This window comes from Streptomyces sp. NPDC104581 (assembly GCF_055583685.1).
In genome coordinates, this window is the sequence record NZ_JBVJNN010000032.1 from 39762 (window position 1) to 83216 (window position 43455).

Below are 43455 nucleotides of genomic sequence, written 5' to 3' on the forward strand. Positions count from 1 at the left end.
ACCCCCCCCCCCCCCCCCCCTCCCCCTCCCCCCCCCCCCCCCCCCCCCCCCCCCCCCCCCCCCCCCCCCCCCCCCGCTCCGGCGGCTCGTGCTTGGCCACGATGCCGAAGTCCGCGCGTTCGCCCGGAGCGGACGCGGACAGCACCGGCCCGATCGCGCTCACCGCAGCAATCACGCGCTCCTCGGCGGCGGCCTCCTCGGACTTGAGGTTCTCCAGTCGTTCCAGGTCAGCGGCCGATACCAGGGCCACGAGCGGCTTGCCGTGACGCGTCACGACGACGCGCTCCTCGCCGTACACGACCCGGTTGATCAGGTCCGCGAGTTCCGCCCTCGCCTGAGTCACCGGAATTTCGTAAGCCATGCTCACCATCTTACGGTCTGTACGTCCTGTACATTTTTTTGGACGGACGTGAGCCGCGTCCGGCACGCGAGGAGAGGCACACCATGAACCGTCCTTCCGCCCGCCACGTCCTGCCCGAGTTCACCGAGCGGACCACCACCGGGACCCGGTCCCTCGACCCGTACTCCAAGCTCTTCGAGGGCCGGATCGTCTTCCTCGGCACCGCCCTGGACGACACCTCGGCGAACGACGTGATCGCCCAGCTGCTCCAGCTCGAATACTCGGCCCCCGGCCAGGACATCGCCCTCTACATCAACTCCCCCGGCGGCTCACTCGGCGCGATGTCCGCCGTGTACGACACGATGCAGGTCGTCGGCTGCGACGTGGCGACCACCTGTCTCGGCCAGGCGGTGTCGACCGCCGCCGTCCTGCTGGCCGCCGGGGCTCCCGGCAAGCGGATGACACTGCCCGGCGCGCGCGTCGTGCTCCAGCAGCCGGGGATCGAGGAGCCCGTACGCGGCCAGCCGTCCGATCTCGCCATCCACGCCGAGGAGTTGCTGCGGCTGCGCGCACTGATGGCGGGCATGCTGGTGCGGCACACCGGCCGGAGCGCCGAGCGGATCGAGGCCGACATCGACCGGGACACCGTCTTCGACGCGGCCGGCGCCCTGGAGTACGGCCTGGTGGACCAGGTCGCCCAGGACCGCAGGGCGGCACTCGGCCTCAACTCCCCCCGGTGAGCGTCCGATGCTCCCACCGGAACTGCCGCCGCTGCCCGCGCTGACCCGCGCCGAGGGCGACTTCGTCGACAGCTATCTCCGGGTCGTCGACCTGGTGGGCCGGATCAACCCGTCGCGCGGCGACGACACGTACGGCGCGCTGCGCGCCGCACAGGCCCTGGTCGCCGGGGCCGCCGAACTGCGCGACGCGCTGACACTGATGCACGCCCGGGGCGAGCGCGAGTTGCACACCCCGACCCTGGACCGCGCGCTGCGGGTGCTCGACGGGGAGCGCAGGGCCGGGCGAGTCACCCTGCCGGCCGGCCCCGCGACTTGATACGGGCCGGACCCCACGCACCGGTGGGACGAAGCGAACAGACGCTCCGTCGCCCCGTACGGACGCGTCCGTACGGGAATCGCCCGCCCGTTCGGCGTATCGGCGTGTCCCTCGCGTCCGCGGCGGCGACTTGCGAGGGGCGATCGGCCGTCCGGCCGAAATGCGGCGCTGCGTCGCAGGTACAGCGCATGAGTGGTCATATCAGCCGTTCACCCAATCGCCCATGGCGACCCATACAGCCCAAGAGTGACGAGAGTCACATACCGTCGTTTCGGCTCGGAATTTCACTGAGGCCGCGTCAAGATCCCTGGGACGACAAGCCCCCGCCACCTCGGCGGGGCGGTCCGGGTGGACGCCGAGTCCTGCCGCCGCTCCGGATGACTGGTCGACACGAGTGGATCGGCAGGAGTGGAGGACCCGAGCAGTTCGGGGCGTTCCGAGCATGGACCGCCCCTCGGGGTGAAGCCGCGCACGCGGCCGGACATCTTCGCCTGTCCGAACCCGACAGGTCATCCTTCACAGGCGGCTGACGAAGGGTTGCGCATGTCCGCGCAGACGCATGTCCCGTCGCTGTTCTCCCGGGCCGGTACCGCATCGGCCCTCCTCGCCACCGTCGGTGGCGCGATGCTGGCGCCCGGCGCCGTGTCCGAGGCCCACGCCCGGCCCGCCGCCGCCGAGGCCCTCCATGTGGCCGCGTCCAAGAAGGGCGCGCCGTACAGGCACGGGGCGGCGGGACCGCACCGGTTCGACTGCTCGGGCCTGACGGTGTTCTCGTACAAGAAGGCGGGCAAGTCACTGCCGCGCACGGCGCAGCAGCAGTACAACACCTCGCGCCACATCCCGGCCGCCGGCCGCGAACGGGGCGACCTCGTCTTCTTCCACCAGGGCAACAGCGTCTACCACGTCGGGATCTACGCCGGGGCCGGCAAGATCTGGCACTCGCCGAAGTCGGGCCAGGTGGTGCGGCTGGAGCGCATCTGGTCCAAGGGCGTCTGGTACGGCCGCGTCGGCTGACACCGGTCGGCGGGTGCGCGACCCGCGCCGGCCCTCGTGCGGTGGGCGCGGTGGCCCGTTACGCGGTACGGCCGCCGGTCAGCCCTGCGCGGGAATCGTCCAGGGCAGGGTGATCCAGACCGTCTTGCCGCCGTCCGCGGTGGGCGTGACGGCCAGCCGGCCGCCGTACTCGGCGGTGAGCGCCCGGATGATGACCATGCCGCGGCCGTTGTCCTGCTGGACCGCGGCCGGGAGCCGGCGCGGCCACCGCGGATGGCTGTCGGTGACCCCGACGCGCAGCTGTTCGTCGCGTTCCAGGGTGATGTCGACGGTGAAGGTCGGTGATCTCCCGAAGGTGTGCTGCACGGCGTTGGACGCGAGTTCCGAGATGATCAGGCGAACCGTTTCGGCGGTTTCGGCTTCGCCGGGCAGACCCCACTCCGCGAGGACGCGCGCGACATATCTGCGGGCCTCCGGTACCGAGGCGGGATCGCTCGGCAGGGTGACGGATGCTTCCTGATGGTCTGCCATGGCGACGCTGTCCCTTTCCCACCGGGACGCAGACCGACCTACGGCAGATGCCCGCGAGTACGTCCCCGGATTGCGCTTCGCGACACACTGCCATCAACGGCACCCGGCGCACGGCCGATCCGCCCGGATACGGGCCCCGTTGTCGCTCTAAGCGGTGAACCCTGCTACGCGCAAACGTATTTGAGCGGGCTCAAGTATCCGGTCCCGGTGACCGAGGGGGGCAACTCGCGCGCGGGGAGGTCCCCCATGGGTCAGCCGGCCCGCCGGACGGCCCCGTCGGGCGCGGTGGCGGCGATCGTCGCGAGCGCGACGGCGATCTGCCGGTCCGTCAGGTCGGCGCGGGCCGTGAGCCGGATCCGGGAGATGCCGTCCGGCACCGACGGCGGCCGGAAGCAGCCGACCACCAGCCCCGCGGCCCGGCAGTCGGCGGCCCAGCGCACGGCCGCGTCCGGGGACGGAGCGCGGACGGAGACGACGGCCGCGTCCGGGCGTACGGCGGTCAGCCCCGCCCCGGTCAGCCCCTCGTGCAGCGCGTGGGCCACCGCACGCGCCCGGTCCGCCAGCGACGGGTCCGCGCGCAGCAGCCGCAGGCTCGCGAGCGCGGCGCCCGCGGCGGCCGGCGCCAGACCGGTGTCGAAGATGAACGACCGCGCGGTGTTGACGAGTTGGTCGATGACCCTGGCCGGTCCCAGGACCGCGCCGCCCTGGCTGCCGAGCGACTTGGAGAGGGTGACGGTGGCGACGGTCCCCGGATCGCCCGCCAGGCCCGCCGCGTGGACGGCGCCCCGGCCGCCCTCGCCCAGCACCCCGAGACCGTGCGCGTCGTCCACGAGCAGGGCGGCTCCCCGCGTGCGGCACACCCCGGCCAGCCGCGCGAGCGGCGCCGCGTCCCCGTCCACGGAGAACACCGAGTCGCTGACGGCCAGGGCCCGCGAGCCCGCGCGCGCTTCGAGCGTCTTGTCCACGGCCTCCGGGTCCGCGTGCGCCACGACGACGGTCTCGGCGCGCGAGAGACGGCAACCGTCCACGATGGAGGCGTGGTTGGCGGCGTCGGACACGATGAGCGAGCCGCGCCCGGTGAGCGCGGTGAGCGCCGCGAGGTTCGCGGCGTAGCCGGACGACAGGACCAGCGCGGCCTCGAAACCGCAGAACTCGGCCAGTTCGCGCTCCAGTTCGGCGTGCAGGGCGGTGGTTCCGGTGACCAGCCGGGAGCCGGTGGCGCCCGCGCCCCAGCGGCGTGCCGCGTCGGCCGCCGCGCCCGTCGTCACGGGGTGGCGCGTCAGCCCCAGATAGTCGTTGCTCGCCAGATCCAGCAGCGCCGAGCCGGATTCGCGGGGCCGCAGCGCGCGGACGAGACCGGCGCGCTCGCGCCGGCGGGCCTCGTCGTCGATCCAGCCGAACGGGTCGGCCGCGGTCGACGCGGCGGGCGTGCCCGGCACGGGCGGCGGCTCGGTCGGCACGGCTCAGGTCCTTTTGTAGGCAGCCCACAGACCCTAACCGTGGTGGAACCCGGTTCGAGTGTGGTCATACACACACCTGAATGCACCTGTCTTGTAGGATTCATCCTTGGCCCCGAGGCCCGCCGTAGGCCAGGATCGGCGCCATGGACCTGCTGAACACACTGGTGGAGAAGGGCCTTCGGCGCGAGCTGCCGTCGCGCGAAGAAGCGCTCGCTGTGCTGGCGACCTCCGACGACGATCTGCTCGATGTGGTGGCCGCGGCCGGGAAGGTGCGCCGCCAGTGGTTCGGGCGGCGGGTCAAACTCAACTACCTGGTCAACCTCAAGTCCGGGCTCTGCCCCGAGGACTGCTCGTACTGCTCCCAGCGCCTGGGGTCCAAGGCCGAGATCCTCAAGTACACCTGGCTGAAGCCCGACGAGGCGTCCAGGGCCGCCGCGGCCGGAGTGGCCAGCGGCGCGAAGCGGGTCTGTCTGGTGGCGAGCGGCCGGGGCCCGACGGACCGGGACGTCGACCGTGTCTCGCGGACCATCGGCGCGATCAAGGAGCAGCACGCCGACGTCGAGGTCTGCGCCTGTCTCGGGCTGCTCTCGGAGGGGCAGGCGGAGCGGCTGAAGGAGGCGGGCGCCGACGCGTACAACCACAACCTGAACACGTCCGAGGCGACGTACGGCGACATCACCACCACCCACACCTACGCGGACCGGGTGGAGACCGTGCGGCACGCGCAGGGCGCGGGTCTGTCGGCCTGCTCCGGGCTGATCGCGGGGATGGGCGAGAGCGACGCGGACCTGGTGGACGTGGTCTTCGGGCTGCGTGAGCTGGACCCGGACTCGGTCCCGGTCAACTTCCTGATCCCCTTCGAGGGCACCCCGCTGGCCGACGAGTGGAATCTGACCCCGCAGCGGGCGCTGCGCATCCTGGCGATGGTGCGGTTCGTCTGCCCGGACGTCGAGGTCAGGCTGGCCGGGGGGCGTGAGGTGCATCTGCGGACGATGCAGCCGCTCGCGCTGCACCTGGTCAACTCGATCTTCCTCGGTGACTACCTCACCAGCGAGGGCCAGGAGGGCAAGGCGGACCTGGACATGATCGCGGACGCCGGGTTCGAGGTGGAGGGCACGGACACGACGACGCTGCCCGGCCACCGCGGCGGCGGCTGCGACAGCCCGTGCGGCGGCACGCCGGCGGACGGCACCGTGGACGGTGCCGAACCGGCCGGATCCGCCGTGCCGGACGCCGCGTCCGCCCGCACGGACCTGGTGACCGTACGGCGGCGCGGGGCGGGCACGGACCTGGCGCCCAATGCCTGACACCGAGGACGCCGGGGGCGGGACCGCTCTCGGCCCGGACGCGCTGCTGGCGCTGGACCGGGCCCATGTCTGGCATCCGTACGGCCCGATGCCCGGCCGCACGGACCCGCTGGTCGTGGAGTCCGCCTCCGGTGTCCGCCTCCGGCTCGCCCGGCCGGCCGAGGGGCGGGACGAGCTGGTCGACGGCATGTCGTCCTGGTGGTCGGCGATCCACGGCTACAACCACCCGGTGCTCAACGAGGCGGCTCGGGGCCAGCTCGACCGGATGAGCCATGTGATGTTCGGCGGGCTCACCCATGAGCCCGCCGTCCGGCTCGCGGCCCGGCTGGTGGAGATCACACCCGGACCGCTGCGGCACGTCTTCCTCGCCGACTCGGGTTCGGTGTCGGTGGAGGTCGCCGTCAAGATGTGCCTCCAGTACTGGCGTTCGCTGGGCCGCCCGGCCAAGACGCGTCTGCTGACATGGCGCGGCGGGTACCACGGGGACACCTGGCAGCCCATGTCCGTGTGCGACCCCGACGGCGGTATGCACGGGCTCTGGTCGGGTGTGCTGCCGCGCCAGATCTTCGCCGACGCGCCGCCGGCCGGCTCCGGGCCGTACGACGAGGGTTACGCGGACGGGCTGCGCGCGCTGGTCGCCCGTCACGCCGACGAGCTGGCCGCGGTGATCGTGGAGCCGGTGGTGCAGGGCGCGGGCGGTATGCGGTTCCACTCCCCCGACTACGTACGGGTGCTGCGCGAGGTCTGCGACGAGTACGGCGTCCTGCTCGTGCTCGACGAGATCGCGACGGGGTTCGGCCGCACGGGGGCGCTGTTCGCCGCGGAGCACGCGGGCGTCTCGCCCGATGTGATGTGCGTGGGCAAGGCGCTGACCGGTGGTTATCTCACCATGGCCGCGACGTTGTGCACATCCGCGGTGGCCGAGGGCATCTCGCGCGGCGAGGTGCCCGTCCTGGCCCACGGCCCCACCTTCATGGGCAACCCGCTGGCCTCGGCCGTGGCGTGCGCCTCGATCGACCTGCTGCTCGGGCAGGACTGGCGGGGCGAGGTCGCACGCATCGAGGCGGGGCTGCGCGACGGTCTCGCCGATACGGTGTCCCTGCCCGGTGTGAAGGACGTGCGGGTGCTCGGCGCGATCGGCGTCGTACAACTGGACCGCGAGGTGGACATGGCGTCGGCGACACGCGCGGCGGTGCGCGAGGGGGTGTGGCTGCGGCCGTTCCGCGACCTCGTGTACACGATGCCGCCGTACGTCACGGACGACGACGACGTCGCCCGCATCTGCCGCGCGGTGGCGGCAGCGGCACGGGAGGCTTGAGATGCCGGTACTGATCGTCTCCGGGACCGGGACGGAGATCGGCAAGACCGTCGTCACGGCGGCCGTGGCCGCGACCGCCCTGGCCCGGGGCCATGGCGTCGCGGTGCTCAAGCCCGCGCAGACCGGTGTCGGGGCCGGTGAACCGGGCGACGTGGACGAGGTCATCCGCCTGGCCGGCGGTGTCACGACGGTCGAACTGGCCCGGTTCCCCGAGCCGTTGGCGCCCGCCACGGCGGCCAGGCGGGCGGGCGCGCGGCCGGTGCGGCCCCACGAGATCGCCGAGACGGCCGGGAAACTGGCCACCGAGCACGACCTGGTGCTGGTCGAGGGCGCGGGAGGGCTGCTCGTACGGTTCGACGAGGAGGGCGGCACCCTCGCGGACGCCGCCCGGCTGCTCGCCGCCCCCGTCCTGGTGGTGGCGCCCGCCGGGCTGGGCACGCTCAACGCGACCGCGCTGACGGCCGAGGCGCTCAGGACGCGCGGACTGGCGGCGGTGGGAGTGGTGATCGGGAGCTGGCCGGCCGCGCCGGATCTGGCGGCTCGGTGCAATCTGGCCGATCTGCCGGACGTGGCGGGTGCGCCGCTGCTCGGAGCCGTACCGCACGGCGCGGGCGCGCTCACCCCGGCCCGGTTCCGGACGGGGGCGGCCGGCTGGCTGGCCCCGGTGCTCGGGGGGAGCTGGGACGCGTCGCGCTTCACCGCGGACGCGGTGTCGGCGCCGGGCCGCGCGCCGAGCGGGGTGGCCGGTCGCGGGCCGGGCCGGCCGGACGGTGACGCGATCCGGCCCATGATCTGCTGAGCGGGCCCGTACGGGGAACAATCGCGGTGTCGCCCGCCCACCGGAGGAGCCCCGCCCCATGCATCTGCGCAACCGCATGCCCCGCGAGGACTCGGTGCACCACCCGGTCTTCGCCCGCTTCTACGCGCGGACGAGTGTCGCCGCCGACACCAGGGGCGGCGTGGCCGCGCTGCGCGCGGAGCTGCTGGAGGGTCTGTCGGGGCGGGTGCTGGAGGTCGGCGCGGGCAACGGGCTGAACTTCGCGCACTACCCGGCCGCGGTCGGCGAGGTCGTGGCGGTGGAGCCGGAGCGCGGTCTGCGGCAGCTCGCGGTCCGGGCGGCGATGCGGGCCGAGGTCTCGGTGGACGTGCGGCCCGGCACGGCGGAGGCGCTGCCGGTGGAGGACGAGGGGTTCGACGCGGCCGTGGTCTCCCTGGTGCTGTGCACCGTACGGGACGTGCCACAGGCGCTCGCCGAGGTCCGCCGGGTGCTGCGGCCGGGCGGGGAGCTGCGCTTCCTCGAGCACGGGCTGGCGCGGGAACGTGGTCTGGCGACGGTGCAGAAGGCGCTCCAGGCCACGGTGTGGCCGGCGCTCTTCGGCGGCTGCCATCCGGCGCGGGACCCGCTCGCCGCGATCCGCGACGCGGGTTTCGAGTCCGGCACGCACCGCGCGCTGCGGGTGCCGGACCCCGGCCCGCGGACGCCGACCTCGCCGTGTGTACTGGGCGTGGCGTACCGACCGCGGGCGGACCTGGTCTGACGGGGGCGTGGCCCGGCCGGACGACGTCAGCGGTTCACAGGCTCCAGCCGCGCAGTTCCTCGGCGATGGCGCGTACGTCGGCTCTGCCGTCCTTGACGAGCTTGGCCAGATCCCTGACCTGCTCGGGCGAGGTGACGACCTTCAGGCCGCTCGCGACGAGATAGCCGTACGCGACGGCCGAGGCGTACATGGCGTTCGAGCGCTCCAGCGCGGGGACGTGCAGAAGGCTCTGGAGGAGGGCCGCCGCGCGGCTGTGCGGGTCGGTGTAGACGGGGGTGCCGAATATCTCGGCCTCGTGCCGGCTGACGGCGGCCACGAGCGCGCCCCAGTCGGTGACTTGGGGATCACCGGGCATCTTGCTCTCGGCGACCATGAGCAGCCATGACAGATCGATCCGTAACGTGAGGTTGGCATGTGACGGTGAGTCAGAAGAATCGGCGTTTTCCATGTGGGCAGCTGTCTCACTAGGGGGCGGAGGTGGGGAGTTGGCGATGATCAGTATCCCCGACCTGGATGAGCAGTGCGGTGATGTTGTCCTGCCCGCCCGCGTCCATGGCGTACCCGACCAGCGTTCGCGCGTCTTCGAGAAGGCGGCGGTCAGGTGGTGCCGAGGGGCCGCGCCGGGTGAGTACGGCACGCAGCCCGTCGGCCTCGGGGCGATGGCGCGTCAACCCGTCGGTGCACAGGAGCAGTCGGCCCGGTCCTCGTGGTCGGAAGCTCGTGACGCGTGCGACCGGTTCGCCGGCGTCGGCGCCCAGCCAGGCGGTGAGCGCGTCGTGCCGCCCCGAGTCGTCCTCGGTCAGCGCCAGGCACGTCCCGTCGTCGGGCAGCCAGTACGCGCGGCTGTCGCCGATCCAGGCGCACCAGAGGCCCTCGGGGCCGGCGATGCCCGCGACATACGTACAGGCCGGGGCCTCGTCCGCCGAGGCGGTTAGGGCACCGACTGCGCGGCCCGCGCGGGCGGCGGCCTCCACGAGCACGGTCTCGGGCAGGATCCCCTCCCGCAGGCCGGCCCTCAGACGGGCGGCCCCGACGTCGGCGGCGACGCGTGCGGCCCGTTCGGCACGGGGTGACATGGACACTCCGTCGCACACGACGCCGATCGTCCAGTCGCCGGCCTCGGTCAGCGCCATCGCGTCCGCGTTGACGCCGCGGCGCCTGCCCCGGTCACTGACGCCGGCGGCGCGGGCGAGGGTGGTCTCGATGTGCGAGCGGTAGGGGGGCTGGGGCTCGCCGCAGTCCCAGCAGTGGCCGTCGGGGGCGACGGTCCCGCCGCAGACGACGCAGGGGGTCGGTCCGGGTGGTTCGGGTGTTCCGGTCATCGGTCGCGCACCCTGCCGGACCGGGGGCCGGACCGGGTCGTCACCGGAACCACGGCCGGGGTCCGGGACCGGGGCTCAGCGTGGGCTGTCGTGGCCCTTGCCCCGCCGCGCGCCGCGGTCGGTGGTGACGGTCTCGGTGTCGAACTCCTCGGCGAACACCGACTCGTACTGCTTCATGAAGTCGGCGGCGGACTCGACGAAGGTCTTCCCGATCTCACCCGCGTCCTGCTTCACGAGCTCCTCGATGTAGCGGTTCACACTCATCCCGCGCCGACCCGCCTGCCGCCGGGCGGCCTCCGCGGTGGTCTCGTCCACGCGTACGTTCAACTGAGTCTTCGCCACCCCAACAAGCTAGCGCGGACACGCTAGCGTCGGCAAGTGGGCAGTCGGCGGCGCGGAACACCGTGGGGCCGGGGCGGAAGCCCGGGGCGACCACATCGCGGAATCCGTTCGACGGCGCGGGAGGCGCGGTGCTGGGATCGGCCCCATGGACGAAGCCATGACGAACGGGTCCGGTACGGACGACGAGCCGCGGATCCGGGCCGCGACGCGGGCCGATCTCGACTCCGTGCTCGCCTTCTGGAAGATCGCGGCCGCGGGTACCGGCATCAGCGACGACCACGAGGGGGTCGAGCGCCTGGTGGCCCGCGATCCGGGTGCGCTGATCGTCGCCGAGCGGGGCGGGGAGCTGTGCGGCACGGTGATCGCCGGTTTCGACGGGTGGCGCTGCCACCTCTACCGGCTCGCCGTCCATCCGGACCGGCGGCGCCGGGGCATCGCGGCGGCGCTGCTCGCCGCGGCGGAGGAGCGCTTCGCCGGGCTGGGCGGACGACGGGCCGACGCCATGGTGCTCGACCGCAACACGCTCGCGCACCGGGCGTGGGAGGCGTCCGGTTACGGCCCCCAGGAGCAGTGGCGGCGCTGGGTGAAGCCACTGGCCGGCTGACCGGCACCGGGCGGGAAAACCGGTGGCCGGGGGCGGAACGCCGCGTCTACGGTCCGCGCCATGCCGAGCGCCGACCGCCTCCTTGCCTTCGCGGCCATGTCGTTCCTGCTGATCGTCGTTCCCGGCCCGAGCGTGCTCTACGTGGTGGGGCGGGCCCTCGCGCAGGGTCGGCGCGCCGCGCTGACCACGGTCGCGGGGAACACGCTGGGGGCCTGTGTGCTCGTCGTGGGCGTGGCTCTCGGGGTGGGGGCCGTCGTCGAACGTTCCGTCGTGGCGTTCACGGCACTGAAGCTGGTGGGCGCCGCGTATTTGATCCACCTGGGGATCACGGCGATCCGCCGGCGTGGTTCGCCGCAGCCGTCGTTCGGCGGCGGGGACGATCCCGCGCGCCGCGGCCTGCGCACCTTCTGGGAAGGGTTCGCCGTCGGGGTGGCCAACCCCAAGACCATCGTGTTCTTCGCCGCCGTGCTCCCCCAGTTCGTCGAGCCCGGCAGAGGGCACGTGACGGCCCAGATGCTCCTGCTCGGTCTGGTGTTCAACGTCATCGCGGTGGTGTGCGACAGCGCGTGGGGGCTGGCCGCCGCCACCGCGCGGGGCTGGTTCGCCCGCTCGCCGCGCCGGCTCGCCGTGGTCGGCGGAGCCGGCGGAATCGCGATGATCGGACTCGGAGTCACCGTCGCCCTCACTGGGCACAAGGAGTAGGCCGGTGGGCGTCGGTGATCCCGACAGCGGCACTGAGCTGTGCCGTTCGCCCAGGACATGACACAGACGTCTTCACCGACAGCGGCGGAGAACGCGCCGCCCACCGGCCCTTGACCGATCATGGGACGGAGGTGAACCGATGACCGAAGTGCTCCTGCTCCTGGTGGCCGTGCTGCTCGCGCTCGCCTGCGGGGCCTTCGTCGCCGCCGAGTTCTCGCTGACGACGGTGGAACGCAGCGACCTCGAACTGGCGGTCGAAAAAGGTGAGCGTGGCGCGTCGAGCGCCATGAAGGCCGTACGCAGTCTCACCTTCCAGCTCTCCGGCGCCCAGTTGGGCATCACGGTGACCAATCTGGTCGTCGGTATGCTCTCCGAGCCCTCGGTGGCGAAGCTGATCCGCGGCCCCGTCGAGGCGGTCGGCTTCTCGCCGTCCGTGGCGTCGTCACTGGCCCTGGTGATCGGTACGGCGCTGTCGACGGTCGTACTGATGGTGGTCGGCGAGCTGGTGCCCAAGAACTGGGCCATCTCGACGCCGCTGACGGTCGCCAAGGTCGTCGCCACACCGCAACGGGTGTTCACCGCCGCCTTCCGGCCGTTCATCAGCCACCTCAACAACACGGCGAACCGCCTGGTGCGGCGGCTGGGCATGGAACCCGCCGAGGAGCTGGCATCGGCCCGCGGTCCGCAGGAGCTGGTCGCGCTCGCCCGGCACTCCGCCAAGGAGGGCGCGCTGGAGCCGGACACCGCCGAACTGTTCGTGCGCACGCTCAACCTCGCGGAGCTGACGGCGGAGAACGTGATGACACCGCGCGTACAGGTCACCGCGCTCGACGTACGGGCCACGGCCGAGGACGTCGCCAACGCCACGCGCGCCACCGGGCTCTCCCGCTTCCCCGTCTACCGGGAGAGTCTCGACACCGTCGTGGGCGTCGCCCACATCAAGGACGTGCTGACCGTCCCCGACGAGCGGCGCACCCGCACGACGGTCTCCGAGCTGATGCGCGACCCCCTGCTCGTACCGGAGTCGCTGACCGTGGACCGGCTGCTGGACCGGCTCTCCGGCAACCGCACCATGGCGGTGGTGATCGACGAGTACGGCGGCACGGCGGGTGTCGTGACGCTGGAGGACATCGTCGAGGAGGTCGTCGGCGAGGTGCGCGACGAGCACGACCCGCACGAGACGTCCGACCTCGCCCGCGCCGGCGAGGACGCCGACGGGCGCGACCTGTGGTCGGCCGACGGCGCCACCCGCTTCGACCAGCTGTGGAACATCGGGATGCGGGCTCCCGAGGGGCCGTACGAGACGCTGGCCGGCCTCGTCGCCACCGAACTCGGGCGGATCCCCGTCGAGGGCGACCGCGTCGAGCTGCGCGGCTGGCGCGTGGACGTGGTCGACGCCTCGGGACGGCGGGCCGCCCGCGTACTGCTGCACGCGCCGCTGCCCTCACCCGACGAGGACGAAGAGGACGACGACCACGGCAAGGGGGCCGCACGATGACCGTGATCCAGCTGTTCGTAGGGCTGCTGACCCTGGTCGCGAACGCCTTCTTCGTCGGGGCGGAGTTCGCCCTGATCTCGGTGCGCCGCAGCCAGATCGAGCCCGCCGCCGAGGAGGGCGACCGGCGCGCGCGCAGCGTCCTGTGGGGCCTGCGGCACGTCTCGGCGATGCTCGCCGCCGCCCAGCTCGGCATCACCCTGTGCACGCTGGTGCTCGGCATCGTCGCCGAGCCGGCCATCGCCCATCTGCTGGAGCCCGTCTTCGACGCGGTCGGTGTGCCGCACGGGGTGGTGCACCCGATCTCGTTCGTCATCGCGCTCACCCTGGCGACGTATCTGCACATGCTGCTCGGCGAGATGGTGCCCAAGAACATCGCGCTCGCCGAGCCGGTGCGTACGGCGCTGCTCCTCGGCCCGGTGCTGGTGGGGCTGGCCCGTGCGCTGCGCCCCGTGATCTTCGCGGTCAACGCCTTCGCCAACGTGCTGCTGAAGCTGCTGCGCGTGGAGACCAAGGACGAGGTGTCGGCGACGTTCTCCGACGCCGAGCTGTCCCGGATGGTCACCGACGCCGGTGACGCCGGGCTCCTCGACGACCGCGCGGCCGAGCGGCTGCACGACGCGCTGGAGCTGGGAAGCAGGCCCGTGCGCGACGTGGTCATGCCACTGGACCAGGTCGTGACGGCACGGGTGGGGATCACCCCTGTCGCGCTGGAGGCGCTGGCGGCCGAGTCCGGGTTCTCCCGGTTCCCGGTCGTGGACGAGTCCCGGCGGATCCTCGGCTACCTCCATGTGAAGGACGCGCTGGACGCCATGCCGCGCGACGAGCCGCTGCCCGTCTCCGGGATGCGGGCGATCGCCCAGGTGCGGGCGGACACCCCGCTCGACGACGTGCTGACGGCGATGCGCCGCAGCCGTACGCATCTGGCCGCCGTGCTGGACGAGGACGTCAGGCTGGAAGGTCTGGTGACCATGGAGGACGTGCTGCGTGAGCTGGTCGGGAGGCATTCGCAGGGAACCTGAGCCCCGTCGGGGAGGGGCCGGGGCGCGCGATACGATCGCCCGGCCATGGAGAACAACGCCACGTACACCAGCCTGGTCGCCGTCGGGGACTCGTTCACCGAGGGCATGTCGGACCTCCAGCCGGACGGGTCGTACCGGGGGTGGGCGGACCTGCTCGCGGCCCGTCTCGCCGCCCGTACGCCCGGTTTCCGCTACGCGAACCTCGCCGTGCGCGGCAAGCTCATCGGCCAGATCCTCGACGAGCAGGTGGACGCGGCCGCCGCGATGCGCGCGGACGTGGTGACCCTGGTCGGCGGACTGAACGACACGCTGCGGCCCAAGTACGACCCGGCACTGGTGCTCGGGAAGCTGGCGGAGTCGGTCGAACGGCTGGCACCGTCCTGCGGGCGGCTGGTGCTGATGCACAGCCCCGTCCGCCGGGGCCCGGTGACGGAACGTTTCCGGTCACGCTGGGAGAGCCTCTACACCTTCATCGACGAGCTGGCCGAACGGCACGACGCGGTGGTGGTCGATCTGTACGGGGCGCGGGTCCTCGGTGAGCAGCGCATGTGGGACGAGGACCGGCTGCATCTGACCGCCGACGGCCACCGCAGGGTCGCCGAGGCCGTGTGGCAGGCGCTGGGCCTGGAGCCGGCGGACGACTGGCGCGCGGAGCTGGCGCCCGCGCTGCCCACGGGCTGGCTGATGCGGCGCACCGGAGACGCCCGGTTCGCGCGGCAGCATCTGGGGCCGTGGATCGGCCGCCGGCTGACGGGCCGGTCGTCGGGGGACGGCAGGCCGCCGAAGCGGCCGGAGCTGCTGCCGTACGAGCCGCTGCCCGGTGACGCGGGCGTACGGCACGAGCGGGCGTAGGGCCTCGGGGCGCAGGCGGGGTGGTCCGGGGGGGGTCCGGCGGTCGTGCGGGCCGGGTGGTCGTGCGGGCCGGGTGGTCGTGCGGGCCGGGTGGTCGTGGGGGTCCGGCTGCCGGGGGCCGTCCTCCGTATCCCGCCGCTCCCCCTGCGAACGAGGGCGCGGCTCGGACCAGCGGGAACGGCCACGTAGAATCCGGCTACGTGACTGCTGCGTCTGTGAAGCCCCGTATCCCCAACGTCCTCGCCGGCCGCTACGCCTCGGCGGAGCTGGCCGTGCTCTGGTCCCCCGAGCAGAAGGTGAGGCTGGAGCGGCAGCTGTGGCTCGCCGTGCTGCGGGCCCAGCGGGATCTCGGCATCGAGGTGCCCGAGTCCGCCCTCGCCGACTACGAGCGGGTGCTCGACCAGGTCGACCTGGCGTCGATCGCGGAGCGCGAGAAGGTCACCCGGCACGACGTGAAGGCGCGCATCGAGGAGTTCAACGCGCTCGCCGGCCATGAGCAGGTCCACAAGGGCATGACGTCGCGCGATCTGACGGAGAACGTCGAGCAGTTGCAGGTCCGGCTCTCGCTGGAGCTGATGCGCGACCGCACGGTGGCGGTGCTCGCGCGTCTGGGGAGGCTCTCCGGGGAGTACGCGGAACTGGTCATGGCGGGCCGCTCGCACAATGTCGCCGCGCAGGCGACCACGCTCGGCAAGCGCTTCGCGACGGCGGCCGACGAGCTGCTGGTCGCCCACGGCCGCCTCGAGGACCTGCTCGCCCGTTACCCGCTGCGCGGGATCAAGGGGCCGGTCGGCACGGCGCAGGACATGCTCGACCTGCTCGGCGGTGACCCGGCCAAGCTCGCCGACCTGGAGTCCCGGATCGCGGGGCACCTGGGCTTCGGCCACGCGTTCACCTCGGTCGGCCAGGTGTATCCGCGGTCGCTGGACTACGACGTGGTGACCGCGCTGGTGCAACTGGCCGCCGGTCCCTCCTCCGTGGCGAAGACGATCCGGCTGATGGCCGGGCACGAGCTGGTCACCGAGGGGTTCAAGCCCGGCCAGGTCGGTTCGTCGGCCATGCCGCACAAGATGAACACCCGCTCCTGCGAGCGCGTCAACGGTCTGATGGTGATCCTGCGCGGCTACGCGTCGATGACGGGCGAGCTGGCCGGTGACCAGTGGAACGAGGGCGACGTGTCGTGCTCCGTCGTCCGCCGGGTGGCGCTGCCGGACGCGTTCTTCGCCTTCGACGGGCTGCTGGAGACGTTCCTGACGGTCCTCGACGAGTTCGGCGCGTTCCCGGCGGTGGTCGCCCGTGAGCTGGACCGCTACCTGCCGTTCCTGGCGACGACGAAGGTGCTGATGGCCGCCGTGCGCGCGGGGGTCGGCCGGGAGGCCGCGCACGAGGTCATCAAGGAGCACGCCGTCGCGTCGGCCCTCGCCATGCGCGAGCGCGGAGCGGAACGCAACGAGCTGCTCGACAAGCTCGCGGCGGACGAGCGGATGCCGCTGGACCGGGCGCAGTTGGACGGCCTGATGGCCGACAAGCTGTCGTTCACGGGGGCGGCCGGTGACCAGGTGACCGCGGTGCTCGCCCGGATCGAGGAGATCGTGAAGCGGCACCCCGTGGCCGCCGGATACACGCCCGGGTCGATCCTCTGAAGCCGGCGAGGTGAAGCCCGAGGAACTGGCCGCCGCCCGCGACCGCGTCATCCCCGACGTGGTCGCGCCGGACCTGGGCGTGCTCTTCTGCGGGATCAACCCCGGTCTGATGTCGGCGGCGACGGGTCACCACTTCGCCCGGCCGGGGAACCGCTTCTGGCCGGTGCTGTGCCTCTCGGGCTTCACCCCGCGGCAGCTCGCGCCGTCCGAGCAGGGGGAGTTGACGGCGTACGGCCTCGGCATCACCAACGTCGTGGCACGGGCGACGGCGCGGGCGGACGAGCTGAGCGACGAGGAGTTCCGGGCGGGCGGCCGGACCCTGGTGGCGAAGGTGGAGCGGCTGCGCCCGCGCTGGCTGGCGGTCGTCGGCATCACCGCGTACCGCACGGCGTTCGACGACCGGTCGGCGTCGATCGGCCCGCAGACGCGCACCATAGGCACCACCCGCGTCTGGGCACTGCCCAACCCGAGCGGGCTCAACGCGCACTGGACGGCGGAGACGATGGCGGAGGAGTTCGCCCGACTGCGCGTCGCGGCGGACATGCCGGACAGGACGCGGTCCTGACCCGGTCACCCCGCGAGGTCGGGGAGCCACCCCCTACGGCGGGTCCGTCTCCGTGACGGCCGCCAGCAGCTGGAAGGGCTGCTCCTCGCCCTGGTGGGACACGCCGACCGCGACCCAGCGGTCCCCGGTCCGCCACAGGTGCGCGTGTTCGACGCCGTAGGAGAGTTCGTGCCACGGCTCAGGTATCTCCTCGCCCTCGCCGGCGCGGACCCGGGTGCTCCAGAGGCTCATGAGCTGCGGCTCCCCCCAGCGCGCCGCCAGCACCGAGGCCAGGGCGGCGCACTCGGCCTCGTAATGCTCCGCCTCCCGCGCGCGGCGTGTCCCGTCGTCCTCCCAGAAGGGCTCACCGCTCACCAGCTCCGCCAGGTGGTAGCCCGGTCCGCTCGTGCCCTCGCCGGATCCGGCGCGCTCGGCCGGGAAGGGCCGGGCGCACAGCAGATCGATGGTGGCGACGTGCCGGGCGGTGCTCATGGCTCCAGTAAACCGCCCGGCACTGACAATTGGCATGGCGTCAGACGTGCCTCGCGACGGGGCGGCGGTCCCGCGCGTTCCGGTACGGCGCGGCCCCCGTGTCGTCGCCCGTTAGCCGCCCGCGCGACCACCGAGTACCATCCGGCAGACACGCGCACGAGCTTGGAGGCTTACCGTGGGGCGGTTGACCGGCGGGGACCCTTCCTTGTTGCGGCGGATCAACTCCGCGGTGGTGCTGCACGCGCTGCGGGGCGCCGACTGCCCCACGTTCACCGATCTGACCCGGATCACCGGTCTGTCACGGCCCACGGTCGAGGGTGTCGTCGAAGGGCTGATGGAGCTCGGTCTGGTGACGGAGGCGGCCCCGGGCGAGGGCGCGACCCGCAGACAGGGACGCCCCGCGCGGAGGTTCCGCTTCCGGGCCGAGGCCGGGCATCTGCTCGGCATCGAGATCGGGCCGCACCGGGTCGCCGCGCTGCTGTCGGGTCTCGACGGCCGGATCATCGGGGCGAGTTCACGCGAGGCGACGGAGACCGCGTCGGCGGACGAGCGGCTGGACCGGGTGCGGGTCGTCGTCTCCGACGTGCTGCGCCGCGCGGGGGTGGCGCGCAGTTCGCTGCGGGCGGTCGGTGTCGGCAGCCCCGGCATCGTGGAGGCCGACGGCACGGTACGGCTCGGTACGGCGCTGCCCGAGTGGACGGGCCTCGCGCTCGGCGAGCGGCTGCGCCGTTCGTTCAGGTGTCCGGTGCTGGTGGAGAACGACGCCAACGCCGCGGCGGTGGCGGAGCACTGGAAGGGCGCGGCGACCGACTCGGACGACATCGTGTTCGTGCTCGCCGGACTCAGTCCGGGGGCAGGCTCGCTGATCGGCGGTCGGCTGCACCGTGGATACGGCGGTGCGGCGGGTGAGATCGGGGCGCTGCATCTGCTGGGCCGCGAGGTGACACCGGAGAAGCTGCTGTCGACGACGGACGAGCCGCTGCATCCGCTCGACGAGCGGGCGGTGGCACGGGTGTTCGCGATGGCCAAGGAGGGTGACGTCGGGGCGAAGCAGGCGATGGAGCGGTTCATCCAGCGGCTGGTCCACGACGTGGCCGCGCTGGTGCTTGCGCTCGACCCCGAGATGGTGATCATCGGTGGCTGGGCGGCCGGACTCGACGGCGTACTCGACCCGCTGCGCGACGAGCTGTCCCGGTACTGTCTGCGCCCGCCCCGGGTGACGCTGTCACTGCTGGGCGAGGCGGCGGTGGCCACGGGCGCGCTGCGTCTGGCGCTGGACCATGTCGAGGAAGAGCTCTTCGCGGTGGACGCGACGGTGACGGCCCGCCGTTAGGGGGCCTCGAAGTCCCGTCCGGTCTCCCGCGACGTCCTGCACGGCACCTCTCCCCCGTAACCCAGCGGGGGCACGGCACGGGAGGTGCCCCCGCGTTGTCGTAAGCCGGCCGAGTACGCCCGGTACGACGCTGATCCCCCGCCTTGCGACGCACCGCACCGGACGCCACGGGCCCCGTCCCCGGGCTGACGGCGCTGCATCGCGGACATCCCCTGGAGCCTGCGGGGTCTTCGGGGATTCAGCCCGGACCGTCGGGGAGCGGTCGGTGCCGGTCGGAGGCCGGCCGCAATGTCGGCTTTCGACAGCACAGGGCCCCCGTGCCCCTTCGAGGGCTACGGGGGCAGAGTCCGTTCCTGCGTCGCGGGCGGCCCCTGCGCGGCGCCCGCAGCGGCGCGTCAGGAAGCCTTGCGCTCGTCCGGGTGGTGGCTGATCTGGACGTCGCCCGTGTCGCCGAAGGTGAGCCGGCAGGTGTCGGCGCGGTACGTGGCCACCGAGACCGCCGCCGTACGGCCCCCGGCCAGATAGCGGGTGGTGACCACGAGCACGGGCGCGCCCGGCAGCCGGTCGAGTTCCTTGGCGTCGTCCACGCGGGCGGAGCCCAGCTCCACGGCGCGGTCCTGGCCCTCCATGCCGAGCCGCTGGAGCTCGCGCAGCACACTGCGCGCGCGGGCGGGGCCGGACGGGATGTCTATGGCGGGCAGCTCGGGGACCGACTCCGAGGGGACGTAGAGCAGCTCGGCCGCGACGGTCTGTCCGTGTGTCACACGCGTCCTGCGCACCGTGTGGACCGCGTCGCCCGCGTCCGTACCGAGCATCCTGGCCACGGCGGCGGGCGGCGCGGCGGACACCGAGTCGACGGGCTGCCACGCGTCCGGGTCCGCGCCCGGCCACTCCTGCTGGGTGGTCGACACGTCGACACCCATCCGCGGCGGCGCGACGGTCGTGCCCACGCCGCGGCGGCGCTGCAACCGGCCTTCGAGTTCGAGCTGTTCGAGCGCCTGACGGAGTGTCGCGCGGGCGACGCCGAAGCGGGCGGCGAGGTCACGCTCGTTGGGCAGCACCTCACCGACCGCGAAGTCGGAGTCCAGCGCCTCGCCGAGCACGGTCTTGAGGTGCCAGTACTTGGGCTCCGGCACTGTTTCGAGCTGCGTGGTCCCCACCGTGATCCTCCGCAATCGCCGTGTCCCCGGCGGCTTTTCCATGCACTTGTTTATTAAAGGTTCCTGCACTAACTCTCCGAGAGTAGGACGGCCGATCGCTTTGGTCAAGACCAATCCTGCGGCCACTCCCGGACGGAATCGCACTCTGCCACAGACCGTTCACACAGAGTTCGCGGGTTTGGCGTGAAACGACGACATCGGCAGGTGGGGGCCCCGGGGACGGATACCCCGCACGGCGGGACCGAGACATACCGGCATGTCAGGGGGCCGGGACGCGTTCGCCCTCCACGACCGGGAGGGCCGCCGCCCCGCGCCCCCGGCGCCCGGGGCCCGGGGCCGGGGGCCGCGCGGATGCCCGCGAGCGGGCTCCCCGGCGGCCCGTGCGGGGCGGGGGACCCCGGTGCCCACGACGGGCGCGGCGAGCGCCGCCGCCGCGGTACGAGGCCGGAAAAGAGCGTGGGTGTGTTCACCCCGGGTTCGTGTGCCGGCCGTCGCCGGGCGCTACGTATGGCACGTCGACCGTTCACCGTTCCCCAGGTCACGGTCCCACCGAGCCCGCCGCAGGAGGCAGATCGATGACGAACAGTTCCCCGAGTCCGGCCACGGCCCGCCGCACCGTACTGCGCGGCTCGCTCGCCGCGTCCGCCGCGCTGGCCCTGCCCACGACCGCCGCGGCCGTGGCCGGTACGGTCGCCGGCGCCGCTCCCGCCCAGGCGCGCTCCGGCCGGCCGAGCGCCGGCTGGGGTGTGCAGACGGGCGATGTCACCTCGTCGTCCGGTCTGGTGTGGATCCGTTCCGACCGGCCCGCGCGGATGCTGGTGGAGACGTCGGCGACGGAGTCGTTCCGCCGTGCGCGCACCTGGCGCGGTCCGCTCCTCGGCCCCGGCGGTGACTTCACGGGGACGACGCCGCTGCGCGGGCTGCCCGCCGGCGAGCAGGTGCACTACCGGGTGACGCTCGCCGATCCGGACGACCCGCGGCGTACGAGCGAGCCGGTGTACGGCACGTTCCGTACGGCTCCGGCGCGGCGCCGGCAGGGCGTGCGGTTCCTCTGGTCGGGGGACATCGCCGGGCAGGGGTGGGGCATCAACCCGGACGTCGGGGGCTACCGCGCGTACGACGACATGCGCCGGCTCGACCCGGACTTCTTCCTGTGCAGCGGTGACACCGTCTACGCGGACGGGCCGCTGGTGCCGTCCGTGACGCTGCCGGACGGGCGGGTCTGGCGCAACCTCGTCACCGAGGAGAAGTCGAAGGTGGCGGAGACGCTGGACGAGTACCGGGGCCAGTTCCGCTACAACCTGCTCGACCACAACGTCCGCCGCTTCAACGCGCGAGTGCCGGCGATCGTGCAGTGGGACGACCACGAGGTGCGCAACAACTGGTATCCGGGGCAGATCCTGGACGACGCGCGGTACCGGGAGAAGGACGTCGGCGTGCTGGCGGCGCGCTCGATCCAGGCGTTCGGTGAGTACTTCCCGGTGCCGACGCTCCGCGCGCGCGGTGAGGACCGGCGGGTGCACCGGGTGGTGCGGTACGGGCCGCTGCTCGACGTGTTCGTGCTGGACATGCGCTCGTTCCGCAACGCCAACTCGCCCGGCCGGCAGGCCGACGACACGACGGGCATTCTCGGCGCGGAGCAGCTGGACTGGCTCAAGCGCGAGTTGTCGCGCTCACGCGCGGTGTGGAAGGTCATCGCGGCGGACATGCCGATCGGTCTGGTCGTGCCGGACGGTTCGGCGGACATCGAGGCGATCGCGCAGGGCGACCCGGGCGCGCCGCTGGGGCGGGAGCTCCAGATCGCGGATCTGCTGCGGTACGTCAAGCACCGCCGGATCACCGGCACGGTGTGGCTGACGGCGGATGTGCACTACACGTCGGCGCAGCACTACGAGCCGGAGCGCGCGGCCTTCAAGGACTTCGCGCCGTTCTGGGAGTTCGTGTCGGGTCCGCTGGCGGCCGGCGGGTTCCCGGCGAACGCGCTGGACGGGACGTTCGGGCCCGACCGGGTCTTCGTGCGGGCTCCGGACCGGGCGAACGTGTCGCCGATGGAGTCGCCGCAGTACTTCGGCGAGGTCGACATCGACGGTGACAGCGGCGAGTTGACGGTGCGGCTGCGGGCCGAGGGGAACCAGGTGCTGTTCAGCAAGGTGCTGAAGCCGGGCCGGGTCGGCCAGTAGGCCCCGGGTGTCCGGGGCGGGTAGCCTCGCGGGAGGACGCGGATCCCGCCCCGGTCGTCGGGATGGGGCGGGGAGCGGTCGTCGCACGCCGTAAATCAACCAAAAGTAGTTGATAGGCGAACAGAAGCATCTTTTACCCATCAGTCACAGTACGTTCGTGATCGCGCAACACCGTTGAGTCACAGTGAGGTCATGACCGATGTGACTTCATCGAAGAGCGCCAGGCGCCCCCATCACTGGCGCCGGGATCTCGTCGAACTGGCCGCCTTGTTCACCGCGGTGGCGGTCGCCGACGCTGTCGCCAACATGATCGTGCACGGTCCGGACGGACCCGTCCTGCTCGTCGCGTCCGCGATCGCCCTGATCCTCACGGCCGGATTCCACATCTGGTGGTCGAGGCGCCACGGTCACGCGCCGCCGGTCGACGCGCCACCGGACAGCGGTGCGCCGGACGGTGTCGCCCCGGACGGCGGAGGAACGCGCACGTCCGACGGCGCGCCGGCCGGGTCCGTCGACCGAACCGCCGCCGCCGGGGAGACCGAAGCCGCCACCGCGCTGTGGCGGATGCGGGCGACCGTGCGTGACGCCCCCGGTTCGCTGGCCGCGCTGTGCACCGTCCTCGCCCGCCGCCGGGTGGACATCCTCACGCTCCAGACGCACCCGCTGGCCACCGGCACCGTCGACGAGTTCCTGCTGCGCGCGCCCGCCGCGCTGCCCGCGCGGCAGCTCACCCGGGAGATCTCCCTCGCGGGCGGGAGCGACATCTGGATCGAGCGCGCCGACGCGCACGATCTCGTGGACGCGCCGACCCGGGTGCTGGGCCTGGCCACCCGTACGGCCCTGGACGCCGCCGAACTTCCGCTGGCTCTGCGCCAGTTGCTCGGGCGCTGCACGATCCACTCACTGCCCGCCGTCTCCCCCACCGGGCGTCCGACCGGCGAGAGCGCCCCTGTCGAAGGCGTCCTGGAGAGCACCACGATGCGGATGCGCGACCCGAACGGCGGCACGATCACCGTCGAGCGCCACCATCTGCCGTTCACGCCGACCGAGTTCGCCAGGGCGCGCGCCCTGGTGGAACTCGACGCGCGCCTGGGCCCGCGCGTCCCGCGCGGCCGGGACGTCCTGACCCTGCCCGAGGGCCGGATCACCGTCCGCCGCGCCGACCGGAGCGATGTCGACGCGGCGACGGCGATGCACGAACGCTGCTCCGAGCGCACCCTTGGCCTGCGCTACCACGGTCCGGTGGGCGACGCGGACCGCTATCTGGACCATCTGCTGAGCCCGCGGCACGGGCGGACACTGAAGGTCCAGACGGCGTCCGGGCGTCTCGTCGCGCTCGGCCATCTGCTGTGGGACGGCGACGAGACCGAGGTCGCGCTGATCGTCGAGGACGCCTGGCAGCGGCGCGGCATCGGCTCCGAACTCCTGCGCCGGCTGGTCGCGCTCGCCGTCGAGGCGGGCTGCGCGAGCGTGTACGCCGTCACGCAGGCGTCCAACACCGGGATGGTCGCCGCCATGCGCGGACTCGGTCTGCCGCTCGACTACCAGATAGAGGGTGGCACGCTGGTCGTCACCGCCCGGCTCAGGGGTTCGGACGAGCGGCGGACACCGGCGACGACGGACGAGACACCCTACGGAGCGGTGTACGGGCCGCCGCACGGCCTCCGACCGGGGTCCTAGGCGCGTCCGGAAACCAGCGCCGCGCCGGCCGAAGGGCGGAGCCCCCGGCGGCCGGCGCGGCGCACCGCGAGGCGGAGGACCGGCCCCGCACCGTACAGGGGGGCACCCGGCCGCGCCTTCTAGGTGAGGGACCCGGTCCGGGTCTCCGGCGATCGCGTCTCCCGTCCGGAACGAGCGCTGAGCGCCTCGGTGAGATCGCGCCACAGGTCCTCGACGTCCTCCAGGCCGACCGACATCCGCAGCAGCCGGTCGCTCACCCCGGCCGACCGCCGGTCCCCCTCCGGCACGATCCGGTGGCTGATGGAGGCCGGGTGCTGGATGAGGGTGTCCACGCTGCCGAGGCTGACCGCCGGGGTGATCAGCCGCACGCCGGCGATCACCTCGTGCGGGTCCCCGTAGACCTCGAAGGACACCATCGCCCCGCCGATGCGCGGGTAGTGGACGCGGGCGACGCGCGGGTCGGTGGCCAGTCTGCGGGCCAGGTCGGCCGCGGTGGCCGAGGCCGCGCGCACCCGCACGGGCAGCGTGGACAGACCGCGCAGCAGCAGATAACCGGCCATCGGGTGCAGCACCCCGCCGGTCGCGAACCGCACCTGGCGCAGCTTGCGCGCGAACTCCTCGTCGCACGCGACGACTCCGCCGAGCACGTCGCCGTGTCCGCCGAGGTACTTCGTCGCGCTGTGCAGGACGAGCCGGGCGCCGTGCTCGGCGGGGCGTTGCAGCACGGGGGTGGCGAAGGTGCTGTCGACCAGCAGCGGTATCGAGCCGCAGGCATGGGCGACGGCGGCGATGTCGACCTCGGCGAGGGTCGGGTTGGCGGGGGTCTCGACCATCACCAGGCCGGTGTCGGGGCGGATGGCGTCGGCGATGCCCGCGGGATCGGTCCAGGTCACCTCCGTACCGAGGAGGCCGGCGGTCAGCAGGTGGTCGCTGCATCCGTAAAGAGGCCGCACCGCCACGACATGGCGCAGACCGATGCCGGACCGTACGAGCAGGACCGCGGTGAGGGCCGCCATGCCGCTGGCGAACGCCACCGCGCTCTCGGTACCCTCCAGCCGGGCGAGCGCCGTCTCGAAGCGGGCCGTCGTCGGGTTGTCCAGCCGGGCGTACACGGGCGGGCCGTCGGGCCGCGCGCCGGTGGTGGCGAACTCGTCGATCCGCGCCGCCTCGTCACGGGTGTCGTAGGAGGGGTAGGTCGTCGACAGATCGATCGGCGCCGCGTGCACACCGAGCCGTGCGAGGTCCTCGCGGCCCGCGTGCACCGCCTCGGTGGCCAGCGCCCGGGGGGCGGTCGCGGACAGGGGCGGGGTCACGGGTTCGCTCATGCCACCGGCATCCAGGGAGTCCATGCACGCACTCTGAACATCCGGCGGGAATGACGGGGAGAACTCCGTGTTACGTTCGGCCGATGAGTGAGTCTGTCGTACTGGACACGGTCGATCTGCACATACTGCGCCTGTTGCAGAACGACGCACGGACCACCTACCGGGAGATCGCCGCCGAGGTCGGGGTCGCCGCTTCGACCTGTCTGGACCGGGTGGCCAGACTTCGCCGCTCCGGGGTGATCCTGGGACATCAGCTGCGCCTTGATCCGGCCAAACTCGGCCGTGGCCTCCAGGCGTTGCTGTCCGTGCAGGTCCGGCCGCACCGCCGCGAACTGATCAAGCCGTTCGTGGAGCGGATCCGGGGGCTGCCGGAGTCCCGCTCGCTGTTCCATCTGACCGGGCCGGACGACTATCTGGTCCTTGTGGCGGTGGCCGACACGGCGGATCTCCAGCGGCTCGTGGTGGACGAGTTCACCTCACGGCCGGAAGTCGCCCGTGTCGAGACCCGGTTGGTCTTCCAGCAGTGGGACTGCGGTCCCCTTATGCCGCCTTCGTCAGCCAACCCGCCGGCAACGCGGTCCTGAAGCGGGGTGACGCGCGGTCCCCGCTCGGAGAGGATGTCGCCATGCCAGACACTTCCAGCAGCGCGCTGCCCCGCCAGGTCGCCGACGCCTATGTCGACGCACTCATCGAACTCGATCCGATCACCGGTACCTTCCTGGGCGTCGCGGCGTGCTCCGGCCGCCTGCCCGACTTCTCACCGGCCGGAGCGCGGGAGGCCGCCGACCTCGCCCGCGCGACCCTCGCCAAGCTCGACATCGCGGTGAAGCTGCCGGGGGCCGACAACGACCGGGAACGACGCTGCGCCAGGCTGCTCCGCGAACGGCTGACCGCCGAACTCGCCGTCCACGACGCCGAGGAGAACCTGCGCGCGGTCAGCAACATCCACTCCCCCGCCCACAACGTACGCGACATCTTCGCCGTGACGCCGACCGAGACGGACGAGGACTGGGCGGCTGTGGCCCAGCGCCTGCGCGCCGTACCGGCCGCGCTGGAGGGGTTCCGCGAGTCGCTGGCCCTCGGTCTGGAGCGGAATCTGCCGGGCGGGCCGCGTCCGACGGCGACGTTCGTCGGCCAGCTCACGGAGTGGGCGGGTGACGGCACCGGCTGGTTCGACGAGTTCGCCGCCGCCGGACCCGACTCGCTCCGTACGGAGCTGGACGCGGCGGCCGCGCAGGCCACGGGCGCCGTCGCCGCGCTGCGCGACTGGATGCGCGACGTGTACGCGCCGGCCGTCGCGGGCACGCCCGACACGGTGGGCCGTGAGCGCTACGCCCGCTGGTCGCGCTACTTCAACGGCACCGACCTCGATCTCGACGAGGCGTACGCCTACGGCTGGTCCGAGTACCACCGGCTGCGCGCCGAGATGACCACGGAGGCCGAGAAGATCCTCCCCGGCGCGACCCCCTGGGAGGCGCTGGCCCACCTCGACGAGCACGGCGAGCACATCGAGGGCGTGGAGGAGGTGCGCAAGTGGCTCCAGGCCCTGATGGACGAGGCCATCGAGGCGCTGGACGGCACCCACTTCGAACTCGCCGAGCGGGTACGGAAGGTGGAGTCCCGTATCGCCCCGGCGGGCGGCGCGGCGGCGCCGTACTACACCGGACCCTCCGAGGACTTCTCGCGCCCCGGCACCACCTGGCTGCCGACGATGGGCGAGACGCGCTTCCCGGTGTACGACCTGGTGTCGACCTGGTACCACGAGGGGGTCCCCGGCCACCACCTCCAGATCGCGCAGTGGACCCATGTCGCCGACCAGCTCTCGCGCTACCAGGCGTCGGTGGGCGGTGTCAGCGCCAACGCCGAGGGCTGGGCGCTGTACGCGGAGCGGCTGATGGACGAGCTGGGCTTCCTGCCGGACGCGGAGCGCAGGCTCGGCTATCTGGACGCGCAGATGATGCGTGCCTGCCGGGTGATCGTTGACATCGGGATGCATCTGGAGCTGGAGATCCCGGCGGACTCACCGTTCCACCCCGGTGAACGCTGGACACCCGATCTGGCGCAGGAGTTCTTCGGGAACCACAGCGGCAGGCCGGCGGACTTCGTGGAGAGCGAGCTGACCCGCTATCTGTCGATGCCGGCCCAGGCCATCGGCTACAAGCTGGGCGAGCGTGCGTGGCTGCTGGGCCGGGCGAACGCCCGGGAGCGGCACGGCGACGCGTTCGACGCGAAGGCATGGCACATGGCCGCGCTGTCGCAGGGCCCGCTGGGGCTGGACGATCTGGTGGACGAGCTGTCCAAGCTCTGACCGGGTGGCGCCCGGCGCCACGGCGCCGGGCGCGTACTCCCCGGGACACCGCGGTCGGCCCACCCATCGGCTCGTGGGATGGGGGGACGGTCACCCGTCATGGTCGGCGGCCCCGGCCCGTGTCATACGGATTCCGGGGGCGGGTGTCCTGGCCCCCGGACCCCACGGGGTCCCCGGCCCCCGAGCTCGTGGCCGCGTTCAGCCGTCGGTACCGCCCGTTCGCAGCGTGAGCGTCGAGCCCCGGCGGGACTTCGTCACCTCCAGCTGGGTCGGGATCCGGCGGCGCAGGTCCGCGACATGGCTGACGATGCCGACACTGCGGTCGCGTTCGCGCAGCGAGTCCAGCACGTCCAGGACCTCGTCCAGCGTCTGGTCGTCCAGGCTGCCGAACCCCTCGTCGATGAAGAGGGTGTCCAGACGGGCGCCGCCCGCCTCGTCGGTGACGACGTCCGCGAGGCCCAGCGCGAGGGCGAGGGACACGAAGAACGTCTCCCCGCCGGACAGGGTCGCCGTGTCCCGCGCGCTGCCCGTCCAGGAGTCGACGACATGGAGTCCGAGCCCGGACCGTTTCCCGCCGCCGCTGCGGGCGTCGGAGTGGACCAGGGTGTAGCGCCCCGACGACATGCGCAGCAGCCGCGCGGTCGCGGCCTCCGCGACCTGTTCGAGCCTGGCGGCCAGGACGTAGGACTCCAGGCGCATCTTGCGGTCGTTGTCGGTGGAGGTGCCCGCCGTGAGAGCGGCGAGGCGGGCCACCCGCTCGTACTCGGTACGGACGGGGCCGAGCCGCCGCACCTCCTCCTCGGCCTGCCGGGAGAGCCCGGCCAGCTCGCCGACGCGTTCGCGGGCGCCGGTCAGCGCGGAGGACGCGGCGCGCAGCGCGGTCTCGGCCGTCTCGTACGCCATCAGCGCCGTGTCGAGCCGGGCCGGCGGCTCCTGCGCGGCGTCTCGGGCGTCCGGTTCCGCGAGCCGGTCGGCGACGGCGGCGGCCTCGGCCTGCCAGTCGTCCATCCGGTGGGTCAGGCCGCGCTGCTCCGGGCCGGACAGCAGGGCCGCCGCGGCCTCGCGCGGCGTTTCGAACCCCGCGCGGAACGCGGCGTCCGCGAGCCGGCCGTCGGCGTCCTTCAGGCGCTGGGCGGTGGTGTCGAAGTCCCGTACCGCGTCGGCCGCTTCGGCGAGCAGCCGGGCCCTTCTCGTGAGCCGTTCGGCGTGCTCGGCGACGGTGCCCGCGTCACCGCGGGCGCGGACCAGCTCCGCTTCGAGCGTGGTCTGTTCGTGGTCGAGCGCCTCGCGCCGTGAGGTACGGGCCGCGACGCGGTTCTCGGCGGACCGCTGTGCGGCGAGCCGGTCCTCACGTTCCCGTTCGGCGCGGGCCAGCGCCTCACGGGCGGCGTGGGTGCCGGCGGCGAGGCGGTGCGCCGCCGTGTGCTCGTGGCCCAGGCGCTCGGTGAGCGCGGCCAGTTCGGCGACGGTCGAGCCGCCGGCCGCGGACCGCGCCGCCGCGTACTCCTCCCGCAGGGAGGCGTGGTCGCGCTCGGCCTCGGTGACGGCCGCCTCGGCTCCGCGGGACGCGGCGAACGCGGCGTCCTCCGACGCCTGGTCGACCTGGCCCGCCCCGGCCCGTGCGGGCGCCGGGTGGTCGGCGGAGCCGCAGACCGCGCAGGGCTCCCCCGTCACGAGCCGGGCGGCGAGTTCTGCGGCGATACCGCGCAGCCGTCGCTCGCGCAGGTCGAGCCAGTGCTCCTTGGCGTCGTTGGCGCGTTCGCGGGCGGCGTCCAGGAGACGCCGGGACGCCGCGGCCCGTGCGTCGAGGGCGTCGCGGGCGCGGGCCGCTTCGAGCTGTGCGCGGGCCGGTTCGAGCTGTCCCGCGAGCTGTTCGGCGCGGGTCGCCGCCTCCTGGGACGTCTCGACGCGTTCCTGGTGTGCGCGACGGGCGGCCGCCCAGCCGGTGAGCCAGCCTTCGGCGTCGGCGAGCAGTTCCTCGTCCGCGCGGGCCTGGCGGTCCAGCGCGGCCCGTTCGCGGCTGATCTCCGCGCTGCGCAGCTCGGCGCCCCGGGCGGCGTCGACCCGGCCGAGCTCCTCCAGCATCTTCCGTTCCAGCGCGGAGAGGTGGTCGGCGCCGGTGTCGTCGAGTCCGGCGGGGAGCTGGGCGCGTGCCCGGTCGAGGCCGGCGGCGGCCGCGCGGTGCGCGCGGTCGGCGTCGTCGCGCAGGGTGAGCGCGGGAGCGACCCGGTCCGCCTTGCGGGCCCGGTCGAGCGTGGCCCGCGCCGCCTCGTAGTCGGGGCGGCGTGCTTCGAGGGCGTCGGCGCGCCGCCGGCCTTCGGCGAACCGCTGTTGCAGCCGGGCCAGTTCGCGTGCGTCGTCGAGCCGCCGGCGCGCGGCGGCCTGCCCGCTCTCGGCACCCGCGAGGGCGCACTCGGCGATGTCGCGGCGCTCGTGGGCCGTGGCGCGGGCGACGGCGGCCCATGCCAGGACGGCGGGCGCGAGGCCCGGATCGCCGGACTGCCGTGCGGGCAGGGGCTGTTCGATGCCGTCGCGCGCCGCCCCGGCGATGCGCTGTCCGATGTCGAGCAGCCGCTGGTCGCCCTCCCGCACCTGCTGTTCGGCGCCCCGGCGCAGTTCGGCGAGCCGTTCCTCCACGGCGGCGAACCGGCGGGTGTCGAAGAGGCGGCCGAGGAGTCTGCCGCGTGCCTCGGCGTCGGCGCGCAGGAAGCGCGCGAAGTCGCCCTGTGGCAGGAGGACCACCTGGCAGAACTGCTCCCGGCTCATGCCGAGGAGCTGGCCGATCTCCTCGCCGATCTCCTGGTGGGAGCGGCTCAGGGCGCGCCAGTCGCCGCCGGCGGGGTCGTGCTCCCGCAGCCCGCTGCGGGCCTTCTCCATGGTGACGCCGGTGCCCCGCTTCTTGGGGCGGGCCTGCGCGGGGCTGCGGGTGATCTCCAGCCGCCGTCCGCCGACGGTCAGTTCGAGGCACACCTCGGTGTAGGTGCCCGCGGGGGCGTGGTCGCTGCGCAGGGAGGCGTCCTTGGTGGCGCCGCCCTTGATCTGGCGGGCGCCCGGCACGGCGTCGTACAGCGCGTAGCAGACGGCGTCGAGCACCGAGGTCTTCCCGGCGCCGGTCGCGCCGTGCAGCAGGAAGATCCCCCCGGCGCACAGCGCGTCGAAGTCGACCTCCTGGGTGTCGGCGAAGGGGCCGAAGGCGGTGACGGCCAGCCGGTGCAGTCTCATCCGGTCACCTCGCGTACGGCGGTGTCGACGCGTACGTGGTCGAAGGCGCCGCGCAGCACGGTCCGTTCCCGGTCGTCGGGGCCGGCGCCCCTCCTGACGTGCGCGACGAAGTCCTCGGCGATCTCCTGGTCGCTGCGGCCTTCGAGGCGCCGTGCGTAGGAGGTGACGTCGTCCTCGTCGCTCCGGTCGGGATCGAAGACGAGGCTGAGGGTGTGCGGGAAGCGTTCGGTGAGGCGTGCCATGGGATCGGCGGGACGCACGGCGTCGGTGAGTGTCACCTCGGTCCAGGACCGCTCGTGGCGGCTGAGCGCCGGGTCGTCGAGGAGGTCGGCGAGGGTGCCGCGAAGACGGGCGAGCGGGCGCGGGACCGGGCAGTCGATCCGCTCGGCGTCGATCTCGCCCTCGGCGCCGAGGTCCACGAGCCACATCGTCTTGCGGTGGTCGCTCTCGGAGAAGGAGTACGCGAGGGGTGAACCGGAGTAGCGGACCCGTTCGGTGAGGGTCTGCGCGCCGTGCAGATGCCCGAGCGCCACGTAGTCCACGCCGTCGAACGTCCCGGTGGGGACGGCGGACACGCCGCCGACGGTGATGTCGCGTTCGCTGTCACTGGCGGCGCCGCCGGCGACGAAGGCGTGCGCGAGGACGACGGACCGGGTGCCTGCCGGCCGGGCGGCGAGGTCGGCCCGTACGCGGTCGAGCGCGGCGGTCAGCACGGCCTCGTGGCCCGTCCCGGCGGCCTTGAACTCGTCGCGGACCAGGGCCGGTTCGAGGTAGGGCAGACCGTAGAAGGCGACGTCGCCATGGGCGTCGGGGAGCACGACGGGGGTGGCGCAGCGGGCCGGGTCGGTGCGCAGGTGGATTCCGGCGAGGTCGATGAGCCCGGCGCCGACACCGAGCCGGCGGGCCGAGTCGTGGTTCCCGGAGATCATCACGGTCGGTACGTGTGCCTCGGCGAGCCGGTGCAGCGCCCGGTCGAAGAGTTCGACGGCGGAGAGCGGCGGCACCGCGCGGTCGTACACGTCGCCGGCCACGAGGACCGCGTCCACCTCGTGCGCCAGGGCGGTCGCCACCAGGTGGTCGACGAAGGCCGCCTGTGCGTCGAGGAGGCTGACCCGGTGGAACGACCGCCCCAGGTGCCAGTCCGACGTGTGCAGGAATCTCATGATCCCCGAGAGTAACGGTGGGGTCGGACATCCGGTGTGGCCACCGGCATTTCGCCCGTGGGGCGACTGACGCCACGTCCGTCCCGGTGGGTGTCAGATGTCGCCGTACGCCTCACCGCCCAGTTCCAGCAGGGCCGTTCCGGCGGTGGTGTCGGCGAGCCAGTCACGGAAGGCGGGGACGTCGGAGGCGGGCAGTCCGATCCGCATGGTCACTATCTCCGCGTACCGCACGTCGCGCACGGTGCGCCCGGTGGCGCGGAGTTCGTTCTCCAGCTTTCCGGCCCGCTGGTGGTCGACGATGATCGTGGCGAGCCGGTAGCGGCGGCGGGTGACGGTGCCGACCCGGTCGAGCGCCTCGCCCACCGCGCCGCCGTAGGCGCGGATCAGCCCGCCCGCGCCGAGTTTGACGCCTCCGTAGTAGCGGGTGACGACGGCGACGACGTACCGCACGTCCCGGCGCAGCAGCATCTGGAGCATGGGCGCCCCGGCCGTGCCGCCCGGCTCACCGTCGTCGCCTGCCTTCTGTACGGAGGCGTCGGCGCCGATGACGTAGGCGAAGCAGTTGTGCGTGGCGGTGGGATGTTCACGGCGGACGCCGGTGACGAAGTCCCGCGCCTCCTCCTCGGTGGCGGCGGGCGCGAGGGCGCAGAGGAACCGTGACCGGTTGACCTCGGTCTCGTGGACGCCCCGGCGGGCGACGGTGCGGTACTGCTCATGCATCGCGCCACCCTAGGCTCTGCCACCGCGGGGTGTGCATGGCGGGCCCTCGCCAAGGGGCGGGGTGGTTGGGGGGACCGGGGAATTGCCGGGCCCCGCCGTCCGTTGTCCGGGGCATGTACGCAGACGATGAGACGCTCCGCAGGATTCTGACGGCCACGGGCGACACCTGGGCGGTGGTGGGCCTGTCCGCCAACCGTTCGCGGGCGGCCTACGGCGTCGCGGCCGTGCTCCGGGGTTACGGGAAGCGTGTGGTGCCGGTGCACCCCAGGGCGGAGGCGGTCGACGGCGAGCAGGGGTACGCGTCGCTGGCCGAGATCCCGTTCCCCGTGGACGTGGTGGACGTGTTCGTCAACAGTGACCTGGCGGGGCCGGTCGCCGACGAGGCCGCGGCCATCGGCGCGAAGGCGGTCTGGTTCCAGCTCGGGGTGATCGACGAGAAGGCGTTCGAGCGTACGCGGGCCGCCGGTCTCGACATGGTGATGGACCGCTGCCCCGCCATCGAGATACCGCGCCTGGGCTGAGCGGGGCCGGCGCGGGCCGGCCCGAACTCGCCGTCCGCTGCGGGGTGCGCGGTCGCCCGGGGCGCGGGTGGTGCTCAGCCGGTGGCGACGCCGAGTTCCTCGACGACCAGGGCGCCCGGCAGGGTGGTGAACGCCTTGCCGGGGACGATGAGCTTGCCCCGGCGGCGTCCGCTGCCGATGAGCACCCACTCGGTGTCCACGACGGCCGCGTCGACGAGCAGTGTCCACCCGGCGGGCAGGCCGATGGGTGTGATGCCGCCGTACTCCATGCCGGTCTCGCCGGTCGCGGTGTCCATCGGGGCGAAGGAAGCCTTGCGGGCGCCGAGTTGCCTGCGGACGACTCCGTTGACGTCGACGCGTGTCCGGGACAGCACGAGGCAGGCGGCGAGCGTGGAGTCGCCCCCGCGCCTGCCCGCGACGACGACGCAGTTGGCGGACCGGTCGAGCAGATCGGCCCCGTGGTGTTCCACGAAGGCGGCGGTGTCCGCGATCTCGGGGTCGGTGTCCACGTAGAGCAGCCGCTCGGCGGGGACGTCGCCCCGCCAGGCCCGTACGGCGGCGGCGACGGGCTCCGTGAGCAGGTCGAGGCAGTCGGGGGCGGGTCGGGCGTCGGTGAAGTCTCCGATGGGGGCGCGCATGGGCGTCAAGCTAACAGGCGGGCCGGCGGGCGGGCACGGGCGTCCCGCCGGATGGAACGGGAGTGCCGGGGGGCGGTGTGCGGGTCGCTCAGCGCGCGGGCGGGATGGAGACGGCCATCGTCATCTCAAGGGTCGTGCCGCCCTCGTTGCGGTAGGCGTGCGACACGTTCCCCTCGAAGACCGCGGACGACCCCTCGGCCACGGTGTGTTTCGCGCCGTCCACGACGAGGGTCAGCTCGCCCGCGGTGACATGGAGCAGTTCGGTCGTGCCGTCGGGGTGCGCGTCGGAATCGCTGTGCTCGCCGGGCATCAGCTTCCAGGACCAGAGTTCGAGGGGGCCGCGTGCCTCGGTCCCGACGAGCAGGACGGTGGAGCTGCCCGTGTCGGTGGACCACATGCGGACGGCCTGGTCGGCCGGTACGACCCTGACCTGGGGGCCCTGTTCGTAGTCGAGGAGCGTGGTGATGCTGATGCCGAGGGCGTCGGCGAGTTTCACCGTCGTGCCGACGCTGGGGTTGGTGCGCGCCTGCTCGATCTGGATGATCATGCCCCGGCTCACCCCCGACCGGGCCGCCAGGGCGTCGAGCGTGAAGGCTCGCTCGCCGCGCCACCGTTTGAGGTTGCGGGCGAGCGACTGGGTCAGCTGATCGAGCTCCGACACATTCCGTCCAATATATTCAATGGAGCAGTTCAATAGGGTGCACTACGGTGTGGTGCACCAACCGTCCACCACACTGTACTGGCGAGGTTCGCTCCATGACCGCACTGTTCGCGCCGGCCACCGCTCTGCTCTGGGGGCTGGCCGACTTCGGACTCGCCGACGTCGCCGCCAACGGCACGTACTCGATCGCCGCGCGGCACGGCCCCGTGACGGTCGCCGCCGTCCTGGCATCGCTCTGTCCCGTGATCACGGCGGTGGCCGCGGGTGCCGTACCGAGGGAGAGACTGCGCGCCGTACAGGCGGCCGGCGCGGGGCTCGCCCTGACCGGCACGGTCCTGCCGGCGGCGGGCTGACCCCGTCCGTACGACGGCCCCGGCCGGCTCGCTCCGGCGGGCCGCGCCGCCTGGCGTCAGGACAGGTCCGGATCCAGCTCGGCCAGCGCCAGCAGCTGCTGCGGGGTGATGCCCTCCGGGATCGGTACGGGCGCGGGCGTGCGCAGCGGCGGCTGCCAGCCGCGCTCCGGGTCCCAGCTCCGTACGACCCGCGCCGGCGCCCCCGCGACCACCGCGTGGTCGGGCACCTCGCCCCGGACGACCGCGCCCGCCGCGACCACCACGTTCCGGCCGAGCCGCGCCCCCGGAAGGATCACCGCGCCGGTGCCGAGCCAGCACCCGGGTCCCACCGAGACCCGCTCGGTGCGCGGCCACTGCTTGCCGACGGGCGTCTCCGGATCGTCGTAACTGTGGTTCGTGGACGTGATGTAGACATACGGACCGCAGTACGTGTCCGAGCCGATCGTCACCGCCGAGTCGGCGACGACATGGCTGCCCCGGCCGAGGACGACGCCGTCGCCGAGCCGCAGTACCGGCTCCCCGCCCAGGTCCAGGCCGGGCATCATCCCGGCCGTGAGCGTGACGCGTTCACCGATGACACAGTGGTCGCCGAGCTCGATCCACGGCTCGCCGAAGACCGTGCCCTGCGGGAAGGCGAGCCTGGTCCCGGTGCCGATCCGGGCGAAGCGCAGCCTGCCCGGCTGCTCGGCGCTCACCGCGCCCGCCTCCTGGAGCCACCGCCAGCCGCCCTGGACGGCGCGCGCGACGAGCCGACGGCGCCAGGCGGTCAGTGAGGCGAAGGTGTCTCTGCTCTGCGGCACCCGTCCACGGTATCGGCGGGGCCGGGGCGGGCCGGGGCCGCCCGCTGTGACGTTCACCCCACGGCTCCGCACCACCCACGGCTCCCGACCGCCACCCCGGCCCCGCCGTCCCTTCCGCATCGGTCTCCCCTTCCGTCCCGCGGTCCACTGCGCCGTTCTCCCGCACGCGCGATTACCACGACGCCGGCGTCCGGCGGGGCGAGTTGACCGCCGACTCCCTCGTTGGTGGGCACTGCCCCGTCACGGCTCGGTCTCCCCGCCGCACCGTGAGTAGCGTGAGCGCCACGCATGGCCCGGGAGATTCCCGGGAGATCACCGTTGAAGTCGGTGACCGGCGCCCCACCCCCACCACGGCCGACGCGCGCCGCTCGGCCGGTCTGTTCCTTCCCCCGCACTCGAACACCGAGGGACCGCGGAATGTCTGTGCCCGTCACACCGAGCCCCCACCGCGTACTCACCACGCGCCCCCTGTCGCTCGCCGGACCGCCCGGCCTGCTGCTGGTCGCGGGAGCGGCGGCCGGTGCCGCGTACGTGAGCGCCCCGGCCGACGCGCGCGCCTGGACGCTGACGACGCTCGCCGTCGCCTGGGTGGTCCTGGCCGCCACCGTCGTCGGAGCCGGCCTGCTGCTGCGGCGCCACCGCCATGGAGCGGCGCGGGCCGGCGGCGAACTCCAGGCCCTGCACACGCGACTGTCCAGGAGCGACGCGGAGTCGGCCCATCTGGTGAACGTCACGCTCCCCACGGTGGTGAAACGTCTCCGCGACGGGGCGGGCGCCGAGGAGGCTCTCGCCACCGTCCCCGCACCGTCCGATCCCCAACTCCAGCGGTTCCTGCGGGCGTTCGCCGACGAGGTGGCGATCGGCGAACGCCGCGCCGCCGCCGCGACCGCCGACCAGGAAGCGGTGGTGACCAGGCTCGCCCGGATCGCCGACGATCTGGACCTGCTGTCGACGGTGACGCTGCCCGCCGCGCTCGGCGGCCTGCGCGAGGGCCGGGGCGCCGACACCGTACTGGCCGATCTGAAGCGGCCGTCCGATCCCCGGCTCCGGGTCCTGACCGAAGCGGTCGTACGGGACTTCGCCGTCAGCGAGCGGCGCGGCTCGGCCGCCCAGGCGGCCGGTGCCAAGGCCCTGAGCCGGGTCCAGGCGAAGGCGGTGAGCATGCTCGCCGATCTGCGCGAGATGCAGGAACGTCACGGCGAGGAGGTCTTCGGCGATCTCCTGAGGCTCGATCACAACACCTCTCAGCTCGGCCTGATGACCGACCGGCTGGCGCTGCTGATGGGCGGCCGGGCGAGCCGCGCCTGGAACAAGCCGATCAGGATGGAGAGCGTCCTGCGCGGCGCCGTCGGCCGGATCGCGGCCTACCGGCGGGTGCGGCTGCACTGCTCCAGCACCGCGTCCGTGGCCGGATTCGCCGCCGAGGGCGTGATGCACCTGCTGGCCGAACTGATGGACAACGCCGCGAACTTCTCACCGCCGGTCGACGAGGTGCACGTCTACGTCGAGGAACGCTCGGCCGGGATCGTGGTGACCATCGAGGACAGCGGTCTGAAGATGGCGGACGCCGCCATGCGGCGCGCGGAGGAGTCGGTGTCGGGCCGGTCCAACGACCTGGCGTCCCTCCAGGGCACCCGTCTCGGCCTGGCCGTCGTCGGGCGGCTCGCGGCCAAGTACCACCTGAGCGTCAACTTCCGCCCCTCCTCACGCGGCGGCACCGGCGTGGTCGTGCTCTTCCCGCCGCAGCTGCTGGCCCAGCAGCGGAACACGGCGCCCGACTCGCGGGGCCGCCACGCCGCCCCCGTCCCCGTCCCCGCGGCCACGGTCACCGAGCCGGGCTTCACTCCCCCGTCCGTGCCGCTGCCCGCGGCCCTGCCGTCGCCCGCCCGGCCGAAGGACGGGCCGAGGGTGGCGACACCGGGCGGGCTGCCCGTACGGCCGCCGGGACGCACCATGGCGGCGGCGGACCGCGACAGACCGCCGGCGGACGGCACGGGCGGCGGCACCGACGGGGGCGTGGCGCCCGGCCGCGACGCCGGATCGCGGTTCGGCGCGTTCCACCGCGCCCGCCTCCCCCTGGACCCCGGCTCGGCGGAGCCGGAGCCCGGCGACACGTCCTGAGGCCGGGTCGCCTCCCGTTCCCCGTGCGGCGCCGGGAGCACACCAGGCGCCCGCCCCGTCAGTGGACGCGACCGACGCGATCAATGTGAGATTGGAGAAACGGGCAGGTGATCCGTCCCCCGGCGGATCAGCCCGACGCCACCCATGCACCCCATGCCAACGACCGACAACAGCCTGACCTGGCTTCTGGAGGGCCTGCTGGAGCGCACCCCCGGCACCCGGCACGCCCTGGTCCTCTCCCGCGACGGACTCAAACTCTGCTGGAGCCGCCATCTCACGCTCGACCAGGCCGACCAGCTCTCGGCGATCTGCTCCGGCATCCAGGCGCTCGCACAGGGCGCCTCCGTCGAGTTCGGGAACGGCGCGGGCGGCGTACGCCACTCGATGACGGAGTTCCACGGCGGTCTGCTGTTCATCGTGGAGGCGGGCGACGGCGCGCATCTCGCGGTGGTGGCCGAGGACGGCGCGGACCCGGGTGTGGTGGGCCATCAGATGACCGACCTGGTCGATCAGATCGGCGAGCATCTGCGGGCCGAGCCCCGGACCCCGGTGTCCCCCGAGGCCGCCCCGTCATGACCCGCCCGCCTGTCGACACCGGTGATCCCGACCGGCTGTACACCGTCACCGGTGGCCGCAGCCGGGCCGACCACGACTCGTTCGACCTGGTCACGCTGATCGTCAGTGAGTGCGCGCCGGCCCAGGGGACGCAGTCGGAGCACCGGGCGATCCTCGATCTGTGCCGGCACCCCACGGCGGTCGTGGAGATCTCGGCGGAGCTGAGACTGCCCGTGACGGTCGTACGGATCCTGCTCGGCGACCTCCGGGCGACGGGCCGGATCACGGCCCGCCATCCGCGGGTGACGCGCTCCGCCTCGGCCCTTCCCGACCCGGCCCTCTTGAAGGAGGTGCTCCATGGACTCCGCAACCTCTGAGCTGCCCGCCCGCACCCCACTGACCGATGCCGCCGACACCGGACTGAAGATCGTGATCGTGGGCGGCTTCGGAGCCGGCAAGACGACCCTCGTGCGGTCGGTGAGCGAGATCCGTCCGCTCAACACCGAGGAGGTGATGACACAGGCCGGCGTCGGTGTCGACGAGACCACCGGACTCACCACGAAGACCACGACCACGGTCGCCTTCGACTTCGGGCGGATCAGCCTCAGCGACCGGGTGGTGCTCTATCTGTTCGGGGCGCCCGGCCAGGAGCGGTTCTGGTTCCTGTGGGACCGCCTCTTCTCGGGCACCCTGGGCGCGGTCGTCCTGGTCGACACCCGGCGGATGAGCGAGTCCTGGTACGCCATCGACCGGCTGGAACACCACGGGACCCCCTTCGTGGTCGCGGTGAACCGGTTCGACGACGACATCTCCGCGTTCTCGCTCGACGAGATCCGGCAGGCGCTGTCGCTGCCCGAGCGGGTCCCGCTGATCGACTGCGACGCGCGGGTCCGCTCGTCCGGCAAGAACGTCCTGATCGCCCTCGTGGACCACCTGTACGAACTGGCGATGGCACGGGAGTTGACGCCATGACCGATCCACACACCACCCACTGGCCCGATCCCCTCGACGCGCCGGACGCGCCCCCGGGGGCCCAGCCGCCGCCCGGCTGCCCCGCCGCGCATCCCGACTCGGTGCCGCTGAGCGGACTGGAGTTCCAGCAGACCCCGTCGCAGCTCTACCGCAGCCTGCGCCGTGAACACGGCCCGATCGCCCCCGTCCTGCTGGACGGCGGTGTGCCGGCCTGGCTGGTCCTCGGCTACTCCGAGGTCAGCTATGTCACCAGCCATGACGAGCTGTTCGCCAGGGACTCGCGCCGCTGGAACCAGTGGGCGGCGATCCCGGCCGACTGGCCGCTGCTGCCGTACGTGGGCCACCAGCCGTCCGTGCTGTTCACCGAGGGCGCCGAGCACCAGCGGCGGGCCGGCGTGATCACCGAGGCGCTCGAAGCGGTCGACCAGTTCGAACTCGCCCACGACTGCCGGCAGATCGCCGAACAGCTCATCGACGCGTTCGCGGGCTCCGGGGACGCCGAGCTGATGGCCGCCTACGCCCACGCGCTGCCGATGCGGGCGGCCGTCCAGATGTGCGGCATGCCCGCGGCCGGCGCCGACACCGAGGAGCTGGTGAACGACCTGCGGGTGTCGCTGGACGCGGCGGAGGGCGACGACCCGGTCTCGGCGTACGTACGGGTGCAGGAGCGCATCCAGCGGCTGGTGAAGGAGAAGCGCGCCCGGCCCGGCTCGGACGTCACGTCACGGATGCTGGGCCATCCGGCGGGTCTGGCGGACGACGAGATCGTCCAGGACCTGATCTCCGTCATCGCGGCGGCGCAGCAGCCGACGGCCAACTGGATCTGCAACACGCTGCGTCTGCTGCTGACCGACGACCGGTTCGCGCTCAATGTGTCGGGCGGGCGGCTGAGTGTCGGGCAGGCGCTCAACGAGGTGCTGTGGCTGGACACCCCGACACAGAATTTCATCGGCCGGTGGGCGGTGCGCGACACCCAGCTGGGCGGCCGGCACATCAGGGCGGGCGACTGTCTGGTCCTGGGGCTCGCGGCGGCCAACACGGATCCGCAGATCTGGCCCGACGGTCATATCGGCGCGGAGAACTCGGCGCATCTGTCCTTCAGCAACGGCGAGCACCGGTGCCCGTACCCGGCGCCGCTGCTGGCCGACGTGATCGCCCGTACGGCGGTCGAGACCCTGCTGGAGCGGCTGCCGGACGTCGTACTGGCGGTGCGGCCGGACGAGTTGAGATGGCGGCCGTCGATCTGGATGCGAGGGCTGACGGCGCTGCCGGTGGAGTTCACGCCGGTGGTGGGCTGAGCGCCGCCGTCACGCGTCCGCCGGACGGCCCCCGCGGAGCCGGTCCGGCGGACGCGTGGCGGTTCAGCCCGCGACGGGGGTGAACTCCACCGGCAGGGACCGCGGGCCCCGGGTGAACACCCCGTGCTCGACCGGGTCGAAGCCGTCCGCGAGCCGCAACCCGGGCATGGCGTCGAGCAGTTGCCCGACCCCGATCCGCACCTCGGCCCTGGCCAGCAGCGCTCCGACGCAGAAGTGCCGCCCGAGCGCGAAGGCCAGGTGGTCGGCGGCGGCGGAGAACGCGGTCGTGGAGGTCAGGTCCTCGCGGAAGATGTCGAAGGTGTCGGGCTCGGCGAAGCGGTCGGCGTCCCTGTTGGCGGCGCCTATCAGACACGTGACGGTGGCGCCGGCGGGGATGGTGCCTCCGCTGACGGTGACCTCCTCGGCGGTCTGCCGCATGATCATGTGGACCGGCGGTGTGTAGCGCAGTGTCTCGGCGAACGCCCGGTCGATGAGGCTCCGGTCCTCCCGCACGGCGGCGAGCTGGTCGGGGTGGAGCAGCAGATTGGCGAAGATCGAGGCGATGGCCTTGTCGGTGGTCTCTCCGCCGGCCGCGAGCAGCAGGCTGCAGAACGCCTTGATGTCCTCGTCGCTCATCCGCACCCCGTCGACCTCGGCGGCGCAGAGCGTGGACAGCAGGTCGTCACCGAGACTGTCCCGGCGGGCCTGGATGATCGGGATCATGTACTCGGCGAACTCGATCCGGGTCCGCTCGCCCGCCGCGGTCACCTCGGGATCGCCGGAGAGATTGCCGAGGAAGGCGATCACGGTGGTGTACCAGCCGTGGAAGCGGGCGTGGTCGGCGCGGTCGAGCCCGAGCATCTCGGCGATGACGTCGACGGGGAAGCGGGTGGCGAACCCGTCCACCAGGTCGACGCTGCCGGTGTGCCGGAAGGCGTCGATGAGCCGCCGGGAGTTGCGCTCGATGACCGGCAGGAACTTCTCCTCCAGATCGCTGCCCCGGAACGCGGGGGCGACGAGCGCGCGGCGTACGGCGTGCTCCCGGCCGCTGAGCTGGAGGATCGTCTTCCCGTGCACGGGCTCGATCTGCCAGTGGTAGTTCTCGGTGGTGAACGCCGACGCCTTGTCCTTGAAGGCCCGCTCCACGTCCTCGTACCGCGATATGAGGTAGCTGTTGGTGGCCTCGTGCCAGATCAGCGGCGCGCTCTCGCGCATGAGGCGGTAGGCGGGGTACGGATTCTCGGCGAACTCCGCGGAGAGGATGTCGGGGACCTGCTGTGCGGTGGCCATAAAGCTCCCTGCGTCGGAACGACGGCAACATTCGCCTGCGGCCAGGCTATTGACCGGCCGTCGGTTCAGACAGGGGGCGTACCGGCCGACCTGGTGCCGGAGCGGGGCCCGCCCGTCCCTTACGGTTCCGGTGAACGCGCGTGTGCGCGTGGAGCGGCACGCGCGGCTCCCGGACGCGCCGGACAGAGCACGGACGCGCCGGACGGACGGCAGGCGGAGGAGACGGCATGACACAGCGGCCACTGATCGCGGGTGTGGGCGGACAGGAGCCCGTGATCGATCCGGCGGCGTTCGTGGCGCCGACGGCGGTGGTGATCGGCGAGGTCGGCCTGGCGGCCGGTGCGAGCGTCTGGTACCACACGGTGCTGCGGGCGGACGGCGGCCCGGTCGTCATCGGCGCCGACAGCAACATCCAGGACAACTGCACCGTCCATGTCGATCCCGGTTCCCCCGTCACGATCGGCGAGCGGGTCTCGGTGGGGCACAACGCGGTGCTGCACGGCTGCACCGTCGAGGACGACGTCCTGGTCGGGATGGGCGCCACCGTGCTCAACGGCGCGCACATCGGGGCGGGTTCACTCGTCGCGGCCCAGGCGCTGGTGCCGCAGGGGATGCGGGTACCGCCGGGTTCGCTGGTCGCCGGGGTGCCCGCCAGGGTGCGGCGGACGCTGACCGAGGAGGAGCGCGAGGGCATCAAGCTCAACGCGGCGGTCTATCTGGAACTGGCGAACCGCCATCGGGCCGTGCACGAGGAGTGAGACACCCCGGTCGTCAGTCGGTGGCGGGTACGGGCTCGGGCTCGCGCGGGCCCGGTGCGCCCCCGGCGGCGTCCCCGGCCGGCGCGGACGCCTTCTTCGCGCGGTTCCTGATGACGAGCATCGAGGTGAGGCCGATCAGCACGGCGAGGACGAGGCCCATCCAGGAGAAGCGCTTGAGCCATGCCTCGGCGACGATGCCCAGCGAGTAGATGACGGCGGTGGTGCCTCCGGCCCAGACGATTCCGCCCAGGACGTTGGCGACGAGGAACTTCCAGTAGGGCATCCGCAGCACACCCGCGAGCGGTCCGGCGAAGATCCGCAGGAGTGCGACGAAGCGGCCGAAGAAGACCGCCCACATGCCCCACTTCCGGAACGACCGCTCGGCCATCGCGATCTGTGCCTCGCCGAAGTGGCCGGGGAACCTGCGGCCGAGCCGGGCGAGCAGGGGTCGGCCGCCCTTGCGGCCGATGGCGTACCCGATCGAGTCGCCGATGATCGCGCCGGCGGTGGCGCACGCGCCGAGGACGTACGGATCGATGTCGCCGTGCTGCGAGGCCAGCAGCGCCGAGCTGACGAGGACGATCTCACCGGGCAGCGGGACACCGAGGCTTTCGAGCCCGATGACCACCGCGACCAGGGCGTAGACACTGATCGCCGGTACGGTCTCCAGCCACTCCTGGACGTGCAAGACCGTCTCCTCCTGTGTCGGATGTGCCGCTGGGGGGGGGGGGGGGGGGGGGGGGGGGGGGGGGGGGGAGGAGGGGGGGGGGGAGGGGGGGGGGGGGGGGGAAAAAGGGGGGGCCCCCGCGGGGGGGGGGGTGAGGTGGCCCCCGCCG

At 73.1% G+C, this 43455-nt stretch carries 42 protein-coding genes, 2 pseudogenes and 1 riboswitch; of the genes and pseudogenes, 27 read left to right on the forward strand and 17 right to left on the reverse strand.

Annotation, left to right across the window (positions count from 1 at the left end; all coding sequences use genetic code 11):
* Positions 1–82 precede the first annotated feature (82 nt).
* A pseudogene (locus ACZ61E_RS23790) lies at positions 83–361 on the reverse strand (type II toxin-antitoxin system Phd/YefM family antitoxin); the annotation flags it as partial.
* An 83-nt stretch (positions 362–444) separates the two neighbouring features.
* On the opposite strand from ACZ61E_RS23790, the gene ACZ61E_RS23795 reads away from it, so the two are divergent.
* From ACZ61E_RS23795 to ACZ61E_RS23805, 3 genes are all read left to right on the forward strand, one after another.
* A complete protein-coding gene (locus ACZ61E_RS23795; protein WP_469701867.1) occupies positions 445–1080 on the forward strand; it encodes an ATP-dependent Clp protease proteolytic subunit in 636 nt (211 codons plus the stop codon).
* A 7-nt stretch (positions 1081–1087) separates the two neighbouring features.
* Entirely contained in the window at positions 1088–1396 is a 309-nt protein-coding gene (locus ACZ61E_RS23800) for a hypothetical protein (protein WP_469701868.1), read from the forward strand.
* Positions 1397–1769: 373 nt separating this feature from the next.
* Positions 1770–1936: riboswitch (cyclic di-AMP (ydaO/yuaA leader) on the forward strand.
* Between the two features lie 3 nt (positions 1937–1939).
* Positions 1940–2410 carry a C40 family peptidase gene (locus tag ACZ61E_RS23805; RefSeq protein ID WP_469701869.1) on the forward strand — a complete coding sequence of 157 codons (471 nt, stop codon included), beginning with the start codon at positions 1940–1942 and terminating at the stop codon, positions 2408–2410.
* Between the two features lie 78 nt (positions 2411–2488).
* On the opposite strand, the gene ACZ61E_RS23810 is transcribed toward ACZ61E_RS23805, so the two are convergent.
* Both ACZ61E_RS23810 and ACZ61E_RS23815 read right to left on the reverse strand, forming a co-directional pair.
* Complete coding sequence (locus ACZ61E_RS23810) at positions 2489–2920, reverse strand: ATP-binding protein (protein ID WP_469701870.1); 432 nt, start codon at positions 2918–2920, stop codon at positions 2489–2491.
* Between the two features lie 251 nt (positions 2921–3171).
* Positions 3172–4380 (reverse strand): 8-amino-7-oxononanoate synthase, encoded by a 1209-nt coding sequence (locus tag ACZ61E_RS23815; RefSeq protein WP_469701871.1) that lies wholly within the window; start codon positions 4378–4380, stop codon positions 3172–3174.
* 143 nt (positions 4381–4523) lie between these two features.
* Here ACZ61E_RS23815 and bioB point away from each other — a divergent pair, with 143 nt between their 5' ends.
* Genes bioB through ACZ61E_RS23835 form a run of 4 tightly spaced genes read left to right on the forward strand, consistent with a single transcriptional unit; the run spans position 4524 to position 8543 of the window.
* Positions 4524–5687, forward strand: coding sequence for a biotin synthase BioB (gene bioB / locus ACZ61E_RS23820; RefSeq protein WP_469701872.1), 1164 nt, complete (start codon positions 4524–4526; stop codon positions 5685–5687).
* Positions 5680–7005: an adenosylmethionine--8-amino-7-oxononanoate transaminase gene (locus ACZ61E_RS23825; protein WP_469701873.1), complete on the forward strand. Its 1326-nt coding sequence runs from the start codon at positions 5680–5682 to the stop codon at positions 7003–7005. The genes bioB and ACZ61E_RS23825 overlap by 8 nt, the downstream gene beginning before the upstream one ends.
* Position 7006: 1 nt before the next feature.
* Positions 7007–7804 (forward strand): dethiobiotin synthase, encoded by a 798-nt coding sequence (bioD, locus tag ACZ61E_RS23830; protein WP_469701874.1) that lies wholly within the window; start codon positions 7007–7009, stop codon positions 7802–7804.
* A gap of 58 nt (positions 7805–7862) precedes the next feature.
* The gene (locus tag ACZ61E_RS23835; RefSeq protein WP_469701875.1) at positions 7863–8543 is read left to right on the forward strand and encodes a class I SAM-dependent methyltransferase; all 681 of its coding nucleotides are present in this window, start codon (positions 7863–7865) and stop codon (positions 8541–8543) included.
* 34 nt (positions 8544–8577) lie between these two features.
* On the opposite strand, the gene ACZ61E_RS23840 is transcribed toward ACZ61E_RS23835, so the two are convergent.
* The 3 genes from ACZ61E_RS23840 to ACZ61E_RS23850 form a co-directional block, all read right to left on the reverse strand.
* Entirely contained in the window at positions 8578–8991 is a 414-nt protein-coding gene (locus ACZ61E_RS23840; protein ID WP_469701876.1) for a fic family toxin-antitoxin system, toxin component, read from the reverse strand.
* 16 nt (positions 8992–9007) lie between these two features.
* Complete coding sequence (locus ACZ61E_RS23845; protein WP_469701877.1) at positions 9008–9865, reverse strand: PP2C family protein-serine/threonine phosphatase; 858 nt, start codon at positions 9863–9865, stop codon at positions 9008–9010.
* Positions 9866–9940: 75 nt separating this feature from the next.
* The gene (locus tag ACZ61E_RS23850) at positions 9941–10207 is read right to left on the reverse strand and encodes an antitoxin (RefSeq protein ID WP_469701878.1); all 267 of its coding nucleotides are present in this window, start codon (positions 10205–10207) and stop codon (positions 9941–9943) included.
* Between the two features lie 145 nt (positions 10208–10352).
* On the opposite strand from ACZ61E_RS23850, the gene ACZ61E_RS23855 reads away from it, so the two are divergent.
* The 7 genes from ACZ61E_RS23855 (at position 10353) to mug (ending at position 17090) form a co-directional block, all read left to right on the forward strand.
* Positions 10353–10811, forward strand: a complete 459-nt coding sequence (locus ACZ61E_RS23855; protein ID WP_469701879.1) for a GNAT family N-acetyltransferase — start codon at positions 10353–10355, stop codon at positions 10809–10811.
* Positions 10812–10871: 60 nt separating this feature from the next.
* Positions 10872–11513 (forward strand): LysE family translocator, encoded by a 642-nt coding sequence (locus ACZ61E_RS23860; protein ID WP_469701880.1) that lies wholly within the window; start codon positions 10872–10874, stop codon positions 11511–11513.
* A 139-nt stretch (positions 11514–11652) separates the two neighbouring features.
* A complete protein-coding gene (locus tag ACZ61E_RS23865) occupies positions 11653–13011 on the forward strand; it encodes a hemolysin family protein (RefSeq protein WP_469701881.1) in 1359 nt (452 codons plus the stop codon).
* Entirely contained in the window at positions 13008–14030 is a 1023-nt protein-coding gene (locus ACZ61E_RS23870) for a hemolysin family protein (RefSeq protein WP_469701882.1), read from the forward strand. Before ACZ61E_RS23865 ends, ACZ61E_RS23870 begins: the two co-directional genes overlap by 4 nt.
* 45 nt (positions 14031–14075) lie before the next feature.
* Positions 14076–14882 carry an SGNH/GDSL hydrolase family protein gene (locus ACZ61E_RS23875; RefSeq protein WP_469701883.1) on the forward strand — a complete coding sequence of 269 codons (807 nt, stop codon included), beginning with the start codon at positions 14076–14078 and terminating at the stop codon, positions 14880–14882.
* 200 nt (positions 14883–15082) lie between these two features.
* The gene (gene purB, locus ACZ61E_RS23880; protein WP_469701884.1) at positions 15083–16525 is read left to right on the forward strand and encodes an adenylosuccinate lyase; all 1443 of its coding nucleotides are present in this window, start codon (positions 15083–15085) and stop codon (positions 16523–16525) included.
* Between the two features lie 10 nt (positions 16526–16535).
* The gene (gene mug / locus ACZ61E_RS23885; RefSeq protein ID WP_469701885.1) at positions 16536–17090 is read left to right on the forward strand and encodes a G/U mismatch-specific DNA glycosylase; all 555 of its coding nucleotides are present in this window, start codon (positions 16536–16538) and stop codon (positions 17088–17090) included.
* 33 nt (positions 17091–17123) lie between these two features.
* Here mug and ACZ61E_RS23890 read toward each other — a convergent pair whose 3' ends face one another.
* Complete coding sequence (locus ACZ61E_RS23890; protein ID WP_469701886.1) at positions 17124–17561, reverse strand: hypothetical protein; 438 nt, start codon at positions 17559–17561, stop codon at positions 17124–17126.
* A 175-nt stretch (positions 17562–17736) separates the two neighbouring features.
* On the opposite strand from ACZ61E_RS23890, the gene ACZ61E_RS23895 reads away from it, so the two are divergent.
* A complete protein-coding gene (locus ACZ61E_RS23895) occupies positions 17737–18894 on the forward strand; it encodes an ROK family transcriptional regulator (RefSeq protein WP_469701887.1) in 1158 nt (385 codons plus the stop codon).
* A 395-nt stretch (positions 18895–19289) separates the two neighbouring features.
* Here ACZ61E_RS23895 and ACZ61E_RS23900 read toward each other — a convergent pair whose 3' ends face one another.
* Positions 19290–20054, reverse strand: a complete 765-nt coding sequence (locus ACZ61E_RS23900) for a GntR family transcriptional regulator (protein ID WP_469701888.1) — start codon at positions 20052–20054, stop codon at positions 19290–19292.
* Positions 20055–20629: 575 nt separating this feature from the next.
* On the opposite strand from ACZ61E_RS23900, the gene ACZ61E_RS23905 reads away from it, so the two are divergent.
* Positions 20630–22234, forward strand: coding sequence for an alkaline phosphatase D family protein (locus tag ACZ61E_RS23905; RefSeq protein WP_469701889.1), 1605 nt, complete (start codon positions 20630–20632; stop codon positions 22232–22234).
* Positions 22235–22426: 192 nt separating this feature from the next.
* Positions 22427–23914: a GNAT family N-acetyltransferase gene (locus ACZ61E_RS23910; protein WP_469701890.1), complete on the forward strand. Its 1488-nt coding sequence runs from the start codon at positions 22427–22429 to the stop codon at positions 23912–23914.
* Positions 23915–24033: 119 nt separating this feature from the next.
* On the opposite strand, the gene ACZ61E_RS23915 is transcribed toward ACZ61E_RS23910, so the two are convergent.
* Positions 24034–25263 (reverse strand): trans-sulfuration enzyme family protein, encoded by a 1230-nt coding sequence (locus ACZ61E_RS23915; RefSeq protein ID WP_469701891.1) that lies wholly within the window; start codon positions 25261–25263, stop codon positions 24034–24036.
* Positions 25264–25322: 59 nt separating this feature from the next.
* Here ACZ61E_RS23915 and ACZ61E_RS23920 point away from each other — a divergent pair, with 59 nt between their 5' ends.
* Positions 25323–25823, forward strand: a complete 501-nt coding sequence (locus tag ACZ61E_RS23920; RefSeq protein ID WP_469701892.1) for an Lrp/AsnC family transcriptional regulator — start codon at positions 25323–25325, stop codon at positions 25821–25823.
* A gap of 41 nt (positions 25824–25864) precedes the next feature.
* Entirely contained in the window at positions 25865–27547 is a 1683-nt protein-coding gene (locus ACZ61E_RS23925; protein WP_469701893.1) for a DUF885 domain-containing protein, read from the forward strand.
* A gap of 198 nt (positions 27548–27745) precedes the next feature.
* Here ACZ61E_RS23925 and ACZ61E_RS23930 read toward each other — a convergent pair whose 3' ends face one another.
* The 3 genes from ACZ61E_RS23930 to ACZ61E_RS23940 all read right to left on the reverse strand — a co-directional run bounded on the left by ACZ61E_RS23930 (position 27746) and on the right by ACZ61E_RS23940 (position 32652).
* Entirely contained in the window at positions 27746–30769 is a 3024-nt protein-coding gene (locus tag ACZ61E_RS23930) for an AAA family ATPase (RefSeq protein ID WP_469701894.1), read from the reverse strand.
* Positions 30766–31932: an exonuclease SbcCD subunit D gene (locus ACZ61E_RS23935; RefSeq protein WP_469701895.1), complete on the reverse strand. Its 1167-nt coding sequence runs from the start codon at positions 31930–31932 to the stop codon at positions 30766–30768. The genes ACZ61E_RS23930 and ACZ61E_RS23935 overlap by 4 nt, the downstream gene beginning before the upstream one ends.
* A gap of 93 nt (positions 31933–32025) precedes the next feature.
* Positions 32026–32652 carry a YigZ family protein gene (locus ACZ61E_RS23940; protein WP_469701896.1) on the reverse strand — a complete coding sequence of 209 codons (627 nt, stop codon included), beginning with the start codon at positions 32650–32652 and terminating at the stop codon, positions 32026–32028.
* Positions 32653–32765: 113 nt separating this feature from the next.
* Between ACZ61E_RS23940 and ACZ61E_RS23945 the strand changes: the two genes are divergently transcribed.
* Positions 32766–33173, forward strand: a complete 408-nt coding sequence (locus tag ACZ61E_RS23945) for a CoA-binding protein (RefSeq protein ID WP_469701897.1) — start codon at positions 32766–32768, stop codon at positions 33171–33173.
* 74 nt (positions 33174–33247) lie between these two features.
* Here the strand turns inward: ACZ61E_RS23945 and ACZ61E_RS23950 are convergent, their stop codons facing one another.
* Both ACZ61E_RS23950 and ACZ61E_RS23955 read right to left on the reverse strand, forming a co-directional pair.
* A complete protein-coding gene (locus ACZ61E_RS23950; protein WP_469701898.1) occupies positions 33248–33811 on the reverse strand; it encodes a YbaK/EbsC family protein in 564 nt (187 codons plus the stop codon).
* An 88-nt stretch (positions 33812–33899) separates the two neighbouring features.
* Positions 33900–34472 carry a helix-turn-helix domain-containing protein gene (locus ACZ61E_RS23955; protein WP_469701899.1) on the reverse strand — a complete coding sequence of 191 codons (573 nt, stop codon included), beginning with the start codon at positions 34470–34472 and terminating at the stop codon, positions 33900–33902.
* 137 nt (positions 34473–34609) lie between these two features.
* Between ACZ61E_RS23955 and ACZ61E_RS23960 the strand changes: the two are divergent.
* Positions 34610–34825: pseudogene (locus ACZ61E_RS23960) on the forward strand (EamA family transporter); the annotation flags it as partial.
* A gap of 56 nt (positions 34826–34881) precedes the next feature.
* On the opposite strand, the gene ACZ61E_RS23965 reads toward ACZ61E_RS23960, so the two are convergent.
* The gene (locus tag ACZ61E_RS23965; protein WP_469701900.1) at positions 34882–35625 is read right to left on the reverse strand and encodes an acyltransferase; all 744 of its coding nucleotides are present in this window, start codon (positions 35623–35625) and stop codon (positions 34882–34884) included.
* A 417-nt stretch (positions 35626–36042) separates the two neighbouring features.
* Between ACZ61E_RS23965 and ACZ61E_RS23970 the strand changes: the two genes are divergently transcribed.
* The 5 genes from ACZ61E_RS23970 (at position 36043) to ACZ61E_RS23990 (ending at position 40571) form a co-directional block, all read left to right on the forward strand.
* Positions 36043–37746: a sensor histidine kinase gene (locus tag ACZ61E_RS23970; protein ID WP_469701901.1), complete on the forward strand. Its 1704-nt coding sequence runs from the start codon at positions 36043–36045 to the stop codon at positions 37744–37746.
* A 153-nt stretch (positions 37747–37899) separates the two neighbouring features.
* Positions 37900–38322: a roadblock/LC7 domain-containing protein gene (locus ACZ61E_RS23975; protein WP_469701902.1), complete on the forward strand. Its 423-nt coding sequence runs from the start codon at positions 37900–37902 to the stop codon at positions 38320–38322.
* Positions 38319–38678 carry a DUF742 domain-containing protein gene (locus ACZ61E_RS23980; protein ID WP_469701903.1) on the forward strand — a complete coding sequence of 120 codons (360 nt, stop codon included), beginning with the start codon at positions 38319–38321 and terminating at the stop codon, positions 38676–38678. Before ACZ61E_RS23975 ends, ACZ61E_RS23980 begins: the two co-directional genes overlap by 4 nt.
* Positions 38659–39273, forward strand: a complete 615-nt coding sequence (locus ACZ61E_RS23985) for a GTP-binding protein (protein WP_469701904.1) — start codon at positions 38659–38661, stop codon at positions 39271–39273. Before ACZ61E_RS23980 ends, ACZ61E_RS23985 begins: the two co-directional genes overlap by 20 nt.
* On the forward strand, positions 39270–40571 hold the full coding sequence (locus ACZ61E_RS23990) for a cytochrome P450 (RefSeq protein ID WP_469701905.1): 1302 nt from the start codon (positions 39270–39272) through the stop codon (positions 40569–40571). Before ACZ61E_RS23985 ends, ACZ61E_RS23990 begins: the two co-directional genes overlap by 4 nt.
* A gap of 63 nt (positions 40572–40634) precedes the next feature.
* Here ACZ61E_RS23990 and ACZ61E_RS23995 read toward each other — a convergent pair whose 3' ends face one another.
* A complete protein-coding gene (locus tag ACZ61E_RS23995) occupies positions 40635–41861 on the reverse strand; it encodes a cytochrome P450 (RefSeq protein ID WP_469701906.1) in 1227 nt (408 codons plus the stop codon).
* Positions 41862–42088: 227 nt separating this feature from the next.
* Here ACZ61E_RS23995 and ACZ61E_RS24000 point away from each other — a divergent pair, with 227 nt between their 5' ends.
* Positions 42089–42619, forward strand: coding sequence for a gamma carbonic anhydrase family protein (locus ACZ61E_RS24000; protein WP_469701907.1), 531 nt, complete (start codon positions 42089–42091; stop codon positions 42617–42619).
* 13 nt (positions 42620–42632) lie between these two features.
* Here the strand turns inward: ACZ61E_RS24000 and ACZ61E_RS24005 are convergent, their stop codons facing one another.
* Positions 42633–43307: a DedA family protein gene (locus ACZ61E_RS24005; protein ID WP_469701908.1), complete on the reverse strand. Its 675-nt coding sequence runs from the start codon at positions 43305–43307 to the stop codon at positions 42633–42635.
* Positions 43308–43455 lie beyond the last annotated feature (148 nt).

Bases quoted from the DNA above. Each gene is read 5' to 3' on its own strand.
- ACZ61E_RS23795 (WP_469701867.1), top strand. From the start codon at position 445: ATGAACCGTCCTTCCGCCCGCCACGTCCTGCCCGAGTTCACCGAGCGG.
- ACZ61E_RS23800 (WP_469701868.1), top strand. From the start codon at position 1,088: ATGCTCCCACCGGAACTGCCGCCGCTGCCCGCGCTGACCCGCGCCGAG.
- ACZ61E_RS23805 (WP_469701869.1), top strand. From the start codon at position 1,940: ATGTCCGCGCAGACGCATGTCCCGTCGCTGTTCTCCCGGGCCGGTACC.
- ACZ61E_RS23810 (WP_469701870.1), bottom strand. From the start codon at position 2,920: ATGGCAGACCATCAGGAAGCATCCGTCACCCTGCCGAGCGATCCCGCC.
- bioB (WP_469701872.1), top strand. From the start codon at position 4,524: ATGGACCTGCTGAACACACTGGTGGAGAAGGGCCTTCGGCGCGAGCTG.
- ACZ61E_RS23825 (WP_469701873.1), top strand. From the start codon at position 5,680: ATGCCTGACACCGAGGACGCCGGGGGCGGGACCGCTCTCGGCCCGGAC.
- bioD (WP_469701874.1), top strand. From the start codon at position 7,007: ATGCCGGTACTGATCGTCTCCGGGACCGGGACGGAGATCGGCAAGACC.
- ACZ61E_RS23835 (WP_469701875.1), top strand. From the start codon at position 7,863: ATGCATCTGCGCAACCGCATGCCCCGCGAGGACTCGGTGCACCACCCG.
- ACZ61E_RS23840 (WP_469701876.1), bottom strand. From the start codon at position 8,991: ATGGAAAACGCCGATTCTTCTGACTCACCGTCACATGCCAACCTCACG.
- ACZ61E_RS23845 (WP_469701877.1), bottom strand. From the start codon at position 9,865: ATGACCGGAACACCCGAACCACCCGGACCGACCCCCTGCGTCGTCTGC.
- ACZ61E_RS23855 (WP_469701879.1), top strand. From the start codon at position 10,353: ATGGACGAAGCCATGACGAACGGGTCCGGTACGGACGACGAGCCGCGG.
- ACZ61E_RS23860 (WP_469701880.1), top strand. From the start codon at position 10,872: ATGCCGAGCGCCGACCGCCTCCTTGCCTTCGCGGCCATGTCGTTCCTG.
- ACZ61E_RS23865 (WP_469701881.1), top strand. From the start codon at position 11,653: ATGACCGAAGTGCTCCTGCTCCTGGTGGCCGTGCTGCTCGCGCTCGCC.
- ACZ61E_RS23870 (WP_469701882.1), top strand. From the start codon at position 13,008: ATGACCGTGATCCAGCTGTTCGTAGGGCTGCTGACCCTGGTCGCGAAC.
- ACZ61E_RS23875 (WP_469701883.1), top strand. From the start codon at position 14,076: ATGGAGAACAACGCCACGTACACCAGCCTGGTCGCCGTCGGGGACTCG.
- ACZ61E_RS23890 (WP_469701886.1), bottom strand. From the start codon at position 17,561: ATGAGCACCGCCCGGCACGTCGCCACCATCGATCTGCTGTGCGCCCGG.
- ACZ61E_RS23905 (WP_469701889.1), top strand. From the start codon at position 20,630: ATGACGAACAGTTCCCCGAGTCCGGCCACGGCCCGCCGCACCGTACTG.
- ACZ61E_RS23910 (WP_469701890.1), top strand. From the start codon at position 22,427: ATGACCGATGTGACTTCATCGAAGAGCGCCAGGCGCCCCCATCACTGG.
- ACZ61E_RS23915 (WP_469701891.1), bottom strand. From the start codon at position 25,263: ATGGACTCCCTGGATGCCGGTGGCATGAGCGAACCCGTGACCCCGCCC.
- ACZ61E_RS23920 (WP_469701892.1), top strand. From the start codon at position 25,323: ATGAGTGAGTCTGTCGTACTGGACACGGTCGATCTGCACATACTGCGC.
- ACZ61E_RS23925 (WP_469701893.1), top strand. From the start codon at position 25,865: ATGCCAGACACTTCCAGCAGCGCGCTGCCCCGCCAGGTCGCCGACGCC.
- ACZ61E_RS23930 (WP_469701894.1), bottom strand. From the start codon at position 30,769: ATGAGACTGCACCGGCTGGCCGTCACCGCCTTCGGCCCCTTCGCCGAC.
- ACZ61E_RS23935 (WP_469701895.1), bottom strand. From the start codon at position 31,932: ATGAGATTCCTGCACACGTCGGACTGGCACCTGGGGCGGTCGTTCCAC.
- ACZ61E_RS23940 (WP_469701896.1), bottom strand. From the start codon at position 32,652: ATGCATGAGCAGTACCGCACCGTCGCCCGCCGGGGCGTCCACGAGACC.
- ACZ61E_RS23945 (WP_469701897.1), top strand. From the start codon at position 32,766: ATGTACGCAGACGATGAGACGCTCCGCAGGATTCTGACGGCCACGGGC.
- ACZ61E_RS23950 (WP_469701898.1), bottom strand. From the start codon at position 33,811: ATGCGCGCCCCCATCGGAGACTTCACCGACGCCCGACCCGCCCCCGAC.
- ACZ61E_RS23970 (WP_469701901.1), top strand. From the start codon at position 36,043: ATGTCTGTGCCCGTCACACCGAGCCCCCACCGCGTACTCACCACGCGC.
- ACZ61E_RS23975 (WP_469701902.1), top strand. From the start codon at position 37,900: ATGCCAACGACCGACAACAGCCTGACCTGGCTTCTGGAGGGCCTGCTG.
- ACZ61E_RS23980 (WP_469701903.1), top strand. From the start codon at position 38,319: ATGACCCGCCCGCCTGTCGACACCGGTGATCCCGACCGGCTGTACACC.
- ACZ61E_RS23985 (WP_469701904.1), top strand. From the start codon at position 38,659: ATGGACTCCGCAACCTCTGAGCTGCCCGCCCGCACCCCACTGACCGAT.
- ACZ61E_RS23990 (WP_469701905.1), top strand. From the start codon at position 39,270: ATGACCGATCCACACACCACCCACTGGCCCGATCCCCTCGACGCGCCG.
- ACZ61E_RS23995 (WP_469701906.1), bottom strand. From the start codon at position 41,861: ATGGCCACCGCACAGCAGGTCCCCGACATCCTCTCCGCGGAGTTCGCC.
- ACZ61E_RS24000 (WP_469701907.1), top strand. From the start codon at position 42,089: ATGACACAGCGGCCACTGATCGCGGGTGTGGGCGGACAGGAGCCCGTG.